53 protein-coding genes and 1 pseudogene (1 of these 54 cut by a window edge) are annotated in these 56119 nt (G+C 64.1%); 23 read left to right on the forward strand and 31 right to left on the reverse strand.

Annotated features, from left to right (window positions below):
- Together NCS02_RS07770 and NCS02_RS07775 are read right to left on the reverse strand one after the other, a co-directional pair.
- Positions 1 to 141 (reverse strand): annotated as a pseudogene (locus tag NCS02_RS07770) (1,2-phenylacetyl-CoA epoxidase subunit PaaA); the annotation flags it as partial.
- Between the two features lie 311 nt (positions 142 to 452).
- Positions 453 to 1046, reverse strand: coding sequence for a DUF4148 domain-containing protein (locus NCS02_RS07775; protein WP_250518216.1), 594 nt, complete (start codon positions 1044 to 1046; stop codon positions 453 to 455).
- A 110-nt stretch (positions 1047 to 1156) separates the two neighbouring features.
- Between NCS02_RS07775 and NCS02_RS07780 the strand changes: the two genes are divergently transcribed.
- Positions 1157 to 1483, forward strand: coding sequence for a DUF4148 domain-containing protein (locus NCS02_RS07780; RefSeq protein WP_008349535.1), 327 nt, complete (start codon positions 1157 to 1159; stop codon positions 1481 to 1483).
- A gap of 160 nt (positions 1484 to 1643) precedes the next feature.
- On the opposite strand, the gene NCS02_RS07785 is transcribed toward NCS02_RS07780, so the two are convergent.
- From NCS02_RS07785 to NCS02_RS07795, 3 genes are all read right to left on the reverse strand, one after another.
- On the reverse strand, positions 1644 to 2759 hold the full coding sequence (locus NCS02_RS07785) for a hypothetical protein (RefSeq protein ID WP_008349533.1): 1116 nt from the start codon (positions 2757 to 2759) through the stop codon (positions 1644 to 1646).
- Positions 2760 to 2932: 173 nt separating this feature from the next.
- On the reverse strand, positions 2933 to 3142 hold the full coding sequence (locus NCS02_RS07790) for a hypothetical protein (protein WP_008349530.1): 210 nt from the start codon (positions 3140 to 3142) through the stop codon (positions 2933 to 2935).
- Between the two features lie 178 nt (positions 3143 to 3320).
- A complete protein-coding gene (locus NCS02_RS07795; protein ID WP_008349529.1) occupies positions 3321 to 3707 on the reverse strand; it encodes a hypothetical protein in 387 nt (128 codons plus the stop codon).
- 160 nt (positions 3708 to 3867) lie between these two features.
- Here NCS02_RS07795 and NCS02_RS07800 point away from each other — a divergent pair, with 160 nt between their 5' ends.
- Positions 3868 to 4626 carry an SDR family NAD(P)-dependent oxidoreductase gene (locus tag NCS02_RS07800; protein ID WP_250519525.1) on the forward strand — a complete coding sequence of 253 codons (759 nt, stop codon included), beginning with the start codon at positions 3868 to 3870 and terminating at the stop codon, positions 4624 to 4626.
- A 107-nt stretch (positions 4627 to 4733) separates the two neighbouring features.
- On the opposite strand, the gene NCS02_RS07805 is transcribed toward NCS02_RS07800, so the two are convergent.
- From NCS02_RS07805 to NCS02_RS07820, 4 genes are all read right to left on the reverse strand, one after another.
- Positions 4734 to 5981, reverse strand: a complete 1248-nt coding sequence (locus NCS02_RS07805; RefSeq protein ID WP_008349526.1) for a porin — start codon at positions 5979 to 5981, stop codon at positions 4734 to 4736.
- A 558-nt stretch (positions 5982 to 6539) separates the two neighbouring features.
- A complete protein-coding gene (locus tag NCS02_RS07810) occupies positions 6540 to 6812 on the reverse strand; it encodes a hypothetical protein (protein ID WP_008349524.1) in 273 nt (90 codons plus the stop codon).
- Between the two features lie 101 nt (positions 6813 to 6913).
- Entirely contained in the window at positions 6914 to 8071 is a 1158-nt protein-coding gene (locus NCS02_RS07815) for a Rieske 2Fe-2S domain-containing protein (protein ID WP_034473459.1), read from the reverse strand.
- A gap of 118 nt (positions 8072 to 8189) precedes the next feature.
- The gene (locus NCS02_RS07820) at positions 8190 to 9110 is read right to left on the reverse strand and encodes a LysR family transcriptional regulator (RefSeq protein WP_034473457.1); all 921 of its coding nucleotides are present in this window, start codon (positions 9108 to 9110) and stop codon (positions 8190 to 8192) included.
- A 97-nt stretch (positions 9111 to 9207) separates the two neighbouring features.
- Between NCS02_RS07820 and NCS02_RS07825 the strand changes: the two genes are divergently transcribed.
- On the forward strand, positions 9208 to 10125 hold the full coding sequence (locus NCS02_RS07825) for a DMT family transporter (RefSeq protein WP_250519527.1): 918 nt from the start codon (positions 9208 to 9210) through the stop codon (positions 10123 to 10125).
- Positions 10126 to 10137: 12 nt separating this feature from the next.
- Here NCS02_RS07825 and NCS02_RS07830 read toward each other — a convergent pair whose 3' ends face one another.
- Entirely contained in the window at positions 10138 to 10785 is a 648-nt protein-coding gene (locus tag NCS02_RS07830) for a DUF938 domain-containing protein (RefSeq protein ID WP_008349514.1), read from the reverse strand.
- A 349-nt stretch (positions 10786 to 11134) separates the two neighbouring features.
- On the opposite strand from NCS02_RS07830, the gene NCS02_RS07835 reads away from it, so the two are divergent.
- The 3 genes from NCS02_RS07835 (at position 11135) to NCS02_RS07845 (ending at position 14290) form a co-directional block, all read left to right on the forward strand.
- The gene (locus NCS02_RS07835) at positions 11135 to 11701 is read left to right on the forward strand and encodes an ankyrin repeat domain-containing protein (protein ID WP_250519528.1); all 567 of its coding nucleotides are present in this window, start codon (positions 11135 to 11137) and stop codon (positions 11699 to 11701) included.
- A 143-nt stretch (positions 11702 to 11844) separates the two neighbouring features.
- Positions 11845 to 13017: a hypothetical protein gene (locus tag NCS02_RS07840; RefSeq protein WP_250522969.1), complete on the forward strand. Its 1173-nt coding sequence runs from the start codon at positions 11845 to 11847 to the stop codon at positions 13015 to 13017.
- Positions 13018 to 13048: 31 nt separating this feature from the next.
- The gene (locus NCS02_RS07845; RefSeq protein WP_034473453.1) at positions 13049 to 14290 is read left to right on the forward strand and encodes an MFS transporter; all 1242 of its coding nucleotides are present in this window, start codon (positions 13049 to 13051) and stop codon (positions 14288 to 14290) included.
- Positions 14291 to 14426: 136 nt separating this feature from the next.
- Here NCS02_RS07845 and NCS02_RS07850 read toward each other — a convergent pair whose 3' ends face one another.
- A complete protein-coding gene (locus tag NCS02_RS07850; RefSeq protein ID WP_250502159.1) occupies positions 14427 to 15812 on the reverse strand; it encodes an FAD-containing oxidoreductase in 1386 nt (461 codons plus the stop codon).
- Between the two features lie 238 nt (positions 15813 to 16050).
- Between NCS02_RS07850 and NCS02_RS07855 the strand changes: the two genes are divergently transcribed.
- Positions 16051 to 17364 carry a cation:proton antiporter gene (locus NCS02_RS07855; protein WP_008349504.1) on the forward strand — a complete coding sequence of 438 codons (1314 nt, stop codon included), beginning with the start codon at positions 16051 to 16053 and terminating at the stop codon, positions 17362 to 17364.
- A 31-nt stretch (positions 17365 to 17395) separates the two neighbouring features.
- Positions 17396 to 17974 carry a P-loop nucleotide/nucleoside kinase family protein gene (locus tag NCS02_RS07860; RefSeq protein ID WP_008349502.1) on the forward strand — a complete coding sequence of 193 codons (579 nt, stop codon included), beginning with the start codon at positions 17396 to 17398 and terminating at the stop codon, positions 17972 to 17974.
- On the opposite strand, the gene NCS02_RS07865 is transcribed toward NCS02_RS07860, so the two are convergent.
- From NCS02_RS07865 to NCS02_RS07875, 3 genes are all read right to left on the reverse strand, one after another.
- Positions 17971 to 19080, reverse strand: a complete 1110-nt coding sequence (locus tag NCS02_RS07865; protein ID WP_175983248.1) for a saccharopine dehydrogenase family protein — start codon at positions 19078 to 19080, stop codon at positions 17971 to 17973. The genes NCS02_RS07860 and NCS02_RS07865 overlap by 4 nt on opposite strands.
- Positions 19081 to 19230: 150 nt before the next feature.
- Entirely contained in the window at positions 19231 to 19686 is a 456-nt protein-coding gene (locus tag NCS02_RS07870) for an Lrp/AsnC family transcriptional regulator (protein WP_008349499.1), read from the reverse strand.
- Between the two features lie 111 nt (positions 19687 to 19797).
- On the reverse strand, positions 19798 to 20688 hold the full coding sequence (locus NCS02_RS07875; RefSeq protein ID WP_250522970.1) for a LysR family transcriptional regulator: 891 nt from the start codon (positions 20686 to 20688) through the stop codon (positions 19798 to 19800).
- Positions 20689 to 20849: 161 nt separating this feature from the next.
- On the opposite strand from NCS02_RS07875, the gene NCS02_RS07880 reads away from it, so the two are divergent.
- Both NCS02_RS07880 and NCS02_RS07885 read left to right on the forward strand, forming a co-directional pair.
- On the forward strand, positions 20850 to 21368 hold the full coding sequence (locus NCS02_RS07880) for a Spy/CpxP family protein refolding chaperone (RefSeq protein ID WP_250519529.1): 519 nt from the start codon (positions 20850 to 20852) through the stop codon (positions 21366 to 21368).
- Between the two features lie 118 nt (positions 21369 to 21486).
- Positions 21487 to 21915: a PGDYG domain-containing protein gene (locus NCS02_RS07885; protein ID WP_008349493.1), complete on the forward strand. Its 429-nt coding sequence runs from the start codon at positions 21487 to 21489 to the stop codon at positions 21913 to 21915.
- 6 nt (positions 21916 to 21921) lie between these two features.
- Here the strand turns inward: NCS02_RS07885 and NCS02_RS07890 are convergent, their stop codons facing one another.
- The 8 genes from NCS02_RS07890 to NCS02_RS07925 form a co-directional block, all read right to left on the reverse strand.
- Positions 21922 to 22287, reverse strand: a complete 366-nt coding sequence (locus tag NCS02_RS07890) for a DUF3022 domain-containing protein (RefSeq protein WP_008349491.1) — start codon at positions 22285 to 22287, stop codon at positions 21922 to 21924.
- A gap of 38 nt (positions 22288 to 22325) precedes the next feature.
- Positions 22326 to 23117, reverse strand: a complete 792-nt coding sequence (locus NCS02_RS07895; RefSeq protein ID WP_034473443.1) for a YhfC family intramembrane metalloprotease — start codon at positions 23115 to 23117, stop codon at positions 22326 to 22328.
- On the reverse strand, positions 23118 to 24209 hold the full coding sequence (locus NCS02_RS07900) for a LacI family DNA-binding transcriptional regulator (RefSeq protein ID WP_008349486.1): 1092 nt from the start codon (positions 24207 to 24209) through the stop codon (positions 23118 to 23120).
- 103 nt (positions 24210 to 24312) lie between these two features.
- Positions 24313 to 25281, reverse strand: a complete 969-nt coding sequence (locus NCS02_RS07905) for a 2-hydroxyacid dehydrogenase (protein WP_250460670.1) — start codon at positions 25279 to 25281, stop codon at positions 24313 to 24315.
- Positions 25282 to 26064: 783 nt separating this feature from the next.
- Positions 26065 to 27348 carry an MFS transporter gene (locus tag NCS02_RS07910; protein WP_008349482.1) on the reverse strand — a complete coding sequence of 428 codons (1284 nt, stop codon included), beginning with the start codon at positions 27346 to 27348 and terminating at the stop codon, positions 26065 to 26067.
- Between the two features lie 44 nt (positions 27349 to 27392).
- Entirely contained in the window at positions 27393 to 28394 is a 1002-nt protein-coding gene (locus NCS02_RS07915) for a sugar kinase (RefSeq protein WP_034473439.1), read from the reverse strand.
- Positions 28395 to 28450: 56 nt separating this feature from the next.
- Positions 28451 to 29260: a sugar phosphate isomerase/epimerase family protein gene (locus tag NCS02_RS07920; protein ID WP_051996656.1), complete on the reverse strand. Its 810-nt coding sequence runs from the start codon at positions 29258 to 29260 to the stop codon at positions 28451 to 28453.
- 141 nt (positions 29261 to 29401) lie between these two features.
- A complete protein-coding gene (locus tag NCS02_RS07925) occupies positions 29402 to 30292 on the reverse strand; it encodes a LysR family transcriptional regulator (protein WP_008349476.1) in 891 nt (296 codons plus the stop codon).
- Positions 30293 to 30406: 114 nt separating this feature from the next.
- Here NCS02_RS07925 and NCS02_RS07930 point away from each other — a divergent pair, with 114 nt between their 5' ends.
- The 4 genes from NCS02_RS07930 (at position 30407) to NCS02_RS07945 (ending at position 36184) form a co-directional block, all read left to right on the forward strand.
- Positions 30407 to 31477, forward strand: coding sequence for a YeiH family protein (locus tag NCS02_RS07930; RefSeq protein WP_250519530.1), 1071 nt, complete (start codon positions 30407 to 30409; stop codon positions 31475 to 31477).
- Between the two features lie 75 nt (positions 31478 to 31552).
- Complete coding sequence (locus NCS02_RS07935; protein ID WP_250519531.1) at positions 31553 to 34483, forward strand: molybdopterin oxidoreductase family protein; 2931 nt, start codon at positions 31553 to 31555, stop codon at positions 34481 to 34483.
- Between the two features lie 11 nt (positions 34484 to 34494).
- Entirely contained in the window at positions 34495 to 35226 is a 732-nt protein-coding gene (locus NCS02_RS07940) for a 4Fe-4S dicluster domain-containing protein (RefSeq protein ID WP_175982236.1), read from the forward strand.
- Between the two features lie 19 nt (positions 35227 to 35245).
- Positions 35246 to 36184, forward strand: a complete 939-nt coding sequence (locus NCS02_RS07945) for a dimethyl sulfoxide reductase anchor subunit family protein (RefSeq protein WP_175982237.1) — start codon at positions 35246 to 35248, stop codon at positions 36182 to 36184.
- A 21-nt stretch (positions 36185 to 36205) separates the two neighbouring features.
- Here the strand turns inward: NCS02_RS07945 and NCS02_RS07950 are convergent, their stop codons facing one another.
- A complete protein-coding gene (locus NCS02_RS07950) occupies positions 36206 to 37447 on the reverse strand; it encodes a cystathionine gamma-synthase family protein (RefSeq protein ID WP_250460214.1) in 1242 nt (413 codons plus the stop codon).
- A gap of 191 nt (positions 37448 to 37638) precedes the next feature.
- Here NCS02_RS07950 and NCS02_RS07955 point away from each other — a divergent pair, with 191 nt between their 5' ends.
- The 7 genes from NCS02_RS07955 (at position 37639) to NCS02_RS07985 (ending at position 45012) form a co-directional block, all read left to right on the forward strand.
- Entirely contained in the window at positions 37639 to 38373 is a 735-nt protein-coding gene (locus NCS02_RS07955) for a glutathione S-transferase (protein ID WP_250519532.1), read from the forward strand.
- Positions 38374 to 38399: 26 nt separating this feature from the next.
- Complete coding sequence (locus NCS02_RS07960; protein WP_250519533.1) at positions 38400 to 39203, forward strand: aldo/keto reductase; 804 nt, start codon at positions 38400 to 38402, stop codon at positions 39201 to 39203.
- Between the two features lie 154 nt (positions 39204 to 39357).
- On the forward strand, positions 39358 to 41094 hold the full coding sequence (locus NCS02_RS07965; protein WP_008349459.1) for a ClcB-like voltage-gated chloride channel protein: 1737 nt from the start codon (positions 39358 to 39360) through the stop codon (positions 41092 to 41094).
- A gap of 228 nt (positions 41095 to 41322) precedes the next feature.
- Positions 41323 to 41589, forward strand: a complete 267-nt coding sequence (locus NCS02_RS07970; RefSeq protein ID WP_008349457.1) for a hypothetical protein — start codon at positions 41323 to 41325, stop codon at positions 41587 to 41589.
- A gap of 39 nt (positions 41590 to 41628) precedes the next feature.
- A complete protein-coding gene (locus NCS02_RS07975) occupies positions 41629 to 41871 on the forward strand; it encodes a DUF2795 domain-containing protein (protein WP_034473428.1) in 243 nt (80 codons plus the stop codon).
- Positions 41872 to 42375: 504 nt separating this feature from the next.
- Entirely contained in the window at positions 42376 to 42768 is a 393-nt protein-coding gene (locus NCS02_RS07980) for a DUF2946 domain-containing protein (protein ID WP_033537158.1), read from the forward strand.
- A 156-nt stretch (positions 42769 to 42924) separates the two neighbouring features.
- Positions 42925 to 45012, forward strand: coding sequence for a TonB-dependent receptor family protein (locus NCS02_RS07985; RefSeq protein WP_250519534.1), 2088 nt, complete (start codon positions 42925 to 42927; stop codon positions 45010 to 45012).
- 15 nt (positions 45013 to 45027) lie between these two features.
- Here NCS02_RS07985 and NCS02_RS07990 read toward each other — a convergent pair whose 3' ends face one another.
- On the reverse strand, positions 45028 to 47418 hold the full coding sequence (locus tag NCS02_RS07990) for an AsmA family protein (protein WP_250522971.1): 2391 nt from the start codon (positions 47416 to 47418) through the stop codon (positions 45028 to 45030).
- Positions 47419 to 47542: 124 nt separating this feature from the next.
- Between NCS02_RS07990 and NCS02_RS07995 the strand changes: the two genes are divergently transcribed.
- Both NCS02_RS07995 and NCS02_RS08000 read left to right on the forward strand, forming a co-directional pair.
- Positions 47543 to 48232: an ABC transporter ATP-binding protein gene (locus tag NCS02_RS07995; RefSeq protein WP_250519545.1), complete on the forward strand. Its 690-nt coding sequence runs from the start codon at positions 47543 to 47545 to the stop codon at positions 48230 to 48232.
- A complete protein-coding gene (locus tag NCS02_RS08000) occupies positions 48229 to 49044 on the forward strand; it encodes an ABC transporter permease (RefSeq protein ID WP_008349446.1) in 816 nt (271 codons plus the stop codon). The genes NCS02_RS07995 and NCS02_RS08000 overlap by 4 nt, the downstream gene beginning before the upstream one ends.
- A gap of 1 nt (position 49045) precedes the next feature.
- Here NCS02_RS08000 and NCS02_RS08005 read toward each other — a convergent pair whose 3' ends face one another.
- The 7 genes from NCS02_RS08005 to NCS02_RS08035 all read right to left on the reverse strand — a co-directional run.
- Entirely contained in the window at positions 49046 to 49522 is a 477-nt protein-coding gene (locus NCS02_RS08005) for a VOC family protein (protein WP_008349443.1), read from the reverse strand.
- A 38-nt stretch (positions 49523 to 49560) separates the two neighbouring features.
- Positions 49561 to 50034 carry a VOC family protein gene (locus NCS02_RS08010; protein ID WP_008349441.1) on the reverse strand — a complete coding sequence of 158 codons (474 nt, stop codon included), beginning with the start codon at positions 50032 to 50034 and terminating at the stop codon, positions 49561 to 49563.
- Positions 50035 to 50166: 132 nt separating this feature from the next.
- A complete protein-coding gene (locus tag NCS02_RS08015) occupies positions 50167 to 52104 on the reverse strand; it encodes a hybrid sensor histidine kinase/response regulator (protein ID WP_008349438.1) in 1938 nt (645 codons plus the stop codon).
- Between the two features lie 74 nt (positions 52105 to 52178).
- A complete protein-coding gene (locus NCS02_RS08020) occupies positions 52179 to 52643 on the reverse strand; it encodes a response regulator (protein ID WP_008349436.1) in 465 nt (154 codons plus the stop codon).
- Positions 52636 to 55008, reverse strand: coding sequence for an ATP-binding protein (locus NCS02_RS08025; RefSeq protein WP_250522972.1), 2373 nt, complete (start codon positions 55006 to 55008; stop codon positions 52636 to 52638). The genes NCS02_RS08020 and NCS02_RS08025 overlap by 8 nt, the downstream gene beginning before the upstream one ends.
- Complete coding sequence (locus tag NCS02_RS08030) at positions 55005 to 55634, reverse strand: biliverdin-producing heme oxygenase (RefSeq protein ID WP_008349429.1); 630 nt, start codon at positions 55632 to 55634, stop codon at positions 55005 to 55007. The genes NCS02_RS08025 and NCS02_RS08030 overlap by 4 nt, the downstream gene beginning before the upstream one ends.
- A gap of 203 nt (positions 55635 to 55837) precedes the next feature.
- On the reverse strand, positions 55838 to 56119 hold the 3' portion of the coding sequence (locus tag NCS02_RS08035; protein ID WP_034473466.1) for a hypothetical protein. 21 nt of this gene lie beyond the right edge of the window; the window shows 282 of its 303 coding nt (coding positions 22–303); its start codon lies off the right edge, out of view; it ends in the stop codon at positions 55838 to 55840.

A 56119-nucleotide genomic window follows, 5' to 3' on the forward strand; every position in this document is an offset into this window, starting at 1 on the left:
CTCGGGCATCCAGTCCTGCGGCTCGATCTTGCCGTCGGCCTGCATCACCGCGTCGAAGCGGGTTTGGGCGGCGGAGGCTGCGGCTTCGTGGCTTTCGGCTGCGGACGTCGCGCTGGGGAGGTCGAGGGATTGCGTGTACATGCGGGGCTCCGCCGTCTTTTTGAGATGCGATGGAGCGAGTATATCCATTAACCGACCGTCCGGTTGATTAATTTTGCATGCAACTATGTCGATATAGATAGCGTCGCGTTAACCCGGAACCGAGTCTGACCCATGAAGTCATCCGCACGCAAAAAAGCCCAGCCGAAAGCCGGACTGGGCAAAACCACCGGTGATTGGGTGGCAGAGGTCGCTTCACGTTCACGCAAATCGTGCGAAAGCGAATTTCGAGTTTTGTATGCAATCGACCAGAACCGCTCGCGTCGCGGGGGCTCACCGCCGCTTCCTGACGCTCACTGCCCGAAGAACGCGCCTTGCGTATCGACCCGCATGCTCGCACGGCCCGATTGCGCCGCCGCACCTGTCGAAGATCCGTATCCTTCTGCCCGCGCCCGCGCCGCACGCATATCGCCGACGCGCATTTCGGCCGCCTGCAGTTTCGCCGGGTACGACGCGTCTTCCGCGACCGGCGAATAACCTGCCTTCTGAAGTTGAACGAGTTCACCACTAAGTTCTGCATGGCCCACTGCCGCGCTGAACTGGGCGAACGATGCGAGCGGTGCGGACATCACCAGGACTGCGACGACTGCGTTGACCCACGATTTCATGATCCGGCTCTCCCCGTTTTCGATAAATCGGCCGACTCGCGGTTCGAGCCATGCCGAATGGACGACGCAGAGTGTAAGTGCACAACTGCAAGCAATCATTCGTCGTGACGAAGAAGCTTCTTTACGGAATCGGTAAGGATCGAGCGGCGCGTGGTAGCGCCGAAGATGCAGTGGAGCGAAAAGACCGTCGACCAAGCCAGCCGTCACCGTCATCGCGCGGTCAGTTTCGCGCAATGCAATGAAGACTCGCGCAATTATTCCGATATCGACAAAGATCATTCAACGGAAACGAGAATGATCTTCGGCAAGCGCGTCTTTACACTCCGTTCACAAGCTGCTTAAGACGAAACGGGCAGCACGATCAGAAATCCGAATCGGAGGTAGTCATCATGAAGACGTTCATTTCCGCAGTCGCCGTCGCCGCTGCCCTCGCCGTTCCCGCTCTGTCGTTCGCGCAGCAATCGGATGCGCCGCTGAGCCGCGCTCAGGTACGCGCCGAACTGGTCCAACTCGAAAAGGCAGGCTACAACCCGAACATCAGCGACCCGTCTTATCCGTCGAACATCCAGGCAGCGCAAGCCCGCGTGAGCTCGGAGCAGCTTGCGCAAGTGACACCCCAATCGAGCGCCTACGGTTCGGTCGCCAATGGTTCGTCGCAATCAGGCCGCATCACCGGCGTTCAGCCGCGGGCGCTCGGTACATACTTCGGCCAGTAAGTTCAGATAGCGTCGACAGACGCATCGCATAAGCAGCAATGCATAGGGCGACATCGTATCGATGTCGCCCTATGCATTTTGCGTGCGGAATACATCATGCATGATGGCGTTTTGCACTTTGCATTATCGCTACCGACCTTGCCGGTTCAGACGCTCGATGTCAGTTCGCCGGAATAGTCACGACCGGCGACTTCGCCGTGTCCGTGACTTCCGCAAGCGCCATCAGATTCTGCACGACCGTGAACGCGTATTTCGAATCGAAGTCGCTGCGATCGATCCAGTAGTTGGCCTTGTCGTAGAGCACGCTCACGTACGCATCCTGCGGCGCCTTCTCGCCAACTTTCACGATGATCGTCGGCCGCGTTTCTCCGCCGATCAACCCGATGCCCGGCTTGGTCGCGCCGCTGCCCACCTGCTCGTCAGGAACGGCGATCTGCGCGCCGAGATCGGTGAGGATGCCGAGCACCGAGCGCGTGACCATCGGGATGCGGTTGTGGTCCGACGACTGCCCATAGACGATTTCGTAAGTCTTCATCTTTGGCGAGAGGTGCAGCAGTTTTCTGACGAGCGTGAGATCGTCGACGACAGCCTTGTTCGAACCGCTGCGCGTCGCGCCGAGCGTGATGAATACGCCGCCCTTGTCGGCGCTGTTGCCCTTCGCGGCCTTGTCGGGCTTGCCGCTCTTGTCGTCATCCGCGTTGCGCGTCTCGATGTTCAATTCGCCCGCTAGCTGCAGCCTGCGAAGCGCCTGCAGAAGCAGGAAGAACTCGGGCGATCCAGATGCGTTCGGCCCGCCCAACGCCGTGCCGTTCTGCAAGCCACTGATCGACTGCGCGGTGATGCGCAACAGCAGATCGATCGGAATGCCGCTTTCGGCGAGCGGCAAGACGAGTGTCGGCGAAAGCGGCCGGATATACGCGCTGGCGTAGGCGTCGCCCGTGGTCGGCGTGAACGTGAAAGTCGGATGATTCGAGTAGGAGACGCTGCCCGTTGCCTGCGCGTAGTTCGGCTGCGCGCCGGAGCCGGCGTTGAGCACGACGCCGCCCGTCGTATCGAACGTGTACGCGGCGATGATGCTGCTCACCGTGAGAAACGACGGCGCATCGGCGAAGCGCAAGCCGACAATCGCGGCAAGAATTTCACGCTTCTTCGCATCGCCGAGCGCCCGGGCGTAATCGACCTGATCGGCCTTCAGGCGACCCGGGCCGATGCCAGCGCATCCCGCTGCGAGAAAGGCGACGGAGAGAATTGCGATCGATACGGCTTTCCTTGTCATGGCTTTATATGAGGGTGATGAGGAGGATCGTCGGCACGCAGCCGCGGAACACCCGGGCGGCGTCCGCAAATTTCATACCTTTGGACACGAACGATCCCATCCGGCGCGTTGCGCGCCGTCTCATCAACGACGTGGCGACCCGACGCCTTCGTCAGGCCCCGAGCAACGTCAGATCACGAAGCGCCGTGGTGCGGCGTGTTCGACTGCGCGTGCTCAGCCGGTGCGGATGGCTGAGCGATGTGCCGGCTCGCTTCCTCGTGTTGCGCGACGAGCGCATCGAGCCGGTCCTGCGCGAAGCGCGGACCGTCGTCGCGTGCGAAAGCTGGTGCGGCGAGCGTCGCCGCCGCAAGGACGATGACCGTGGCGAAAGGCGTTCTTTTCATGATTCACCCCGCGATTGAGCGCGGCAAGCCCCGGGCGTCGCCGCTCGACTAGCATCGCACATCGAGGGAAATGCTGCGCGGCGCGGCGCTTTTGTCGTACAAACGCTGGACGGCATGGTCTCGGAATTATTTAGCAACCCGTATCAATAAGTCGCTTTCATTCGCGCGCATGTGATCATTAGAAAAGATGCGGCGGCGTGCGGTCGGTCATGTCGCGCGGCAAGGTCTCGTCGAGCTCGAACTCCACACTCGGATAATCCTGCAGACGGCCGCTCACCTCCGCTTCGCGTTCGCTCGTGAACAGCCCGTCGAGATAATCGAACGTCAGCTTGCCGACGAGCGCCTTCAACGCAAGTTCGGCGCTACGCTTCGGCTCCGTGGCGATATCGCCCGAATCCATGCAGGCGCAGAACTGGCCGTTCTTCGAATCCATTCCGCCGATGTCGATCACCTTGCCGTCGACGTTCTGCGCGAGCACGCGCTGCTCCACCGCAAAGAGCCTGAACGGGCGTTCGAGACTTGCGGGCGGCTCGGAAGGGATTTCCCTGCTTTCACGATCGGCCATGGTGCGTTCTCCGGTTTGCACATTGATCGAGACGGTGCAGCAAAGGCCGCGCCCGCCATCTGTGCATTGCAGCATCGACGCGCCTTTCTGCGCACGTCGCGCCGTCCTACGATGAACCATCGGCCACGCAATCGAAGGAGCTGTCACCGTGAATCGAAACATGAGCGGCAAAATCGCGGTCATCACCGGCGCGAGCCGCGGACTCGGACGCAACGCCGCATTGAAGCTCGCGCAGGCAGGCGCCGGCGTGATCGGCACCTACAACCGAAACGCGGACGCGGCGCGCTCGCTCGTCGATGAGGTCGCCAGATCCGGCGGCAAGGCGGCCATGCTGCCGCTCGACGTCGCGCATTGCGACACCTTTGCCGCTTTCGGCGACGCGCTGTGCAAGACGCTCGAAGATACGTTCGAGCGCGAGAACTTCGACTTTCTCGTGAACAACGCGGGCATCGGCATTCATGCGCTCTTCGCGGAGACGACGCCCGCGCAGTTCGACGAACTCGTCAATATCCAGCTGAAGGGACCGTTCTTTCTGACGCAGACGCTCCTGCCCTATCTGCATGAGGAAGGCGCGATTCTCAATGTGTCGAGCGGACTCACGCGTTTCGCGTTGCCGGGATTCGCGGCCTATGCCGTGATGAAAGGCGGGATCGAGGTGCTCACGCGCTATCTCGCGAAGGAACTCGGGCCGCACGGCATCACGGTGAACACCATTGCGCCGGGCGCGATCGAGACGGATTTCGGGGGCGGCGTCGTGCGCGACGATCACGACACCAACCGGTTCGTCGCGGACAACACGGCGCTCGGGCGCGCGGGTGTGCCGGACGATATCGGCGGCGCGATCGTGGCGATGCTCTCGGACGGCAATCGCTGGATGACGGCGCAGCGCGTCGAGGTATCGGGCGGGATGTTCATCTGACACGAGGAAATGCGCCGCGCGGCGGACAAAAAAAACCGGACGCCGAGGCGTCCGGTTTTTGCATGCCACATGCGTTATGCCTAATGCATCACGCCGCGAAGCATCGCTTAGAAGCGGTGGATGATACCCACGCCCGCTGCGAACATGCTGCGCGATGCCGACGGCGCGCTTTGGAAGCCATCGCCGATTGTCGCGTTGGCGGCCGTCTGACGGTTCGTCGACGTGTTCGACGGAACAGCCAGCGTGTTGCCGTTCGCGCGCTGGAATGCTTCCAGTGCGTACAGGCCCGTGCGCTTCGACAGCGAGTAGTACTGCGAGAGGTTGAACTGGTGGTACGACGCTGCGTCGTTGATGCCGTTCGCCTTGCTGGCCCACGTGTAGCTGTAGCCCGCTGCGAAATCCCATGCCGACGTCGCCTTCCAGTGCAGCACCGTGCCGGCCGTGTTGAACACGGCTTCGTCGGTGAAGCGCGAGTTCACGCCCGGAATGTACTGAACGTTCGTGTACGTGACGGAGATGTCCCACGCGCTGTTGAACTGGTAGCCGCCTGCAACCGCGAAGCGCTGCTGCGCTTGTGCGCGCTGGTAGCCAGCCGTCACCGCCGACACGCCCGGCTGACCCGAACCATCGGTCGCTGCCGTGCTGTTGATCGTCGTCGAGCTGCTGCTGTAGATGCCGCCGCCTTCCGCCGCGTTGTTGATGCGCGAGAACGCCACCGTGCCGCCGATCGGGCCTTGCTGATATTGCAGCGCAGCCGTCCAGGTCGAGCCTTGGTACACGCTGTCAGGCACGCCAGCGAAGGAGTACGAGCCGCTCACCGTCAGGCCGTAGAACTTCGGCGACGTGTAGACGATCGAGTTGTTCGCGCGGTAGATCGTGTCCAAACCGTCCAGATCGCCCGGGTGCGCGCCGAAGTAGCCGGTCAGCCAGTTCGTCGGGCTGTACGGCGAGAGCAGCGTGTAGTACGAGGTGTACTGGCGACCCGCAGTCAACGTACCGTATGCCGGGTTCGTCAGACCGACCCATGCCTGGCGGCCGAACAGCGCGTTGGTGAACTGCGCTTGTCCGCTGTTGATGTCGAAGCCCGATTCCAACTGGAAGATGGCCTTGTTGCCGCCGCCCAGATCTTCGGCGCCCTTCAAACCGAAGCGGCTACCGGCCCAAATGCCCGATCCGGTCTTGATGTTCGAGCGGCCCGGATTCGTCTTGGCCAGGTTGGTCTGGCTGCTTTGATAGACGATCGAATCGTCGACGATACCGTACAGCGTGACGCTGCTTTGCGCGAACGCCGGTGCCGCGGCGGCGAACGCCGTGGCTGCGACGATTGCTGCCTTGGTCATCGTGAAACCCTTCATTTTTTCTCCTCAAGCGGTGGGCAATTTACTTGCATGCGAGTCTTGGAACCGGTGCCGCCGTGGCGACTTCTTATGTTTCAACTCGTAACTTTTATCGCTGGCAAGTGTATGGCTTACAGTCCGAATCCGAAAGAAAGACGCGGTTTTGTGTCGTTTTTTTTCACTGTCTGGTTAACCAGTATTTTCTGGTTCGCAGATATTGGGCAAACGGTTACGAAACTGACAGAAAGCTGACAGCAATGTGGCGCGATGACGGTCCGAGCGGGGCCGAATCGACGGCGCGGCGGCTAGAGATAACGAGGGATTCGACCGCAGTCAGAAAGGACGCGGCTTGACGGGACAAGGCTTGTCCGCTTTCGGAGATACAAGCCAATTGCCATTCTTTGGGGACGGGAAACGCGATAGCCCGAACAGGCTCGCGGAAAATTCGCGTGCGTCGTGCAGGCGACGGTCGACGGCGCTGCATCGGAATAGATCTGACAGTTACCCGACGATGCGCAGACGCGAAATTGACATCGGGCGAACGCGCTGCAAGCTTGCGTCGCCCGACCGGGTCGGCTAGTGCTCGATCTTCGAGCGCAGTTCGCGCGCCGTTTCAAGCAGGCCTTCGTAGCCCGAACGCGCATGCGAGGGCAGATCGGGATCGCCGACGAGCGTGCCGAGCGTCTCGATGATGCTGTACAGAATGCCCTTCGCCGCGCCCGCCGCCATCTTGCCCGCGGCGTAGGACTCGTCGACGTGCGAGATGGCCGCATCGAAATGCTCGACGTCCGGATGCGCCTCGCCGATACCCGATGCGTCGTCGCGCGGCTTGGTCGGGTCGCTGTTCATGATGATGGTCCTCCGTGTGTGGTTTCCGCTCTCTGCTCTCTGTATAGCGCCGCGGCGCGAAGCGTGCAATCGGGTGCGAGCGAGGCACAGCGCCGCACGCCTCAGGATGCGGGCAGTTCCTGCACCGGCTGGATGACGTGCACGCGCCGGGCGTCCCGCGGGCCCCTGCCTGCGCCGTGAGGCACGCCGCGCTCCATCAAAAGCGCGCGCAGCTCGACGATGACCGGGAACACCTCGTGATTGTGGTCCGCGCCCTGCCGGTCGTGCGCCTCCTGCTCGCGCTCGACGATCCAGCGATCCTCCTTGAAGATGCGCTCGGTGAACCACACGAGCAAGGGCCACGCGGCATCGAGCAGGCCGGGGATTTTCGGGCGGCGAATCGACAACAGGCCGAACGTGCGGTTCGTGCGCTGCTCGGCGTCGAGCGGCACGTAGGCGATCCACAGGTCCATCACCATCGTGTCGTCCTTGGTGCGGATCTTGAGCGTCTGATACGGGTACTCGGTGCGGATCGTCATCACGTCCTTCTGGCCGTCGTCGGGCTTCGAGCCGCGCTTTTGCCCGAAGACGAGCGCTTCGCCGATCGGCTGCTTGCCCGCTTCGCGCGCGAACGTGTAATCGACTTCGATCCAGTCCTCGCCGCGCCGTCTGCCGAGCGAGCGCGCGCGCATGCTGCCCATCTGCCGCCGATGCAGGAACTGATGGTTCATGTCCATCAGATTTTCGTGCATGAACGAGTAGTGGCACTTCACCGCGCGGCCGAAGCGGCGCGTCTTGTATGCGCGATCGGTGGCGGAGCCGAGATCGGGAAACTTCGCGGCATCGGCGAGCGCCGGGTCGCCCGTGAACACGAAAACCAGCCCGCCCGCCTCGCGGCACGGATACGCGCGCACGCCGTTAGGCAGGCGTTCGCGTCCGAGATAAGGGATGTCGGTGCAGCGGCCGGTGCAGTCGTAGGTCCAGCCGTGATAGCAGCAACGGATCGATTCCCCGTCGACGACACCCGCCGACAACGGCACCTGCCGATGCGCGCAGCGGTCTTCCAGCGCGAAGACCTTGCCCGAGGCGGTGCGTACGAGCACGATCGGATCGCCCGCGAAACGCACGCCGTGCGCGCGCCCCGCTTTCACCTCGCGCGACCACGCGAGCGGATACCAGTGATCGGGATGAATGTCGACGCGGCGCAGATCCCGCGGCGGCTTGGCGGGTGTATCGGTTGATCCGGCTTCCTGCTCGCCTTGCGGCAACGCTGCGTGCATGTACGACGCCTCCGGTGAAGGGAGATCGGTTTGAACGCCGCGAGCCGCGCGGCGCAATGAACGACCATTCGCAGTCTACACGGCGTCGCTCATTTCGGCGCGCGCCGGATTCTCGCGCTCACGCTTGCTGCCCGAGATGCGCGTGCAGATGATCGATCAACGCGCGCACCTTCGGCGGCAGAAAGCGATTCGGCGGATAAAGCAGCCACACCGGTCCCTGATACGCGCGCGCCTGCATGTCCCAGTCCGCGAGCACGGCCTGCACGCTGCCCGACGCGAGCGCATCGCGGGCGGCGAATTCCGGCAGCGCCGCGATGCCGAGCCCGTCTTCGGCCGCGTCCAGCCGCGCGCCCGCGTGATTCGCGATATAGCGCCCGCGCACCGCGACTGTCACCGTTTCGCCGTTGTTGCTGAAGCGCCAGCGGTTGTCGTCGGCGGTTTCGCCCAGATGGATGCAATCGTGCAGCGCCAGCTCGCGCGGATGCGCCGGCGCGCCACGCTCCCGCAGATAGCCCGCCGACGCGCACAGCAGCCAGCGCACGCGTCCGAGCGGGCGCGCGGCGAGCCCTTGCGGCGGATGGCTCGTCGCGCGGATGACGAGATCGACGTCGCTGTCGAGCGGATCGATATCGTGATCGCTGAAGACGAGCTGAAGATCGACATCCGGATACGCCGCGAGAAACGCCGGCACGAGCGGATGAATCACGGACTTCGCGTAAGCCGTCGGCGCCGACAGCGCGACGCGGCCCTGCGGCTTGCCCGACACCTGCCCCGCCGCATCGACCGCGCCGGACGCCGCCGCGGCCATGTCGCGGCAATGCCGATACACCTGAAGCCCCGACTCGGTAACGCGGATCTTGCGCGTCGAGCGCTCGAGCAGCCGCGTGGCGAGCGCCTCTTCAAGACGCTTGATCTGGCGGCTGACCGTCGACGGCGTGCTGCCCAGTTGCCGCGCCGCGACCGAGAAGTTGCCCGCATCGACGACGCGCGCGAATACGGCCATGTCCGGCATCAGGTCGAAAAGATCGGCGGGATTCATTTGTGCATTCGTGACAAGAAAGCTATGCGACTGAAGCCGATTATCGCGCTGAACGCATCATTCGACAATGACGGCCACTTTCTCACGGAGCCGCTCCATGACCGTCCGACGCCTGCATCCTCTTTCCGATCTCCTGCTCTTCGCCGTCGCGATGTTGTGGGGCAGCAGCTACGGCATCGTCAAGAGCGCGCTCGCGTTCTATCCGGTGCTGGGGCTGCTCGCGCTGCGCTTCGGCATCACGTTCTGTCTGCTCGCCGTCACCCTGCGGCATCTGCGGCACGCGAGCGCGGCGGCCCTTCGCGGCGTGCTCGTTCTCGGCTTGCTGCTGCTTTCGATTTTTCTAGCTGAGACGTTCGGCGTGCTCCATACGCGCGCCGCGAACGCCGCGTTTCTGATCAGCTTGTGCGTCGTGCTGACGCCGCTCGTCGAATGGGTGCTGCTCAGGCGACGCCCCGGCGCGGCCGAGTGGCTGGCGGTCGGCGTGTCGTTCGCGGGCGCGTGGCTGCTCGCGAGCGACGGCGCGCTGTCCTTCGACTTCAATGCCGGCGATGGGCTGATCCTCGCCGCCGCCGTGCTGCGCGCGCTGTCCGTTTGCGTGACGAAGCGCGTGTTGCGCGCGGCTCCCCTGCCCGCGCTTACGGTGACGGCGGTGCAGGCGGGCGTGGTCGCATCGGGCAGCGCGGTCATCGCGTTGGTTTTCGCGCCATCGCAATGGCAGTCGCTGCCCGCTCTCGCCGGTCACGGCATGTTCTGGGGATCGGTGCTGTATCTCGTGTGCGCGTGCACCCTTTTCGCCTTCTTCGCGCAGAACTACGCAATCGGCCACAGCAGCCCGACGCGCGTCTCGCTCCTGATGGGCAGCGAGCCCGCGTTCGGCGCGCTCTTCGCGAGCGCGTGGCTCGGCGAACGTGTGTCGATGGCGGGCTGGATCGGCGGCGGGATGATCGTCGCGGCCTCGCTGATGGCGACGGTGTCCTGGCGCGGCATGTTCGCAGCGCGTCCGGGCGAAGCGTGAACGCGGACGTCGTTACGCGGGTTTTTTGAATACCACGCTGAAGTTATTGGCCGGCATCGCGACCGTCTCGACGAACGCGAGGCCGGCCTTCTCGCCAAGCGCCTCGACTGCTTCCATGTCACGCACGCCCCAGCGCGGATCGCGTGCGCGCAGTTGCTGATCGAAGGCTTCGTTGCTCGGGGCGGTATGCGCTCCATTGCGCCGATACGGCCCGTACAGGTACAGTACGCCCCCCGCATCGAGACGCGCGCCCGCGCCGCGAAAGAGCGCCTCGGCCGCTTCCCACGGCGCGATGTGGATCATGTTGATGCACACGATGGCCGCCACGTTCGCGATGCCCCAGTCGTCGTTGCACACATCGAGCGCGAGCGGCGCATTCAGGTTGGCGAGCCCCGAGTGAGCGCGCCATGCGGCGATGGATTCGCGTGCTTCGACATCGGCATCGCTAGGCTGCCAGACGAGGCCCGGCAGTGCAGCCGCGCAGTGCACGGCGTGCTGACCGGTGCCGCTTGCGATCTCCAGCACGACGCCGCTTTGCGGCAGGACGCGCTTGAGGACCGATAGAATCGCATCGCGATTACGTTCGGCGGCGGGCGCGCGGCGGCGCACGGCAATGTCGGGAGGCGGCGTATCGCCGGAGGCGGATGGTGTCGGATTCATTGCGCGAGCGCGTGCGGGCGCTTTAACGGTCGATTCGCGACGAGCCTAATGGGACGCACGAAGACGCGTCAAGCGACATAACGGCGAGCCGCCAATGCTGACCGGCATGGCGCGATTCGTGCTGTCCCGAAGCGCGCGGAAAGCGCGGATTGCAAGCAAACCTGTGTATGCTCCCGGTTGATCCCGCGTCCGCTTTCGCATTTTGCATGCATGCGCCGTGCATTCTGAATGCCAGATTGAATGCATTCCGAACGCGTGCAAACCGCCGGCGCAGCATGACATCGAGCGCGCCGATGCATCCCGACAAACTCTGGCCCGCGCACGCGGCGCGATCGAATTGGAGTGAACCATGCAGCACGATCCGAAAGAGCCCCCGACGAAGCAATCCAGCGATGGCCCCGATGACGACATGATCGCGTTCGCGAGCGAGGTCTTCGATGTCGCTCGCCGCGGCGACGCCGCGATGCTCGACGCGCTCCTGACCAAGGGCCTGCCGCCGAATCTGCGCAACGACAAGGGCGACAGCCTCGTGATGCTCGCGAGCTATCACGGTCACGCCGACGCCGTGCGCGTCCTGCTTCGGCACAACGCCGATGCCAACCTGCGCAACGACAATGGCCAGACGCCGATTGCGGGCGCCGCGTTCAAGGGCTTTCGCGAGGTGATCGAAACGCTGCTCGAACATGGCGCGGATGTGGAAGGCGCATCGCCCGACGGGCGCACCGCGCTCATGATCGCGGCGATGTTCAATCGCGTGGAGATCGTCGACTTGCTGATCGCGCGCGGCGCGAACCCGGATGCGCGCGATGCCGGCGGCTTCAGCGCACGCGATGCCGCCGAGAAGATGGGCGCGGCCGACACCGCGGCACGGCTCGCGAACGCATCGAACGGCCATGCGCGGCCATCCGAAGCGTGAAGCGTCGATTGGCACAATGCACTTCGCATGCATGATTCAATCCGCGAACGAACGACGCCTCGCGCGCGTCGAATCGATCTGACAAGCACCGATCCAACAACGAACCAGACAATCAGGTGACTCGGAACCATGGAGCTTTTGCGATGACAGGCGGTATCTCGCATCGGGGTGATGCGTCGCCGACAGACCTTCACGCGCTTGGGCGCGCATGCCGGGCGGGCCGCGTCTTCAATGCAGCCGCACGTCTGTCGCTGTGCGTGGCCGCGTTCATCGTCGCCATCGCGAGAACGTTGCGCGCGCTGCGCGTCACCGCGAGCCTTCCGGTCATCGCCGCCTTCGCGCTCTCCGCATGCGGGCTGATGCAGCAACAGGTGCCCGCGCCGATCGTCGAACACTCTTATATTCCGGCGCCGGAAGAAGCCGGCTCTGCCGAGCCCGAAGAACCTTTGCCCGCCGTGCAGGCGCCGGAGCCCGCGTCTGCCGTGAAACCCGCGCCGGCGCCGAAACCGAAGCGCCGCATCGTCAAGCCGAAGCCGCCGGAGCCGGCCGTCACGCCACCGCCTGAACCGCCCGAGCCGCCGCCTCCGCCGCAGATCATCTCGACGCGCATCATGCAGCACGATCAGCTGCACGGCCTGCTCGACGCCGAAGTGCAGCGTCCGGACGGCAAGGTCGTCGGCCGTGCGGTGGACATGTACGTCGATGCATCCGCGAAGCCGAAGCTTCTGATGGTCAATCTCGCGGGCTTCCTCGGCGTCGGCGACCGCAAGGTCAACTTCCCGTGGACGGCCTTCCGCTTCACGCCGAATTCGAAGACCGCGCCGATTACCTTCGTGCCGCCACCACCGCCCGCGAAGGGCAAGCCGGCCGAACCGGTGCCGAAGCCGCAGCCCGTTGCGGAGGCGCCCGCGAACTTCATGCAGCTCGTCGATTCGACGGTGACGCAAAGAAGCGGCGCGCGCATCGGACGCGTGGTCGACGTGCTCGTCGACGCTCAGGCGCAGCCTCAGGCGCTGGTGCTCGATCTATCGAGTTCGCTCGCGGGCGACAAGCGGCATGTCGCGGCCGACTGGGGCGACCTGCATGTGTTTTCGCGCAACAAGCAGTGGCTGCTGCAGATGGATTTCAACGACGCGCAACTGAAGGCCGCGCCCACCTACTCGCCCGAGCAGCCGATCAAGATCGTGTCGCCTGTGGTGCCCGCGCCGGCGACGGCTGCGAGCGCGGCATCGGCATCGACTGGCGCGGCGAGCGCGACGGCTTCAGGCGCGACGCCGGCGCAGGCGCCCGCTTCCGGCGCGCGCCTGACGAGATAGCGGATAACGACATCGATAACAGAATCACAACATGGTAATTGCACGCAGTCTGCGCGCGCTCGACTGGCTGAACTTCTTCGTCGCCAACGTGCAGACCGGCTTCGGCCCTTTCATTGCTTCGTATCTTGCGGCCAACAAGTGGACGCAGGGCGAGATCGGCCTGATGCTTTCCGTCGGCACGATCAGCGCGATGGCGAGCCAGTTGCCGGCAGGCGCGCTCGTCGATGCGATGCGCAACAAGAAGTTCGCTGCTCTCTCGGCGATCATCGCGATCATCGTGAGTGCGCTGTTGCTCGCCGCGAGCCCGACGTTCGTGCCGGTTTTTGCGGCCGAAGTGCTGCACGGTTTCGCGAGCTGCATGCTCGTCCCGGCGATGGCGGCGATCTCGCTCGCCCTCGTCTCGCGCGCAGATCTCGGCGACCGGCTCGGCCGCAATGCGCGCTGGGCGTCGATCGGCAGTGCGCTGACAGCGGCGTTGATGGGCGCGTTCGGCGAGTATCTGTCGCTGCGCTCGGTGTTCTTCCTGACGGCCGCGCTCGCGTTGCCGGCGATCGTCGCGCTGCGCATGATTCACTACGATGCGCCGCCCGTCGTGCCGCGCGCACCGCCGGGCAAACCCAAGCTCACGCCTGAGGGCGAGGAACGCGAATCGTTGCGCGAGTTGCTGAAGGACAGGCGTCTTTTGATTTTCGCGGCGTGCGTGGTGCTCTTTCACCTGTCGAACGCGGCGATGCTGAATCTCGCCGCCGGCGAAGTCACAGCGCACATGGGCGACAACGTTCAACTCGTGATTGCGGCGTGCATCATCGTGCCGCAGTTCATCGTCGCGGCGTTGTCGCCGTGGGTCGGACGGCAGGCGCAGAAGTGGGGGCGCCGGCCGGTGCTGATTCTCGGGTTCTGCGCGTTGCCTATACGCGCGATTCTGTTCGCGGGCGTGAGCAGCCCGTATCTGCTCGTGCCGGTGCAGATGCTCGATGGCATCAGCGCAGCCGTGTTCGGTGTGATGCTTCCGCTGATTGCGGCGGATGTCGCCGGCGGGCGCGGGCATTACAACCTGACGATCGGGTTTTTTGGGCTGGCTGCGGGCGTCGGGGCGACGCTTTCGACGGCGGCGGCCGGTTTTGCCGCGGATCGCTTCGGCACTGCGATGAGCTTTTTTGGGCTCGCCGGGGCCGGGGCGCTTGCGGTGTTGATGGTGTGGCTTGCTATGCCGGAGACGCGTATCGCGAATGCGGTGAAGGAGGATGAGGCTGAGCCGTCGGTGAAGGTTTGAGGGCTTCGTTTCTATTGTCTCTTGCTCATGCTTCGGTGAAATCCTGCGTTCGTGTCGGTTTATTAGCGTTGCCCCGCACAGGGGCAACGCCACTAGACCACTAAGAACACGGGATCCGGCGAAAACAAAGAAAAACTCACTCAAAAGGCGTCAACCCCTCAAGCAAAGTAGGAATCAACTCACTCACCGTCGGATGAATATGCATCGCCCGCTGCAACGTCGTATAGGGCGCATCCGCATTCATGATGTCGATGAAGGCATGAATGGCCTCATCCCCTTCGATGCCATAAATCGCCGCCCCTAAGAACCGCTTCGTCCGCGCATCCACGAGCGCCTTCATGAAGCCATCCGTCTCACCGCGCTCCCGAGCGCGCCCCACCCGCGACATCGGCATCGTCGCGATAAGCGCCTCGCGTCCGTCCCTGCGCACGTCTTCCTCGCTCATCCCCACACGCGCGAACGGCGGATCGACGAAAACCGCATAAGCCATGATGCGCGTATCGACGCTGCGCGATTCGCCGTCGAGCAGATTCGAAGCGATGATCTCGTAATCGTTCCACGACGTATGCGTGAACGCGCCGCGCCCGTTCACATCGCCGAGCGCATACACGCCATCGACTTTGGTGCGCAACTGGCCGTCGACATCGATCATGCCGTGCCGGTTCACCGCAATACCCGCATGTTCCAGACCGAGATCGTCGGTGTTCGGCGTGCGGCCCGTCGCGAACAGCAGATGCGATGCATCGATGACCTCATCATCGCCACTGACGATACGCACGCCACCCGCCATCGGCTCCACGCGCGACATCTCCGCGCCGAAGCGAAAGTCGATGCCCTCACGCACGAACACGTCCTGCATCGCGCGGGCGACATCCTCGTCCTCGCGTGTGAGGATCCGCTCGCCGCGCACGAGCAAGGTCACGCGGCTGCCGAAGCGCCGGAACATCTGCCCGAATTCGAGCGCGATATAACTCGCCCCGACAATCACCAGATGCTCCGGCACTTCGGTCAGTTCGAGAATCGTCGAGTTGGTCAGATACGGGACGCGTTCGAGCCCATCGACCTTCGGCACCACCGCGCGCGTTCCCGTGTTGATGATGATGAGATCGGCGTCGATCTCCTGCGTGGAACCGTCGGCCGCCTCGATGGACAGCGCTCGCGGCCCTGTAAAGCGCCCGTGTCCCTTGAAGACCGTGAGATTGTGCGTGCCGCGCAGCCATTTCTCGATGCCCGTGCGGGAGCCGCCGATCACCTCGTCCTTGCGCGCCTTCACACGCGCCATGTCGATGCGGATGTCGCCGCCGATCATCACGCCGTACTGCGCCGCCGTGCGCGCGACATGCGCGGCCCGCGCGCTCGCGACATAAGTCTTGGTCGGCGTGCAACCGACGTTCACGCAGGTGCCGCCAAAAAGATGCCGCTCGATGATGGCCGTGCGCTTGCCGCTTTCCGCGAGCCGCACGGCAAGCGGCGAACCGCCCTGCCCCGTACCGATCACGACTGCGTCGAAGTGCTGTGACATGCTCGTTCTCCCCTGGTTTTTTGCATTCGTAACGCAAAAGACCGTGCGAATGAAGCGGATGAAGAATGCCCATGCGGGAACCGAATGCATCTTACGCGCAAGTCGGCGAACAGGCAGGCGCGCTGCCCGAAGCGCGTGATTCGGATACGGGCACGGCGCGTGCTGCGTCCGAACAGAACGTCCCGCGCATCGCGGCGCGGTCCGCTCAACCATCAGCATATGAAGTCCGAAGGCATTCATGATCGAGACGATGTGGTTTCTCGTCGTCGGCGGCGTGCTCATTTTCATGGGCCTCGCCAGTTCGACGTTCAAGCACCTGCCGGTCAGCACCGCGATGTGCTACCTGGCGATCGGCTTCGCGATGGGTCCCGCGCTCGCCAATCTGCTGACACTCGACCTCGCGACCGATGCAACGGTCCTCCGGCGCATCACCGAAGTGGCGATGCTCGTGTCGCTATTCGCGATCGGCCTGCGGCTGCGCGTGCCGCCCACCGATCGCATCTGGCTTCTCCCGGTACGCCTGGGCTTCGTCGCCATGATCCTCACCGTCGCCGCGCTCACGCTCTTCGGCGTCTATGTGCTCGGTCTCAGCTGGGGACCGTCGCTGCTGCTCGCCGCGATGCTCGCGCCGACCGATCCCGTGCTCGCGCATGACGTTCAGGTCGAGACGCCCGGCGACGTCGACCTGCTGCGCTTTTCGCTGACGGGCGAAGGCGGACTCAACGATGGCATCGCGCTGCCCTTCGCGCTGCTCGGCATCGCGGTGTGCCGCTTCGAGGCGTCGCCAAGCGAAGCGTTGCACTGGAACTTCGCATTGCAGGCGATATGGGGCATCGCGGGCGCGCTCGTGAGCGGCTGGCTGCTCGGCGCGCTGTCGGTGCGGCTTGTCGCGTATCTGCGCACGCGCCACGGGCAGGCGCTCGGACCGGAAGGTTTCTTTGCGCTCGGCCTCATCGCGCTGTCGTACGGCGTCGCCGAATTGCTGCACACGTACGCGTTTCTCGCGGTCTTCGCAGCCGGTCTCTCCATGCGCCGCGTCGAGCAAAAAGAAAGCGGCGACAAGTCCCCGCGCCAGGCGGTCGGCAAGATCGATGCGGACGACGTCGGCGCCGCCGCAGCCGATCCCGAACGCGCGCACGCCTTCATGGCCGAGCGCGTGCACGGCTTCACGATCGAACTGGAGCGCATCGCCGAAGTGGCGATCATGCTGATGGTCGGCGCCGTGCTCGCGACGATGTGGCGCGAACTGCTCTCGTGGCGGACCTGCGCGCTCATCGTCGCGCTCTTTCTTGTGCTGCGGCCGGCGGCGGTCGAGGCGTCGCTCATCGGCTCGCAGGCGACGGGCGCGCAAAGACGTCTCATGAGCTGGTTCGGCATACGCGGCGTCGGCTCGTTCTATTATTTGCTCTTTGCACTCGAGCAAGCGCCGCATGACGTGGCCGCGCCGCTCGTGCCGCTCGTCATCGCGACGATCGCTGCGTCTGTCATCGTGCACGGCATCACCGCGACGCCGCTCATGAAGCGATATCAGCGCGCGCGAACCGATATTTAGCGATGCAACTATCATCCAGGACCGACCCGGCGTGAAGCATCTGATTTTCTTCTGCGGTCATGCCGGCACCGGCAAGACGACGCTCGCGAAGCAACTCTTCGCGCCGCTCATGCATGCGACTGGCGAGCCCTTCTGCCTGCTCGACAAGGACACGCTCTACGGTGCATACAGCGCCGCGGCGATCGGCGCGCTCACCGGCGATCCGCACGATCGCGACAGCCCGCTTTTCATAGAACATTTTCGCGATCCGGAGTATCGCTGTCTCATCGATACCGCCGCCGAAAATCTCGCGCTCGGCGTGAGCGTCGTGATCGTCGCGCCGCTGACGCGCGAGGTGCGCAATGGACGCCTTTTCGATCGCGCGTGGCTCGGCATCGATGACGATGTCGCCATAAGCGTCGTCTGGGTGCATGTCGATGAAGATGTGGCGCGCGAACGGATCGTTGCGCGCGGCGATCCGAACGATGCGTACAAGCTCGCGCATTGGGAGGAATATCGCAAGCGCCTCTTCGTCCCCGATGAAGCGCTCGCGCGGACGCTCGTGATGTTCGACAACACGACGCCATCCGGTGAAGCCGGCGGCGAACTGGTCGCGCGCCTCGTCGCTTAAGCCGCCGCGAGCTGGCGTGCCGTCGCGACCGCGTTGGCGCCTTCGTACAGCTTGCCGAAGCGGTTGTTGAGGAACGCGTCGAGCGGCACCTGCTCCTGACGCACGAAGCCGCTCTGCGGCAGCACGCCTTCGCGGAAGAGATCGAGTTCCGCGCAGATCGCGCCGGCGGTCGTGATCTGGATCGCGCTCATCGGCACGCCGCACACATCCTTCGCGAAGATCTTGCGCGTGAACACGTCCTGCACGAGTTGCCCGCGCCGCATGCCCGTCACCGTGACGAAGATCAATACGACGTCCTGTGCCGTCGAAGGCACCGCGCGCTTGAGCATCGTCTTGAGACCGTCGCGATCGGTGGACATACGCAGATCGTCGAGCAGGAACTTCATCAGATCGCGATGCCCCGGATAGCGCACCGATTTGTAGTCGAGCGTCTCGACCTTGCCGGCAAGCGTTTCGCAGAGCGTGCCGAGCCCGCCCGATGTATTGAACGCCTCGTACTCGATGCCATCGAGCGAAAAATGCTCGACACCTTCGAGCGGCTGCACCCATTGCGTGCGGCCTTCGCGGATCGCCTCGCACGGCTGGCAATACTCGTTGATGAGCCCGTCGATGCTCCATGTAAGGTTGTACTTCAGCGCATTGGTCGGAAACTCGGGCAGCGCGCCGACGCGCATCTTTACTTCGCGCACGTCGTCGAGACGCTTCGCCAGATCGTGCGCGACGATGCCGATGAAGCCCGGCGCAAGACCGCATTGCGGCATGAACGCGAGCTCGGAGTCGTCGGCGATCGCGCGGATCGCGTGCGTCGCGCGCACGTCTTCGGTGAGGTCGAAGTAATGCACGCCCGCCGCTTTCGCCGCCGATGCGACGTTGATCGCGAGGTAATACGGCAGCGCATTGATGAGCGCGTCGAAACCGATCAGCGCCTGACGAAGCGCGGGCGTATCGGCGGAATCGACGCGGCGCGTCGGGATGCCTTGCGCATCGATGAGCGCGAGCGCGTGTTCGTCGCGATCGAAGGCGACGACGTCGAAATCCCCCGTTTCACGCAGCAAATGCGCAATGCTTTGACCGATCAGTCCGGCGCCGACGAGGGCCACTTTCATATTCGTCTCCTGTATGTGCGAGTTAGGCCGATACACCTGTTCACACAGTTTAGGAGCGCGCGAATATTGATCCTAGACGCAAAATGATGCGCTTCGACGACGGTTTTCGTCGTTTCGACGATCGATCGATCCCATTTGTATCGTCGAGTCTCAACCGGCGCGATCGATCTTGCGCGCGAGGATGATCGACGTCGTCGTCCGTTCGACGCCTTCCAGCACGCCGATCTCGTCCAGCAGGTCGTTCAGGCGGTCCGGCGAATCGGCGCGCAGCCATGCGACGTAATCGAATTCGCCGCTCACCGCGCAGAGCAACTGAATCTCCGGCATGCGTGCGAAGCGCTTCTGCAGGTCGCGGCCGTATTTCGGCGTGAGCTTGATGCCGACGTACGCCTGAATGCTCGCGTCGAGCACATCCTGGCCGAGCCGCACGCCGTAGCCCGCGATCACGTTGTTCTTTTCGAGCCGCGCCATGCGGGCGATCACCGTCGTGCGCGCAACGCCCAGTTGCCGCGCGAGATTCGCGACGCTCTCGCGCGCGTTCATCTGCAGAAGCGCGACGAGATTGCGATCGATGTCGTCGAGCTGATCGAGGCGCGGCGGTCTCATGTGGGCGTCGTCCTTGGCGTTTGTGTTTTGGGTTATGCGTTTTGAATGCCATCTGGCATCCGGCATTTTGTGTTTTGCATTATCGCCGAGACGCTGCGATACGAACGCCGGTCAGACACCGAGCTTCGTCACCATGAAATCGACGAAACTCGCGAGCTTGGGCGTCGCGCGCGTATCGCGCGGATAGACGAGATGAACGGGCGAAGGCTTCGGCAGAAAGTCCTGGAGCACCGCGACGAGCGCGCCGCTCTTCAGTTCATCTTCGACGAGCGCATGCGGTTGAAGCACGAGGCCGAAGCCGGCGAGCGCCGCCTTCCTGAGCCCCTGCCCGTTATTCGTGCGAAAGCGCGCGGACTGCGTGCGGCGCGCATGCATCGCCTCGTCCTCGCCTTCGAGCCGCCAGCTCGCCTCGCGGCCGAGATGCAAGAAGCCGAGGCACTCGTGGCTCGCGAGATCGGCGGGGGTCGCGGGCGTGCCCGCGCGCGCAAGATAGGAAGGCGACGCGCATACCGTCATCGCATACGGCTTGAGCGGCCGCGCGACGAAGCTCGAATCGGCGAGCGTGCCGATACGCACGGCGGCGTCGAATCCTTCCTCGACGATATCGACCATGCGGTTGGTCAGATCGAGCTCGACGCTGATCTGCGCGAACGCCGCGAGAAACTCGGTCACGGCGGGCGTGACGAACTGCACGCCGTAAGTCAGCGGCACGGTGACGCGCAATACGCCGCGCGGCGTCGCGCTCATCGATTCGGCGAGGGTGTCGGCAGAATCGACTTCCGCGAGAATGCGGCGGCAGCGTTCGTAATATTCACGGCCGATCTCGGTCAGGCTCTGACGGCGCGTCGTGCGGACAATGAGACGCGCATCGAGCCGCGCCTCCAGCGCCTGCAAGTGCTTGCCCGCCATCGGCGCCGAGATCGAAAAGCGCTCGGCCGCGGCGCTCAGACTGCCCGCCTCGACGATCGCGACAAAGACCCGCATGCTCAACAAGGTATCCACTGCGTTTTTTCCAGAGACGTTTCGAATGTAAGCAGTTGTGGCAATGCGGGCGAATCCGCATGCAATCGTGATACTAATATCCGCCGAAGGCGTGATCTTCGCTGCTTTGCATGCAGCTTACGAAGCACGCCGCTTCCTATATCGATCGAAGGTACTTTTGAATGAAAAGAACACTCGTTGCATTGGCCGCTTTCTGCGCACTGAGCCCGGTTTTCGCGCAGAGTTCGGCGCCCACGGCCGCATCGGCGCCCGCCGCGCAGGACGCTGCGTCCGCACCGGCCGCCAGCAAGCGCGAGGCGCGCGTCGAGGAGCGTATCGCGGAACTGCATTCGAGCCTCAAGATCACGCCGCAGCAGGAAGCGCAGTGGTCGAAGTTCGCCGATGTAATGCGCGACAACGGCCGCACCATGGCCGATCTGTACCGCCAGCGCATCGCGGCGCGCGACACGATGTCCGCGCTCGACGACATGAAGCAATACGAGCAGATCACGCAAGCCAACGCGGACGGCACGAAGCGGCTCGTCGAAGCTTTCGAGCCGCTTTACGCGAGCCTTTCGCCCGAGCAGAAGAAACTCGCCGATACGAGCTTCCGCTCGGAGCACGGCAAGGCGCGACACGGCGGCGCGCATCATCGTTCGCGCGCGGCGGGCGCGGATGCGGCATCGACGACGAAGCCCTGAACGAGCGCCGGATCGGAAAGCCCGCATCGCATGATGCGGGCTTTTTTGCGTCCGCCGAGTGCAAAATGACGCGAATGCCGTTACGATCCGCTCCCTCACCATCTTCGCCGATCGCACCATGCTCCATCTTTCGCAACTCGATCTCGCCACCGATCCCGCCGCACGCCGCGTCGTGAAGGACGAAGCCGTCACCGTCGAATTCGCGGCTGCCGCGGGCGAACTCATGAGCCTCGAAGGGCCGAACCGCTATGCAAGCGGCGATGCGATCGTCACCGCTTCCAGCGGCGAGCGCTGGGTCGTGTCGCGCGAACGCTTCGATCCGAAGTACGTGCCGGAAGGCGGCATCGCGCACGGCGAGGCGGGCATCTATCGCAACCGTCCGAGCGTCGTGCTCGCGAAGCAGATGCACGAACCCTTCTCGATCGCGCGATCCGCGGCAGGCGACATCCTCACCGGCGATGCCGGCGACTGGGTCATGCAATACGCGCCGGGCGATTTCGGCGTCGTGAAGGCAGCGCGCTTCGCGAAGGTCTATCGCGAAGCCTGAGCGCGCTCACGCGAAGTCCTCGCCCATCTCGATGTCCACTTCGCGCGGCACGGTCTGGCCGTCCGCGTACATCTCTTCGAGCGATCCGAGCGTCGCTTCCACATAGGCACGCAGCACCGCGTAACTGCGCGCGTGCATGCGTGGCGGCAATGCGCGATAACGCGCGAGCGCGGCCGGATCGAAACGCACGTCGATCGTGATGCGCCGCGCGCTCGAACCGAAGCGCATCGCCACGTAATGAATCACGAGCGATGTGCGGCCTTCATCGTCCTTGCGTTCGGCGAACTGCGTCTGCTCGGGAAAGAGATCGCAGATCACATGCGCGAGCATGTCGATATCCGCGCTCGGGCAGTCGTATTGATAGTCGTCCATTCGATGTCGATATTTGATTCAGGCAGGCGCGGATGCGCTCAACCGCCGCGGGCGGCGGCTCGCCGGTAGTAGCGCACGAGCGCCACCGCGACGATCGCGCCGAGCACGAGATACACCGCATCGGCGGCGATGAGCGGCACGAGCCGCGCCTGAAAAAGCGCGGCTGGCAAGCCGACGAGCGCATGCGCGGCAACGAGGACTGCGAGCGCGTGGCGCGAACGCTCGCGCAGCATTTGCCACATCAGCGCGGAAAAGCCGAGTTGCAGCACGAACGCACTCGCACGCTCAACGAGGAAGATGCCCGCCGACACCGGCGACAGACTCATCAGCACGAGATGAATGCGCGCGATCGCTTCGAGCGGCGCGGTCGCGAAATGCGCGTCGAGCGTGCCGCGATTCGCGAGCACCGCATAGACGATCCATTGCACCTGCACGAGCACGCCGACGATCCACGCCTCCGCCCCGCCGTGCCCGATGCCGTAGCCGAGCGCCGGACCGTGCCGGTCGAGCGCGTCAGGCTCGCGCGAGATGAGCCATTTCATCGCGAGAAAGCGTCCGACTTCCTCGCACAGCCCCGCCGCGAGCGCGCCATAAACGACGAACACGGCCGGATTGACGAGCCACGCCGACGTGACGGGATTGCTCAGCATGAAGCCGTGCAGCGCGCGTTCGATGACCATCGCGAAGAGCGCGAACACGGCGATGCCGAGAATCGCGTAGCGCGGCACGATCGCGAAGCGCGGCCGCAGCTTCCTGTACAGCACGATGGGCATGGCCGCGATGATGAGCGTCGCGAGCGCGAGGCTCAGCAACGTCGTAACACTGATCATTCAGATTCCTTGCGAAGCTTGTTGCTCGTCGTTGTGATTCGCGCGTGTCGTCGATGCGCGCACGACGAGTTCGCCCGGCAGCAGACATTCGCGCGCGGGCATCGCGGCGCCGCCGAGACGCTCATGCAGAAATTCGACCGCGCGCCGGCCGATATCGTACGTCGGCTGGCGGACCGCCGTCATGCCGGCGAGCTGCGCCCATTCGGAATCGTCGATTGACATCAGCGCGACGCTCGCCTGCCAGTCCGCGCCGTGGCGTTCCTTCAGATGCACCGCGACGCGCAGCGCGACCGGCCCGTTCGCCGCGAAGAGCGCGACGCGCTTGCCCGCGGCTTTCGCCGCCGTGACGCGCGTGTCGAGTTCCGTGAGCGCGGGCGCCGCATCGGCGAGATCGATCACGAGCGTCGAGCCGCTTGCATGGAGCGCCGCGACGGTTTCGCGAAACGCGGCTTCGCGCAGACGCCGCGAGCTGACATGCGTGACCGGCTGCACGACGAACAGCAGCTCGTCGAAACCTTCGTCGACGAGATGACGCGTCGCGATCTGCACGGCGGCGGGATTGTCGAGCCCGACCATGTCGGTGATGAAACCTTCGACCGAGCGATCGACGAGCACGACCGGAATGCCGCCGCGCGCAAAGCCTTGCAGCAGTTCTTCCTTCACGCCGAGCGCGTTGACGATGACGCCTTCGACGCGATACGTCGTCAGCAATTGCAGATAGCGCCGCTCCATGTCGATCTCGTTGGCCGCGTGACAGATGAGCGGCATATAGCCGAGCGCGTGGCACGCTGCTTCGACGCCTTGCAGCACTTCGACCGAATACGGGTTCGTGAGGTCGGCGAGCAGCATGCCGATCAGACGATTGCGGCCGCGCTTCAGGCCGCGCGCCATCTGATTCGGCCGATAGTCGAGCTTGGCGATGGCCGCCTCGATGCGCTCGCGCAGATCGGGCGACAGCACGCCGAGCTCGCCGTTCAGATAGCGCGAGATGCTGGTCTTGCCGGTGCCTGCTTCGCGGGCGACATCGGTGATGGTCGCGCGGCGCGCGCCGAATGCAGGCGGGCGGTTCGTCAATGTGGGGTCGTCGGACATAGTGGTCGTGGGCGCGCGCTTCGCCGTGAAGCGAGTCGCGATGCCGTCATTATCGTTCTCCTCGCATCGCGCATGTTAGCGCATGACCGGGCGACCCCCGGTTTCAGCGCGCGAGCACGTCGGGATTGACGATGTTCTGCGTGAGCGTGCCGTTCAGTGCGCCGATGAGATTTTCCGCGGCGTTTCGCGCCATCGCGTGACGCGTTTCGTGCGTGGCCGAGCCGATATGCGGCAGTGCGACGACGTTTTTCATCGCGAGCAGCGGCGAGTCGGCGGGAAGCGGTTCCTGCTCGAACACGTCGAGGCCTGCACCGCGGATCGTGCCGTTTTTTAGCGCATCGACGAGCGCGTTTTCATCGACGGTCGGTCCGCGCGAGGCGTTGATCAGAATCGCGCTCCGTTTCATTTTCTGCAATTCGTTCGCCCCGATGAGACCGCGCGTTTCCGGCGTGAGCGGCACTTGCAGGCAGACGAAATCGGATTGCGCGAGCAGTTCGTCGAGCTCGACACGCTTTGCGCCGTATTCCTTTTCGGCCTGCTCGTTCGCGCTGCGATTCGTGTAGAGCACGTTCATGCGAAAGCCGAGCGCCGCGCGCCGTGCGACGGCCCCGCCGATGCGTCCCAGGCCGACGATGCCCAGTGTCTTGCCTTGCACGTCGACGCCGAAACACGCTTCACCGATGCTTGCCTTCCAGTTGCCTTGCTTGACCCATTCGGCGAGTTCGACGACGCGGCGCGCGCTTGCGAGGATCAGCGCGAAGACCGTGTCGGCGGTGGATTCGGTGAGCACGTCCGGCGTGTGCGTAAGCACGATGCCGCGGCGGGTGAGGTCTTGCACGTCGAACTGGTCGAAGCCTACGGAGATCGTCGACAGTGCTTTCAGGCGGTGGGCGCCTTCGATCATGTCGGGGGAGATCTTTATGCTCGCACCGATGGCGCCGTCGGCAGTTGTTAGCGCTTGCACGAATGCGGCGTGGTTTTTCGGATCGATGTTCACCACTTCCGCGTGGGCGCGGAGATAGGCTTCTACGTCGCTTGGCAACGCCTTGTAAGCTACGATTTTTTTGGTCATGGTTTGCTTTGTCTGGGTTGGTTGGCTCGGGCGTCTGTGGAATCCCGTTTTCGTGTCGGTCTATTGGCACTGCCCCTGTGCGGGGCGGCAGTCACTTTCTTTGCACAGGACCAGAGTTAGCGCTTTAGCGCTTACTCTGGTCCTGTGCAAAGAAAGCAACCAAAGAAAGTAGCTTCCGATACGCCCGCGGTCACACGCAATTTGGGTAGTCCTCTCGTCCATCGTGGGCTGCCTAAAGAGTGCCCTCAGACACCTAATCGGGCTTGGCTCGCGCACGGTCTGTCACATCGCACCACACACCAAACTGGTTCAGCACCATATAGCTCCAGCCCGCTTCGCGGCCGACCGGTCAATCGGGGATGCATGTGCTTCTCTACTAATGTCTCCGTCTCACTGCACTGGCAGCCCGTCGGTTTCCCTTGCAGACCCGGCGGCAGCGCGTAGCGCTGTGCCGAAGCAGTTTCGTGCTGAACCAGTGTCCTTGGAAAACTAGCTCGTCAGACCGCGCGCGAGCCAAGCCCGATTAGGTGTTTGAGGGCACTCTTTAGGCGAGTGCCACCTAGGACGAGAGTACTACCCAACGTGCGTGTGACCGCGGGCCGTGACGAGCTGCTTTCTTTGGTTGCTTTCTTTGCACAGGACCAGAGTAAGCGCTAAAGCGCTAACTCTGGTCGACGGCAAAGAAAGTGACTGCCGCCCCGCACAGGGGCAGTGCCAATAGACCGACACGACAACGGGATCCGGCGAAACCGAAAGCAAAAGCGAAAAGCGAAAGCAAAAACCTCAAGGCCTCACAACAACCCCAGCCCGAACCGCCGCCTGCGGCTTAACCGCCAGCGTAAGCCAAACAGCCATCAACAACGCGGCGCTCATGAAAACGTAAGAGGCAGAGGGCGATCCAGTAGCCCCATTCAAATACCCCACAAAATACGACCCGACGAACGACCCCAACGCCCCCATGCTATTGATGAGCGCCATCGCCCCCCCGGCGACATTCTTCGGCAGCAACTCCGGCACGATCGCAAAGAACGGCCCATAGGGCGCATACATCGCAGCCCCTGCGATCACGAGCAACGCATAAGAAGCCCAGAAGTTCGTCGACCCGAGAAGGTAGGAACCGGCAAACGCCACCGCGCCGATCAGCAGAAACGGCCACACAAAAGCCTTGCGTGCCTGAAGCTTGTCTGAGGCCCACGAAGCCAGCAGCATCGCGATGGTCGCCGCAAGATACGGCACCGCCGACAGCCAGCCCGTCTCGACCATCCCGAGCGTCGATCCGCTCTTGAGAATCGAAGGCAGCCACAGCACGAACCCATACACGCCGATGCTCCAGCAGAAATACTGCGCACACAGCTTGATCACCGCCGGCGACTTGAACGCCTCGCGATAGTTCTTCACCGGCTTGATCGCGGCCTGCTCGGCGCGCAAGGTCGCATCGAGATCGTTCTTTTCCTGATCCGTGAGCCAGCTCACCTGTGCGGGCTTGTCCTTCACGATGAACCACCAGATCACCGCCCACACCACCGCCGGCAAACCTTCCGCGATGAACATGTGGCGCCAGCCGAACGAGTTCACGAGATAACCGGATACGACCGACATCCACAGCACCGTCACCGGATTGCCGAGAATCAGAAACGTATTCGCACGCGAGCGCTCCGACTTCGTGAACCAGTTCGCGATGAAGACGAGCATCGCCGGCATCACCGCAGCCTCGACGACGCCGAGCACGAAGCGGATCGCCATCAATGAAGGGATATTGCTCACCATGCCCGTGAGCGTCGCGCAGCCGCCCCACAGCACGAGACTCCAGAACACGAGCTTCTTCACGCTGCGCCGTTCGGCATAGATCGCGCCCGGAATCTGGAAGAAGAAATAGCCGAGAAAAAACAGCGCGCCGATCAGCGAGGACAGTCCCTTGCTGATGCCCAAATCCTGATTGATGCCCGCCGCCGCCGCGAAACCGTAGTTGGCGCGGTCGAGATACGCGAGGCTGTACGTGATGAAGACGATCGGCATGATCGCCCACCAGCGGCGCACGGCCAGCGTGGGATTGGAAGAACTTTGCATGGTTGTCTCCGAACGCAATTCGGTTGAGTCTCGGTTGGTGGCTTTCAAGCCAGATCGAACGCGGCTTTGGCCGTCTTGTCGTTGGAATCCTGTGCTTCGAGCAGATCGAGCGCGGCGCGCGTCGGCAGTCCTTCGCTGTCGCCGATCACCTGAATCGCCAGCGCGCCGATGCGATTGCCGCGCGCGATCGCGTGACGCACATCGCGTCCCTCGAGCAGCGCGCTCACGACGCCGACCGCGAAGCCATCGCCCGCGCCGACCGTATCGACGACCTTCTCGACCGGCACGCCCGGCACGATGCCCTGCTCGCCGTCCGCCGTGCGGAAATACGCGCCGTGCGCGCCCAGCTTCACGACGACGCCCTTCGCTCCCCGATCGAGATAAAACGCGGCGATGTCCTCGGGCTTCGCATAGCCCGTCAGCGTCAATCCTTCGGACACCCCCGGCAGCACCCAGTCGGCGAGCGCGGCGAGCGCATTGAGCGATTCGGCCATCGCCTCGCGCGACGGCCACAGCGTCGGACGCAGATTCGGATCGAACGAGATCGTCTTGCCCGCTGCCCGCATTTCGCGGGCCATGTGGAACGCAAGCTCACGCGAGGTCGCCGAGATCGCGGGCGCCACGCCCGTCAGATGCAGATGACGCGCGCCGAGCACGTAATCGGCGGCGTAGTCGTCGAGCGACAAATGGCTCGCGGCCGAACCCTTGCGGAAATACTCGACGGCCGGATCGCTGCCGTCGTCGCACTTGCCTTTGAGCTGAAAGCCCGTCGGATAACGCTCGTCGATCGTCACCCGGCGCGCGTCGATGCCTTCGGATGCGAGTACGTCGAGCACATAGCGCCCGAACGAATCGTTGCCGACGCGGCTCATCCAGCCCACCTTGAAACCAAGGCGCGACAAACCGATCGCGACGTTCAGATCCGCGCCCGCGACGCGCTTCGTGAATTGACCGGCCTTCGCGAGATCGCCGGTAACGGCGGCGACGAACATCGTCATCGCTTCGCCGTAAGTGACGACGTCGAGGGCTTCAGGCTTGGCTTGCATGTCGGGTTCCTTTGCAGATGAATGCTGAATGCAAAATGCGTAATTCAAAGTGGTATTCAAAACGCCGCGATTCGTGCGACCTGGCGCGCCGCGTCGGCGTCGAGCGAACCGTCCGCGCCCGGAATGAACGGATATTCGATGCCGCGCGGCACATCGCCCGGCAACTGCGCGAGCAGCGTCGCGAAACGCGCGTCGCCGTTCGCGGGCGCGGCGGCAAAACGGCGCGCGCCCTCGCCCATCACCGCCTTGCAGTGCACATACGCGACGTGCGGCGCGAGGCGCTGCGCCGCGTCGAGCGGATCCTGCTCCGCCCAGTGCCAGTTTCCGGTGTCGAAAGTCATCGCGAGGCCGCTTCGCGCGGGCAGCGCGGCGAAGAGCGCATCGAACGCGCCGATCGTGCCGCCTGCCTTCAGTTGTCCGTTTTCGACGACCACGCGCGCTTTCGACGCGGCGATCGCCGACATCAGGCGATCGAGCGTGGCCGGATCGGTCGCGACACCACGCTCCGTGCCGCCCAGTTGCAGCTTGACGATGCGCGCGTCCATCGCCGCTGCCTCGTCGATGGCGAGCCGCAGCGAATCGAGATCGAGCGCGCCGTCGTCGCGGAACAGCGTCGCGGGCGTCGAATGGACCGCCCACAAGCCGTGCGCGCGAATCCGTGCGCCGAGCTGCGCGAGTGCATCGGGCTGCGAATCGGCGTCATCGGCGAACAACTCGCGACGCACTTCGAAGCCATCCGCACCCGCGCGCGCCGCGACCGCCGCCCACGCGGCGTGGCCATCGCGACGGATCGCATCGGCGCCGAACGCGCTCGCCACGATCACGACTTCTGCGCGCTTTTCATCGATGCGGGATTTTTGATTCACTCGCTTCTCACTATGAGTTTTGGCCTCGAAATTCCTCGGTGGAACCGGTTCCATAAACGATTTTCGAAAAGGACGCCGCAGCGCCCCTGTTTAGAACGAATGGTGCGTCAGACCGCCATCGACGCGCCATAGTGGAATTCCCTAGCCGATGAGACCCGGTTCCTCGCACAACTCCAGGAAACGCGCCGCGACGCGTGACGGCGTTGCCGCGTGCGGCAGCAGAATCGAAAAACGCCGCGTGAGCGGTCGCGGCGCGATACGCACGCGACGCAACGCGCTGTCCTCGTGGCGGATCGACATCGCCGATACGAAGCCGATGCCCATGCCCGCGCGCACCGCCTCCTTCACGCCCTCCACGCCCGCGATTTCCAGCGCGACCCGCATGGGCGCATCGCAATCGGCGAACGCGCGCTCGATGATCTGCCGCACGCCCGAGCCGGGCTCGCGCAGCACGAGCGGATGCTCGCTCAACTGATCGAGCGTGGCGGCATCGCGCCCGTCGGCAAGCGGATGACCATTCGGCAAGATCGCGACGATTTCGTCCTCGCGCCACGGTGTGACGGTGGTGCCGAGCGGCAGATCGTGTCCCGGCGCGCCTTCGACCAGCGCAATATCGAGCGAGCCGAGCGCAGCGACGATATCGGCGGTATTGCCGTCGATGGTCGTCACGACGACTTCCGGAAAGCGCTTGTGAAACGCAGCGATCAGATACGGCAGCAAATAACTCGCGGGCGTCGTGCTCGCGCCGATGCGCAGCGTGCCGCGCTCCAGCCCGCGCAATGCGTCGCGCAGCGCGTGCGCCGCGCGAAATGTCTCGCGCAGGCGTTCCGCATGGCCGAGCAACTGCTCGCCGGCTGCGGTCAGGCGCACGCCGCGGCCATCACGCTGATAAAGCGGCTCGCCGAATTCCTCCTGCAGCAGGCGCAACTGCCCCGACACGGCGGGCTGCGACAAATGCAAGGCCACCGCCGCCCGGCTGATGTTGCCGTGCTCTGCGACCGTTGCGAACGTTATCAGCTGTTCCGGGGTCATCTGTTTCAAATATAAGGTGGTCCGATACTTGCCATTCTAAATCACGATTTTTCATATTCATATATCGAGAATAGGATTAGCCCATCGAGTCATCATCATCAAACGGGTTCATCCATGTCCACGGTTCAGTCCGCCCAAACGCTCGCGCCGGCCGCATCATCCAGACGCGGGCAACTCAACGGCATTCTCTTCGTCGCCTTGTTCGCCGCCGCCGTCACGCGCCTCGCTTCGCTGCCCGCTATCGCCGGGCTCGGCATCAGCCCGCTGATCGTCGGCATCGTCGCGGGCGCGATCTACGGCAATGCGCTGCGTCACGGCATGCCGGAAAGCTGGGCGGCCGGCGTCAACTTCTCCGCGCGCAAGCTGCTGCGCATCGCGGTCGCGTTCTTCGGGCTGCGCATCAGCCTTCAGGAAATCGCGCAAGTCGGCGTGTCGGGTTTCACGGTGTCGGTGCTGGTCGTGGTCAGCACGCTCGTCATCGGTACGTGGGCCGGCATGAAGCTGATGAAGCTCGATCGCGATACCGCACTCCTCACGGCAGCCGGCAGCGCGATTTGCGGCGCGGCCGCGGTGCTCGCGTTCGAATCGACGTTGCAATCGAAGCCGCACAAGAGCGCGATGGCGGTGGGCAGCGTCGTGCTGTTCGGCACGCTCTCGATGTTCCTCTACCCGCTCGCGTTCAACGCCGGCTGGCTGCATCTCGATACGCTCGGCGCGGGCCTCTTTTTCGGCGGCACGATTCACGAAGTGGCGCAGGTCGTCGGTGCGGCGAGCAACGTCAGCCCGGAAGCGACGCATATCGCGACCATCGTCAAGATGACGCGCGTGATGCTGCTCGTGCCCGTGCTGCTCGTCATCGGTTTCTGGATCAGCCGCTCGCGCAACACGGCGGACGGCGCGGCGCAAGGCAACGGCAAGATCGCGGTGCCCTGGTTCGCGCTCGGCTTTCTCGCGCTCGTCGTCCTGAATTCGCTGCACGTTCTGCCCGATGCCGCCACGAGCACGATCAACACGCTCGACACCTTCGCGCTCACGATGGCCATGACCGCGCTCGGCATGGAGACGCGCATCGCGCAGATCCGTCAGGCCGGCCCGCGTGCGCTTGCAACCGGCGCGATCCTGTATGCGTGGCTGGTCGGCGGCGGCCTCGCGATCACGCTCGGCGTCGAACGCCTCTTCGGCTGATCGATCGCCGATGCAGTGAAGTACCGAATCGCGCGAACGTCCCCGTCGCGCGATAACGCTTTAGAAGGAGCACTCATGGAACACGGCGCTCGTACCCAGAACGAGAAGCTCGATGTCAAGACCACGACGTGCTACATGTGCGCGTGCCGTTGCGGCATCCGCGTGCATCTGCGCGACGGCGAAGTCAGATACATCGACGGCAATCCGAACCATCCGCTCAATCAAGGCGTGATCTGCGCGAAAGGCGCGTCGGGCATCATGAAGCAGTATTCGCCCGCACGCCTCACGCAGCCGCTGATGCGAAAACCCGGCGCACTGCGCGGCGAAGCGCAGTTCGAGCCGGTCTCGTGGGAGGTCGCGCTCGATACGCTCGAAAAGCGTCTCGCACACCTGCGCGCCACCGATCCGAAAAAATTCGCGCTCTTCACCGGACGCGACCAGATGCAGGCGCTGACCGGCCTCTTCGCGAAGAACTTCGGCACGCCCAACTACGCGGCCCACGGCGGCTTCTGCTCGGCGAACATGGCCGCGGGCATGATCTATACGATCGGCGGCTCGTTCTGGGAATTCGGCGGCCCGGATCTCGACCGCGCGAAGCTCTTCTTCATGATTGGCACGGCGGAGGATCATCACTCGAATCCGCTCAAGATCGCGATATCGAAATTCAAGCGCGCGGGCGGACGCTTCATCGCGATCAATCCGGTCCGAACGGGCTACGCGGCCATCGCCGACGAATGGGTGCCGATCCGCCCCGGCACAGACGGCGCGCTTTTCATGGCGCTGATCCACGAACTGATCGCCGCCGACGCCTACGATCACGAATTCGTCACGCGCTATACGAACGCGGCCGAACTGCTCGATATGAACGAAGCGAGCGACACGTTCGGCCTTTTCGTGAAGGACGAAAGCGCGGCCGAATCGAATCCGCTCTTTCCGCAGAATCATCTTTGGTGGGACACGAAGACGAATCGCGCGGTCGCGCATCACGCCGACGATGCCGCGCCCGCGCTCGATGGCCGCTACACGCTCGACGACGGCACGAGCGTCGCGCCCTCCTTCGCGTTGCTGCGCGAGCAGGTCGCGACGTGCACGCCGGAATGGGCCGCCGAGATCACCGGTATTCCCGCCGCGACGATCGAACGCCTCGCCGCCGAAATGATCCAGACGAGCCGCGATCACAAGATCACGCTGCCGATTCAATGGACCGATTGTTGGGGCAGGAAGCACGACACCGTGACGGGCAACCCGATCGCCTTTCACGCGATGCGCGGTCTCGCCGCGCACTCGAACGGCTTCCAGTCGATCCGCGCGCTCGCCGTGCTGATGTCGCTGCTCGGCACGATCGACCGTCCGGGCGGCTTCCGTCACAAGTCGCCGTTTCCGCGCGCGGTGCCGCCATCGGCGAAACCGCCGAATCACCCCGATCAGGTGAAGCCGGACACGCCGCTCGCGAGCGGGCCGCTCGGCTGGCCCGCCGCGCCGGAGGACCTCTTCATCCACGACGACGGCACGCCGGTTCGCATCGACAAGGCGTTCTCGTGGGAATATCCGCTCGCGGTGCACGGCGTGATGCACAGCGTCATCACGAACGCATGGCGCGGCGATCCGTACCCCATCGACACGCTGATGATCTTCATGGCCAACATGGCATGGAACTCGTCGATGAACACGATGGAAGTGCGCAACATGCTCGCCGACAAGCACGTCAACGGCGAATACAAGATTCCGTTCATCGTCGTGTGCGATGCGTTCCAGTCGGAGATGACCGCATTCGCCGATCTCATCCTGCCCGACACGACCTACCTCGAACGACACGACGCAATGTCGATGCTGGACCGCCCGATCTCCGAGTTCGACGGTCCCGTCGATTCCGTGCGCGTGCCGGTCGTGCCGCGCACCGGCGAATGCCGTCCGTTCCAGGAAGTGCTCGTCGAGCTCGGCAGCCGCCTGAAGCTGCCCGCGTTCACGACGCCCGAAGGCACGCGCAAGTATCGCGACTATCCGGATTTCATCGTCAATCATCAGACGGCGCCGGGGTCGGGCGTGGGCTTTCTGATCGGCTGGCGCGGCAAGGACGGCAAGGACGCGCTCGTCGGCGAGCCGAATCCGAATCAATGGGAAGAGTACGCAAAGCACGATTGCGTCTACCACTACACGCTGGCCCAAGAGCTGCAATACATGCGCGGCCAGAACGGGCCGTACCTGCAATTCGCCGTCGATAAAGGTTTTCGCAAGTTCAACGAGCCGATCCTGATCCAGCTCTATTCCGACGTGATGCAGAAGTTCCGCCTCGCCGCGCAGGGTCGCACGAAAGGCCGGCAGCCGCCGGAACACTTGCGCGCGCGCATCGAGGAATATTTCGATCCGCTGCCCTTTTGGTACGCGCCGCTGGAACTCGATACGACCGATCTCGCGCAGTATCCGCTCGCGGCCGTCACGCAGCGCCCGATGGCGATGTATCACTCGTGGGACTCGCAGAACGCGTGGCTGCGGCAGATTCACGGCGAGAACCTGTTGTACATGAATCCGCGCATGGCGAAGGCGAACGGCATCGAGGACGGCGGCTGGATTTACGTCGAATCGCAATGGGGCAAAGTGCGCTGCATGGCCCGCTATAGCGAAGCCGTCGAGCCCGGAACGGTGTGGACGTGGAACGCGATCGGCAAGGCATCGGGCGCGTGGAGCCTCGGTCCCGACGCGAACGAATCGCAGCGGGGCTTTCTGCTCAATCACCTCATCACGGATGAGCTTCCTGCGTCCGCGCGCGAAGGCCTGCGCTTTTCGAACTCCGATCCGATCACCGGACAAGCCGCGTGGTACGACGTGCGCGTGCGCGTCTATCCCGCCGAAAGCGATGCCGACCACACGCTGCCGCAATTCGCGCCGATGCGTCCATCGCCCGGCATGACGGGATCGGTTCAACGCGTCGTGCAGACGTACTTCGCCGGACGCGGCGAGTTCGCGGCGCGCTTGCGCAACGCCATCAAGCGCGACGTAAAAAACTGAAGGAGACCGGCATGACTCAAATGGCCCTCGTGATCGATCTGAACGTCTGCGTCGGCTGCCACGCCTGCGTGACGAGCTGCAAGGAATGGAACACGTCCGGCGAAGCTGGCAGTCTCGCGGATCAGCGCCCGTACGACGCCGATCCGTCCGGCACCTTCTTCAACCGCGTGCAGACGTATGAAGCCGGCGAATTTCCGCTCGCCGATACGATCCACTTTCCGAAGTCGTGCCTGCACTGCGAGGATCCGCCGTGCGTGCCCGTCTGTCCGACCGGCGCGAGCTACAAGCGCAAGGAAGACGGACTCGTGCTCGTGGACTTCGACAAGTGCATCGGCTGCAAGTACTGCGCGTGGGCGTGTCCGTACGGCGCGCGCGAGCTCGACGAAGCGCGCAAGGAGATGACGAAGTGCACGCTGTGCGCCGATCGCATCTACAACGAGGCGCTGCCCGAGCGCGATCGCAAGCCGGCGTGCGTGCTCGCGTGTCCGACGTCGGCGCGGCTCTTCGGCGATATCCACGATCCGGAGTCGGTCGTGTCGAAGGCGATCGAGGAGCGCGGCGGCTATCAGTTGATGCCCGAATGGGACACGAAGCCCGCGAATCATTATTTGCCGCGTCGTCCCGTCAATGCGTGCAGCAGCGGCGGCGGCTCGTGCGGCTGTCAGTCTCAAGACGCCGAAGCGCCGGACGCACCCGGAGCGCACGGCGAACTCAATCTCGCGTCGATGGCCGTGCGCGTCTGACGTTCATCGGAGCTCGAACATGAAACCCGCGTTTTCCGTCGTGTTTCTCACGACATTGAGCGGCGCCGCGCAAGGCTTGCTGATTGCGCTCGTCGGTGTCGAAGCGTGCGCGAAGCTCGGTCTGATCGACGCGCCTTCGCAACTGTTCTTCATCCTCGGCGCGGCGTTGTCGGTCGTGCTCGGCGGGCTGGGCCTCGTCGCATCGTTTTTCCATCTCGGGCATCCCGAGCGGGCGTGGCGCGCCATCGCGATGTGGCGTACGTCGTGGCTGTCGCGCGAATGCCTGTGCCTGCCCGCGTTCCTCGGATGCGCCGCGTTGTACGGCTTCGCGCACTGGCTCGGCGCGCCGTGGTCGCTTGCCGTCGGCGTGATCGGCGTGATCGCGTCGGCGGCGCTTTTCGTCTGCACCGCGATGATCTACGCATGCCTGCGCTTCCTGCAGGAATGGGCGACGCCGCTCACGATGGTCAACTTCGTGCTGCTCGGCTGCGCATCGGGATTCACGCTGGCGACCGCGTGCGCCGCGTGGCTCGCGCCGTCGCTGGCGGCGGGTCTCGCCGCTTGTGCGTGCACGTTGACGCTCGCGGGCTGCGCGACGCGCGTCGCCGCGCTCAAGCGCAATGCGAAGCTGCGGCCAAAATCGACCGTGCAGAGCGCGACCGGCATCAAGGGGCCGAACGTCGTGCAGAAGTCGCGGGGCTTCACGGCGGGCGCGTTCAATCTGCGCGAGTTCTTTCACGGACGCTCGGCGCAGGCGATCGCGCGCATCAAGTGGACGTTTCTCGTCGGCGCGTTCGCCGTGCCCTTCGTGCTGATGCTGCTCGGGATCGGTGCGCAATCGGTCGCGCTCTTCTGCCTCGCGTGCGTCACGCAGTATCTCGGGCTCGTCGCCGAGCGATGGTTCTTCTTCGCCGAAGCGCGCCATCCGCAGAACATTTACTACGCGCGCGCCTCGTAGTGCGCGAGGCGCGCACCAAGGTCATGCCGCGAGCTTGAGCGCCTGCTCGAAATCGGCGATCAGATCGTCGATATCTTCGATGCCCGCCGAAAGCCGCAGCATGCCGTCGGAAATGCCCATCGACTTGCGCACTTCGGGGCCGGCTTCGAAGAAGATCGTCGGCGCAACGGGAATGATGAGCGTGCGCGTGTCGCCGAGGCCCGTCGCCTTGACCGGCAACTGCAGCGCGTTGACGACATCGATCATGCGGTCTGCGCGGCGCAACTCGAACGACAGCAGCCACGACGCACCCTTGAACAGCGCCTGAGCGATCTCGTATTGCGGATGACTCTTCAATCCCGGATAAAACACGCGCCCGATGGCCTCGTGCTTCTCCAGATACTGGGCGAGCGCGAGCGCGTTCTCGCTGCACTTCGCGACGCGCAGGGCGAGCGTTTCCGCGCCCATCGCGATGGAATGCGCCTGCTCAGACGACAGCGACGCGCCCATGTCGCGCAGCCCTTTCTTGCGGACTTGCAGCAAGCCCTGCTCTTTGGATGGCGACTTGCGGTAATCATCGGCGATGTTCGGATAGGCGCTCCAGTCGAAGAGACCCGTGTCCGTCACCGCACCGCCGAGCGCCGCGCCATGACCCGCGATGGTCTTCGTCAGCGAATTGACGACGAGGCTCGCGCCGACCGCCTTGGGCCGGAACAGCGCCGGCGACGTGATCGTGTTGTCGACGACATACGCGAGGCCGCGCTCGCGGCACAACGCGCCGATGCCTTCGAGATCGGGAATCTGCGTGCCGGGGTTCGCGATGGTCTCGACGAACACCATGCGCGTATTCGGCTTGATCGCGTTCGCGACGTTCTCGGCGGAAGTTGCATCGACCATCGTCACTTCGATGCCGAGCGTGCGCAGCGTGCCGAACAGGCTGTTGGTGTTGCCGAAGACGTAGCGGCTCGATACGAGATGATCGCCCGCGCGCAGCAAGGTCAGGAAAATGGCGGTGATTCCCGCCATGCCGGTGCTGAAGCAGATCGAGCCGATGCCGTCTTCGAGGCTCGTGATCTTGCGTTCGAGCGCGGCGGTGGTCGGCGTGCCCTGACGCGCGTAGTTGAAACCGCCTTTCTTCGTGCCCTGGAAGACGCCGATCAGATCTTCCACGCGCTCGAATCCGTACTGAACCGATGTGTGGATCGGCTGGCGCACGCCGCCGTGCTCGCCGCCCGCGTTTCTGTCGCCGTGAACGATGCCTGTGGTGAAGCCTTGCTTGTTCATCTCTTCTCCGCTACTCGAAAACGCAAAACATCGATTTTGCACGATTCGCGACGAGTCATGGCATCGCCGCGCGACGGGAACGCGTGTTGCTCGTCCGCCTCTTCGTTCGCGCGTTTCCCGCCGAACGTCAAAAACGCGCACACTCACGCTTCGCCGCCGATGCGGCATGCCCCGACGAGGAGCCCTTTCTCATGGCTTACGAACTCTACTATTGGGACGGATTGCAGGGCCGAGGCGAATTCGTCCGGCTCGCGCTCGAAGATGCGGGCGCCGAATATATCGACGTCGCGCGCGAATCGAAGAAAAGCGGCTACGGCATGGACGCGATGATGAAAGTCCTGAACAGCAAGACTGAGCCGCATATTCCGTTTGCGCCGCCGTTTCTCAGGGACGGCGAGCTGATCGTCCCGCACGTCGCGAACATTCTTCTTTATCTCGGGCCGAAGCTGAACCTCGCGCCGAAGGACGAGGGCCTGCGCTACGTCGCGCACGGCCTGCAACTGACGATCGCGGATTTCGTCGCCGAAGTGCACGACACGCATCATCCGCTCGCGACCGATCTCTATTACGAAGATCAAAAGGACGCGGCGAAAATCCGCACGCAGAATTTTCTGGACAAGCGCGTGCCGAAGTTCATGAAGTACTTCGAGCGCGTGCTTGCGCAGAACCCGCACGGCGATACGCAGATGATCGGCGATACGACGACTTACGTGGATCTGTCCATCTTCCAGATCGTCGATGGCCTGCATTACGCCTTTCCGCGCGCGATGAAGGAGTTCGGCGCGCAGTATCCGCGCGTGGCCGCGATTCATGATGCGGTGCTGCAACGGCCGAACATCGCGGCTTACGTCGATTCGGAACGGCGCATCCCGTTCAACGAATCGGGCATTTTCAGGCACTATCCCGAACTCGATCAGGACGCTTGAAACCTCGACACTCACCAGGAGCCAGCATGGTAGAAACGATTCCTTCATTCGGTCTCGGCACGTTTCGCGTCGATGCCGCGAAGACCACGAACGCGGTGAAGAGCGCATTGCAGCTCGGTTATCGCCATATCGACACCGCGCAGTACTACAACAACGAAGCGGCCGTCGGTGAGGGCGTGCGCGAATCGGGCGTGGCGCGCGACGATATCTGGGTAACGACGAAAGTCTGGTGGGAACGGCTCTCGCACGACGCGCTCGTCGCGAGCCTGAAGGACAGTCACGCGAAGCTCGCCATCGGCACGATCGATCTCGCGCTCGTGCACTGGCCGTCGCCCGACGGCGCGGTGCCGATCGCCGAAACGCTCGCGGCGATGCAGGAAGCGCAGAAGCTCGGGCTGATTCGCCATTACGGCGTGTCGAATTTCACCGCGCCGTTGCTCGAAGAAGCGCTGAAGGCGCCGGGCGGCGACGCGATCGTCACGAACCAGATTGAAGTGAGCCCGTTTCTCGCGAACCGCGCGCTCGTCGATGCGACGCAAAAGCTCGGCGTGAAAGTGACCGCGTACATGCCGCTCGGCGAAGGGCGCGCGCATACGGACGCGACGCTCAAGGCGATCGCCGGGAAGCATGGCGCGACGCCCGCGCAGGTGACGTTCGCGTGGCTGCTTTCGCGCGATATCGTGGTGCTGTCGGCATCGACGAATCCGGAGCATCAGAAAGCCAACTGGGACGCGCAGAAACTGAAGCTCGACGCCGACGACATCGCGAAAATCGATGCGCTCGACGAAGGCAAGCGCAATGCGAATCCGCCGTTCGCGCCGAAGTGGTGACGCGCGATTGCTCCGACGAAGCCCGGCCAGGCGTGTGCCGGGCTTTTTTTCGACTCTGACGAACGCGTTTCGACGTCCGCAGCGCCGCCCTGCAATGCTATCCTTGCGAGTCCCTTATTCCATTTGCTTCTAAGCATTCCACGATTTCGCAAAAGTGCTCTCCTTTCTGCTCAAGCTCCGTACACGCGCCCAACGGCTTTTCCGTCTGTCGGACTCGCATACGATGCTCGTCTGGGCGGTGGTCGTCGGCGTGGCCGGTGCTTTCGCCACCTCCGTCTTTCGCGAAGGCATTGAGATCCTTCAGCGGCTCCTCGGCAATCATTCGGAAGGTCTCGTCGCGCTCGCGCAAAGCCTGCCCTGGCCCGTGCGCGTGCTGTTGCCCGCCGTGGGGGGGCTCATCGCGGGCGTCTGCCTGCTGATCGCCCGCAAGCGCGCGAGCAAGAATGCGAGCACGGACTACATGGAAGCCGTCACCATCGGCGATGGCGTCGTGCCCGTCTGGCAAAGCGTATGGCGCAGTTTGTCGTCGCTCATCACGATTTCGAGCGGCGGCTCGATCGGTCGCGAAGGGTCGATGGTGCAACTCGCCGCCCTGGTGTCGTCGCTGATCGGGCGCTGGGTGCACTTCGATCCGCCGCGCCTGCGTCTGCTCGTCGCGTGCGGCGCGGCGGCCGGAATCACGTCGGCGTACAACGCGCCTATCGCCGGCGCGTTCTTCGTCACCGAACTCGTGCTCGGCTCGATGGCGATGGAAAGCTTCGGCCCGATCGTCGTCTCGTCGGTCGTCGCCAACATCACGATGCGCGAGTTCGCCGGCTACAGGCCGCCGTACGAGATGCCGGTGTTCCCGACCGTCACCGGCATCGAAGTGCTGCTCTTCGTCGTGCTCGGACTGCTCTGCGGCACGCTCGCGCCGCACTTCCTGCGGCTGCTCGCCGAATCGAAAAAACGCTTCTCGACCTTGCCCCTGCCCTTGCCCGTGCGCCTCGCGCTGGGCGGGCTGATCGTCGGCGTGATATCGATCTGGTGGCCCGAAGTCTGGGGCAACGGTTACGAAGTCGTGAACTCGCTGCTGCACGAACCGTGGACCTGGACCGCGCTGCTCACCGTGCTCGTCTTCAAGATCATCGCGACGGCGGCCACCGCCGGTTCGGGCGCGGTCGGCGGCATCTTCACGCCGACGCTCTTCGTCGGCGCGGTGCTCGGCTGTCTTTACGGCATCGGCGTGCATTCGATCTGGCCGGACTCCACGTCCGCGCCCTTCGCCTACGCGATGGTCGGCATGGGCGCGTTTCTCGCCGCGGCCACGCACGCGCCGCTCATGGCCATCCTGATGATCTTCGAGATGACGCTGTCGTATCAGGTCATGCTGCCGCTAATGGTTTCGTGCGTGATCGCGTACTTCATCGCGCGCACGTCCGAGCAGACGTCGATGTACGAAGTCACGCTGCGGCGCACGCGTGAAGAGAAAGAGCGCCTGCGTCTCGCCGCGACGCAGATGCGCGAGCTCGTCAAGCCCGCCGATACCGTCGTGCCGCTGTCCGCGAACATCAAGGACATGACGCGCGTGTTCCTCGAATATCCGGTGAAGTATCTGTACGTCGTCGATGACGCCGGGCGCTTTCAGGGCGTGGTGGCGCTGAAGAACATCACGTCGGATCTGCTCGACGACAAGACCTGCGCATCCAAAACCGCCGCGGATTATCTTCAGCCGGAATTCGACGTGCTCACGCCCGACATGTCGCTCGGCGAAGCACTGCAGCACTTCCTCGCGTTCCAGGGCGAACGCCTGCCGGTCATCGAAAAAAAGACGCAGCCGTTGCTGCTCGGCGTCGTGTACAAAACCTCACTTCTGGACGCATACTTCCGTCTGAACCCGACGTCGCGCTGAAACTGCGCAGCCGTGCAATTTCGCGGCGCGTCACGCTTCGCGTGCGCGCGTTTCGCGCGGGTCGGATGGACTTCACAATTCACTCGAAGTATGTCTGCGCGACGCCCACTCGTCGCGCCCGTGTGCGCGGCGCTGTCATGGTCCGAGCGCACGGCGGGTGGCGGAAATATCCATCGGCATAGGCTTTGCTTGGTCTTTTCTGCTGCCTACGTGAGGAGGGGTTGCCCGATGAAGACCTCAACGTTGTTGTCGATGGCTCTGGTTTCCGTCTCGTGCTATGCCGCGCCGCTGCACACCAGTTCGACCGACGAATCCACCGCCGCCATTGCCGCGACGCGCGCCGCGCTGCGCGTGAACGCCGCGCCCGTATCGCCGCCCGCGCCCGAAGTCGCGGCGCAGGATCTCGATCACGCGCGCTGGCGTCATGTGCCGCTGCCGAAATCGCGCACGCCGAGTCACGGCATGGCGAGCCAGACGATTCAGGTCCAGACCTGACGCGCCTCCTCATTCACTGACTCGACACCGGACCTCGGAATGACCGACACGCACGCAAAACACGCCTTGAACGACGAGCCGATCGACAACGAGATCGCCCAGGTATTACGTCTCGTGAAGTACCCCGCCAACAAGGACGCGATCGTCGATGCGGCGCGCGAGGCGGGCGTATCCAACGACGTCATCACCGTGTTCGACGGCCTGCCCGAGCAGGACTACACGGACGCGAATTCGGTCGAACAACTGCTGGGCAGCAACGGCGGTCCCGGAATTTCGATCTGAACCTGGCGCGCGGCACGATCGCGATGCACGCGCTCGCCCGTCTTCGATCAGGTCGTACAAATCTTTATTCATCAAAGACTTAACGCGTCTACGCGAGGCTTTTCAACACTGCTGTCCACAGAAATTGTGGATAAGTCGGGCATCGCATCGATGTCGCGCGCGCGAGCGAAAAAGTGGCGCGATGCGCGTCGCGCGGGGATTTCAGCGCGAAATCAAGAAACTAGATGAGTCGCCAAGCGGTTTTCCACAGCCCTTTCCCCGTGCGCTGAGGATAAGTTATGCAAAGCCCGATACGCATTGATGCAACCTGAAGCGCGCATGACTTTTCCTTCGGCATCAGTCATTTAGCAGACTTTTAGGCGCGTTTTCAACAGGGTGCTCCCCAATTGATGGGGACAACATGTCCGCGCGCTGATGGGGAAAATTTATGTCCGCTTTGCTTTGTAATACAAAGTAAGCGGGTGGCATAATCCCGCCACTCGGGATTTGCAAATCTTCGTCCTCATGCGCAGTCGCTTCCATCAACGAACGGGTTCACTGCTGGCATTGCTCGCAATGCTGCTGATCACGTTCGCGCCGATGGTCTCGCAACTGATCGCCGCCAGCGCGCATGCCGACGAACTCACCGCCGAGCTCTGTTCGGCGCATGCGTCGACAGTCGAGCGTTCGGGCGGTCATCATTCGACGCATTCGACAGACACGCTCGCGCATCTCGACGACCAGGCTTGCGGCTACTGTCACTTCTTCGCGCACGCGCCCGCCATCTCCGATGCACGGGCCCCCGCAGCGCTCGACGTTCCTGCGCGCCGCAGCGTCGCGGTCGCGCGGATTCACATCGAGCGTCCCGCGCCTCCTTTCACCACTGCGCAGCCTCGCGCCCCTCCGGTTCTCGTCTGATTCGTCCTAACGGATCGATTGCCTTTCGCGGCATCGAACGGCGCCGCGCGTCCATCGCGCCGCGCTCATTCATCACGAATTCGAAGAAGAACCATGCTCACTTTCAGCAAGGGGCGGCGTCGTGCCGTCCGCACACGCAGAAGCGAGGACGCTGCCATGAAGCGACTCGCCCGACAACGCGCCCTCATGACGGGCCTCACCGCGCTCGCCGCGACCCGCGCATTCGCGCAGGCCGAACCCGCGACGCTTCCCGCCGTCATCGTTCAAGGACAGGCGCAACATTCGCTGACATCGCAAAACGTCGCCGATCAGAAGCGCACGCTCGACGCGACGGTCGGCTCGGTCGGCTTCGTCGATAGCGCCGATTACCAGAACACCTACGCCTTCACGTTGCGCGACGTCCTCAAGAACGTGCCCGGCGTGTTCGTGCAGAACCGCTACGGCCAGGAGTTGCGCCTCTCGATTCGCGGCTCGGGCCTCGCGCGCGGCTATCACACGCGCGGGCTGGAGATACTGCAGGACGGCATCCCGACCAATCTCGCCGATGGCAGCGGCGACTACTATCAGATCGACCCGCTCGCGCTGCAATCCGTCGATGTCTACAAGGGCGGCAACGGCCTCGCGTACGGCTCGTCGATGATGGGCGGCGCGATCGATTTCGTCACGCCTTCCGCCTACACCGCCGATGCGCCGAACATCGTGCGGCTCGAAGGCGGCAGCTTCGGCACGATCCGGGGCAGCGCGCAGTTTTCGCGCGTGATGGGTCCGCTGGATTTCATCGGCACGTTCTCGGTGAATCATGCGGACGGTTATCGCGATCACGAGCGCGGCCAGTACGAGCAGTTCAACGCGAATGTCGGCTATCGCTTCTCGCCGGATGTGGAGACGCGCTTCTATCTCGGCGCGTATGTCGTCGATCAGCAGCTTCCCGGCACGCTCTCGCTTTCCGACGCGCTCAACAATCCGAGGAAGGCATCCGCGAGCGCGCTGGCGGGCGATCAGGCGCGCGATACGCGCACCGAGCGCATCGCCAACAAGACGACCGTCAAGCTCGATGTCGGGCAGCTCGATATCGTCACATGGGCAATCCACAAGAGTCTGTATCACCCGATCTTCCAGGTCATCGATCAGGACGGCTGGACCTACGGCATCGCGCCGCGCTATACCGCGACGTTCAACGTAAGCGGGATGCGCAACGATGTCATCGCGGGCGCGCGTTTCTTCGGCGGCAACACGCAGGCGCGGCAGTACGTGAACGTGTCGGGCAACGAAGGCGCGCAAACGCTCGATTCGACGCAAAGCGCCTACAACTACGAGGCGTACGTCGAAGACCGTCTGTTCTTCCTGCCGACCGTCGCGCTGATGGCCGGCTTCAAGGCGTTGCGCGACGTGCGCAAGTATGTCGATCACGGCGGGCTCGCGGCCGATCCGAACTACAAGTCGGCTAGCGAGACCTTCAGCGGCGTGAATCCGAAGCTCGGATTGATGTGGCAGCCGAATCGCGACATCCAGGCGTATGTGGACATTACGCGCAGCCAGGACGTGCCGGATTTCGGCGATCTCACGCAGACCTTTTCGAGCACGACGCAATTCACGCCGCTCACGTCGCAGCATGCGTGGACGCTCGAGCTCGGCACGCGCGGCACGCGCGATCGCGTGAGCTGGGACGTCACCGCGTATCGCTCGCTCGTGCGCGACCAGTTGCTTCAGTACACGACGAATCCCGACATACCGGCATCGACGTTCAATGCGAACAAGACGGTGCTGCAGGGCATCGAAGCCGGCGTATCGGTCGATGTGTGGCGCGACGTCACGCACGCGGGCGCGGGCGACAGGATCACGCTGTCGGGCTTGTGGAACCTGAGCGATTTCCGCTTCAAGGACGATCCGCAGTACGGCAACAACCGCATCGCGGGCGTGCCGGTGAACGTGTTGCGCGCCGTGCTCGGCTATGCGCGGCCGAACGGCTTTCACATTTCCGCATCCGTCGACTGGGTGCCGGCGGGCGCGTGGGCCGACGACGCCAACACGTTGCGCGTGCCGGGCTATACGCTCATCGGCGTGCAGGCGGGGATGGATTTTCGCAACGGCCTCTCGGTGTTTCTCGACGCGCGCAATCTGACCAACAAGCGCTACGTGAGCGACATCAGCACGATCGCGGATGCGCGCACCGCGTCGTCGACCGCGATCTTCTATCCGGGCGAAGGCCGCAGCATCTTCGCGGGCGTGCGCTACGCGTTCTGAGCGCGCGGCGGCGACTTAGCTGCCGCGATACTGCGCGGCGCTGGCGGGCGCCGGCGCCGCCGGCTTCTTCGCGTCCGTGTCCCTGGACTTGGCCACGCCGGTCGCCGCCGCATCCGACGACATGTACGCCGGCGCCGCCTTCGCCTTCTGCTTCTGCCCTGCGGGCGGCGCGGTCGGCGCTTTGCCGATATCGGCGAGCATCTGCTGGCAAGGCAGCGGCTTGTTGTTGCTCGGCGCGATGAGCGGAATCAGCGCCGCGAACGGATTGATGAGACCGAGACCCACGGCGGCCGCGCCGCGCAGCGCGAGCACCGGACTCACGCCGACGTGCGGATCCTTGAACGTGCCCTTCACGTACAGCGGCGAGCGCAGGGAGAAAATGCGCAGGCCCTTCGTGTGCGGATGGATGCCGAGATCCATGTCCTCGGTCTTCAGATTGATCGTGCCGTCGACATTGATGACGGCATCGTCGGTATCGAGCGCGAACACGCGCGAATCGAGCACGCCGTCGGTCACGACGAAATCCGCGGCCGCGCAGTTGATGTTCACGTCGCGCTTGCCGAAGAGCTTCTCGTAGACCACGTTCGCCACGTTCAGCCCCGCCGCTTCCATATACAGACGGCTCACGGTGCCTTCCGTGATGAGCGCCTTCACCTCGCCGTTCGATGTCGCCGCGAGCGCCGCGGGCGAATTGCCGGTCGCGGAAAGCGCGGCGTCGCCGTTGACCTCGCCGAGCGCGGATTGCATCGTCTTCACGGTCGGGAACAGCTGCTTGAGCTTCAGATGCCGCGCCTGCGCGGACACGCGGCCCTTGAGCGGCGCGGCGCTGCCGTCGAGATGAATGTTCGATGCGAGCGAGCCGCCCGCCACGCCGAACTTGAGCGGCTCGAACGACAGCACGCCGTCGTTCATGATGACGTGCGTGTACAGATCGGTGATCGGCAGATCAGGATCCTTGATGATGCGCTGGCCGGTGAACTTGACGTCGGCATCGATGGCCTTCCAGCGATCGGTCTTGAACTCTTCGGTCGGCAGCGCCTTCGACGAAGGCTGCTTCTCCGTCTCGCCGCGCTTCGCCTTGCTCGCGTTCGAATCGGCACCGATGATCGGCGCGAGATCCTTGAACTGCAGCAGATGCGACACGAGCTCGCCCTTCAGGAGCGGACGCGGCTTCTTGCCCGCATAGACGAGCGAACCGTTGATATCGCTGCCGCCGACGCGCCCGGTGAAGTTCTCGTAGTGGAACACGTTGCCGTCCTCGCGGAACTGGCCGGTCAGACGCCCTTCGGTCGCGAACGGCGGCGTTTCGGGCAAGGTCACGCCCGTGAACGGATACAGATGCGCCATGCTCACCGCCTGAACCCACAGGCGCAGATCGAGCGCGGCCAGATGCGCCGGATCGGTCACGGTGCCGACGAACGCGATATGCGTGTCGCCGAGGCGCACGTCGGCCTGAACCGGGAACGGGCGCTTCGCGTCCTGCACGGCGAGCACGCCGCCGAGCTTGCCTTCGCCCGAAACCTTGCCGTTGTTGTACGTGCCCTTCACGGTCCAGCCGAATGCGTACGGCGGAATCGGCGGTTTCGGGCCTTCCTTGGTCGTGATGCTGGTATTGGCCGACGTGCTCGCCGGATTCGGCGCCGATGCGTTCGCCGCAGCCGCCGCCGATGCAGCCGACGCCGCCGACGCCGCCGACGCTTCCGAGGCCGCGGCCGCATCCGCTTGTTTGTTGAGCTTCGCCGCGCCGCTCTTGCCGACCATTTCCGCCGACGACTTCGCCGACGCCGCTTCCTGCTGCTTCATCACCTCGCCGATCGGCACGGCCTGGCCGAGCGTATCGATGACGACCTGCATCTCGGCCTTCGTGACTTCATCGTGGATATCGACGGTGCCCTTCGCGAGTGAAATATCGCCGAGCTTGAGATTCCAGGTCGACGGCTCGGTCGATTGCTTGAACTTGAACGTCCAGTTATTGCGATTGTCCTTGAGCCGCTCGACATCGATCGACGGATTCACGAGATTGATCGTCGGAATCACGATGTCGTGCGCGAGCAGCGGCAGCACTTCGACCTGGAAGTCGATTTCATCGAGCGTGGCGAAGTGCTGCTGGCGCGCCCAGTCCGGATTCGCAATCGTGATTTTTTCAGCGGAGAAGCGCGGCCACGGCACCCAGCGTTTCCAGCCCGTCTCGTTTGGCGGACGCTGCCAGCCGACTTTCAGATCGCCGGTGATTTCGAAGCGGCGGCCGATTGCTTCCGATACCTTGTCGTCCACCCAGGGCCGCAGCCGGTTCCAGTCGAACGTCAGAAAAATGACCACCAGTATTGCGATCAGAACCGCCAGAACGGCAAAAATCCATGCGACGATCCTTCCGATTTTTTTTCCGGTCGTTCGGGCCTGCGCCATGACGGCTCCATCCTTTTTTGCTGATTATGATTGCGGCAGCACATCGTGTGCCCGCGGCTTATGCGTCCGCTGAATGCCGAATGTCCGTAAGATGCTCATCCAAAGAACGACACACACACCCACGATGCAGGACGCGACATCGACCGAACTCGTCGCCACGCATGGCGTGATGCGCCGGGACGCCGCGCGCGGCACGGTGCTGCTGCATGCCACGGATTTCGCACTCGACAAAAGCCAGCGCGCCGCGATCACCGGACCGTCGGGCTCGGGCAAGAGCGTGTTTCTGCGCACGCTCGCGCTGCTCGATGCGTGCGATGCCGGTTTCGTTACGTGGCGCAGCGAGCGCATCGCGCGTGCGCAGATTCCGGCTTACAGGCGGCGCGTCGCGTATATCGCGCAACGGCCCGCGATGCTCGACGGCACCGTCGAAGACAATTTGCGCTATCCGTTTTCGCTGAAGGCTTATCGCGACACGCATTTCGATCGCGATATCGCGATGCGGCTCGCGCAGGCGGCCGGACGCAGCGCGGACTTCCTCGACAAGTTCGCAAGCGATCTGTCCGGCGGCGAGGCGCAGATCGCCGCGCTCGTGCGCGTGCTGCAACTCGCGCCCGACGTGCTGCTGCTCGACGAACCGACCGCATCGCTCGATCCGGCGTCGGCACGCTCGATCGAAGCGCTCGTGGCCGCGTGGTTCGACGCCGATGACGCGCGCGCGTGCATCTGGGTATCGCACGATCCGGATCAGGCGCGGCGCGTCGCCACGCGTCATCTGACGATGAACGCAGGCGTACTCGGCGAGGACAAGCGATGAGCGGCTATCAGAACCTCAGTCTCTTCGATATCGGCCTGGCGGCGGCGCTGATTGTCGTCAATGGCGCGCTGTCGGTTGCGCTCGACCTCGGTCTCGAACGTAAGCTCTTCGTCGCCGCGATCCGCACCGTCGTGCAATTGCTGCTGATTGGATACGTGCTCGGCTGGGTGTTCGCGTTCAATCGCTGGTATGTCGTGCTGCCGCTGATGGCGCTGATGACGGTCATCGCCGGATTCGCCGCCTCCGATCGCGGACGGCGCACTTATCGCGGACAGCGCGCGGACAGCATCCTGTCGATTTGGGGCAGTTCGTGGCTGATCGGCGCGTTCGGGCTGTTCGTCGTGATCCGGATTCATCCGTGGTATGAGCCGCAATACGCGATTCCGATCCTCGGGATGATCCTCGGCAATTGCCTGACGGGCGTGTCGCTCGGCATCGAGCGCATGACGGAAGAACTGACTTCGGGACGCGCGGCGGTCGAGATGTCGCTCGCACTCGGCGCCTCGCGCTGGGAAGCGGCGCAGAGACCCGCGCGCCAGGCCGTGCGCGCGGGCATGATTCCGACGTTGAATCAGATGGCCGTGGTCGGTCTCGTCAGCCTTCCCGGCATGATGACCGGCCAGGTGCTCGCCGGGCAGTCGCCATTGCAGGCGGTGCGGTATCAGATCGTCATCATGTTTCTGATTGCGGCGGGCTCGGGGCTCGGCGTGGTCGGGGCCGTCGTGCTGACGTATCGGCGGCTGTTTTCGCGGGACCATCGGTTCATGGCGTCGAAGCTCGTCGAACGAAAAGCCCGCAAACGCGCCGCGTAGCTCACTCGCCGTTGTACGCCCGCTCGAGCGCCGGGAGATCGAGCTTGATCATCCCTTGCATCGCTTTCATGGTGCGGTCGGCTTTCACCGGGTCCGGGTCCTGCAACATGCCGAGCAGACGCGTCGGCGCAACTTGCCACGTCACGCCGAAGCGGTCCGTGAGCCAGCCGCAGGCCAGCGAACGGCCGCCGTCCATCAGCTTGTCCCAGTAGTGGTCGACTTCTTCCTGCGACTCGCACTTGATGAACATAGAAACGGCCGGCGTGAACGCGAACTCCGGATTGCCGTTCAGCGCCAGGAAGTCCTCGCCTTCGAGTTCGAACATCACGGCGATGACGCTGCCGACCGGCTTCGGGCCCGACTCGGTGCTGCGCATGATGTCCTTGATGCGCGCGTTCCTGAACGTGCTGACATAAAAGTTCGCGGCCTCTTCGGCGTTGCCGCCTTGGAACCACAGACAGGGCGAAATCTTGTGCATGTGCGTTGCTCCGTTCTCACTAGCGTGCGTGGTTTCGTTCATTGACCGCAAGGCTGCTGCGCCATCGCCTGCTTCATTTCTTCCGGCGTCATGTCACGCGTATGCGTCGCGACCGACCATTGATGACCGAACGGGTCTTCGAGACGCCCGTAGCGGTCGCCCCAAAACATGTCGGCGACGGGCATCGTGACTTTCGCGCCGGCGCTTTCGGCCTGCTTCACGGTGGCGTCGGCGTCTTCGACATACAGGTGTATCGTGACCGGCGATCCGTTCAGCGCCTTCGGACCGACCGAGCCGAATTGCGGGAACTCATCGACGAGCATCAGCATGGAATCGCCGATTTTGACCATCGCGTGCATGAGCTTGCCGTCGGGCCCGGGCATGCGGCCCAGCTCGATGGCGTTGAACGCGCGCTTGTAGAACTCGATCGCTTCTGCGGCGCCCGCGCACACGAGATGCGGGGTCAGCGAACGCATGCCTTCGGGAATCGGCTTGACGGCGGATTGGGACATGTCGGCTCCGTGTAGTGAGTGAGCGCGCCGGGTTTGGCGCGGTCTCATAGCCTACGACGAACGGGCCGCGCGCGAATCGACACAAGCCCGCAGACGCCTGTCAAATTTCTTCGACCGGCGCGCGCCGATAGCTTATTTCGAATGCTGTTCCGCGAGCGATTGAATCAGCGCTTCGAGCCGCGAGAAATTGACCGGCTTGGTCAGATGATCGCGAAAACCGGCTTCGCGGCAACGGCGGATGTCCTCGTCCATGCCGTAGCCCGTGATCGCCACCGACGGCTTGTCGGGCTGCAGGTTCTGCCACGCGCGCGCGATATCGAGTCCGCTGCCGTCCGGCAGGCCGATATCGCTGACGAGCAGATCGAACGGCCCGCTCTTCGCGCGTTCGAGCGCCTGAGCGACCGTTACGGCAACCGACACTTCGTGGCCGAGCATTTCGAGCACTTCGGCCATCGCCGACGACGTCTGCTCGTTGTCCTCCACGAGCAGCACCTTGAGCGCGCGTCCCTGTTCCCGGCTCGCGGCTTCGATGAGCGGCTCGTCCTCGCGCGCGGGTTGCAGTTTCGCGAGCGGCAGCGTCAGCGTGAAGCGCGCGCCCGCGTCGCGGCCTTCGCTGTAGGCCGAAAGCGTGCCGCCGTGCTTCTGCGCGAGCGTGCTCGCGATCGCGAGACCGAGCCCGAGGCCGCCGAACGAGCGCGTGATGGAATCGTCGGCCTGTTCGAACGCCGAGAAAATGCGCGGCAACGCCTCCGCGCTGATGCCGATGCCGCTGTCCGTCACGGAAACGGCGATCGTCGACGGATCCGGATTCCAGGTCCGCACGTCGATGCGCCCGCCCGCCGGCGTGAACTTCACCGCGTTCTTCATCAGATTCCAGATGATCTGCTGAAGGCGCGCCGCGTCGCCGAGCACGACGAACCGGCCCGCGTCGAAATGCGTTTCGAGCGTGAGGCTCTTCGCGCGCAGATCGGCTTCGGACATGTCGAGCGCGCTCGTCAGCAAGGTATCGAGCGCGACGCTCGCGAAATTCAGCGACAGCTTGCCGCGCGCGATGCTCGTGAGATCGAGCAGATCGTCGATGAGGCGCGCTTCCAGCTCGACATTGCGGCGGATGAGATCGAGCGTCGGATGCGCCTCGCGCGGCAGCGAGTGCTTCATTTCAAGCAGGCGCACGGCGGCGAGAATCGGCGTGAGCGGCGTGCGCAGTTCATGCGAGAGCACCGCCAGAAAATGGTCCTTCGCGCGATTCGCCGATTCCGCCTGATCCTTTGCGAGCCGCAGCGCGTCGGCGGCCATGTGGGCGTCGGTCGCGTCGCGCACGATCTTCGAAAAGCCGATCAGTTCGTCGTGCTCGCTGCGGATCGCCGTCGTCACGCCCGAGGCGAAAAACGAATGGCCATCCTTGCGCCAGAGCCAGCGGTCGTCGCTCGCGCTGCCTTCGCGCCGCGCGGTTTCCAGCTCGGCGTCGAACACGCCGCCCTCGCGATCTTCCTGCGCATAGAAGATGTTCGCGGACTGGCCGAGCACGTCCTGCGCGGGAAAGCCCAGAATGCGCTCCGACGCCGCGTTCCATGTGCGGATGCGGCCTTCGGGATCGAGCGTGATGACCGCGTAATCCTTCAGCGCATCGATGAGCAGGCGGAAATGCGTCTCCGTTTCGCGCAACGCCCGCTCGACGGCGATGCGTTGCGCGCGCTCGGCGCTCTCGCGCATCGCGCGGCGCACGACGGCGGGCAGCCGCTGCAGGCGCTGTTTCAGCACGTAATCGGTTGCGCCGCGCTTGAGCATATCGACGGCATGCTCTTCGCCGAGCAAGCCCGACACGAAGATGAACGGCGTGTCCGGGGAACGCTCGCTCGCGATCGTGAGCGCCTCGATGCCCGAGAAGGTCGGCATCACGAAGTCGGCGAGGATCACGTCGAAGCGCTTTTTCTCCAGCTCGGCGATGAACGCCGCGGAGTCGTACACGATCGACGCCTCGACCGCATAGTCCGCGCGTTCGAGCTGGGCGATCGTCAGCTCCGCATCGAGTGCGTTGTCTTCGACGAGAAGCAGATGCAGAGGCTGCATGATCTAGGCGTCCTCTTGAAAGGACGCTTGCGGGCGCACCGGCCGGGACGGATTCGTGCTCATGGGCGCAGCGGTCATTGCGCGGGCGGCGGGCGGCGAAAGCGCGTCGAGCCCGGCGGCGGCTCGTTGAGCACGGCCCAGAACACGCCGAGATCGCTGATCGCCTCGACGAATTCGGCGAATTCCACCGGCTTCACCACATATGCGTTGACGCCGAGTTCATAGCTGCGGATGAGATCCTGCTCCTCGCGCGACGACGTGAGCATGACCACCGGCACGCTCTTCAGCGATGCGTTCGAGCGGATCATGTCGAGCACTTCGAGGCCGTCGATCTTCGGCAGCTTCAGGTCGAGCAGGATCACCGCCGGATTGCCGGGCGCGCGCTCCTTCCACTCGCCTTCGGAGGTGAGATAGTCGATGGCTTCCTGACCGTCGCGCGCCACGATCACCTCGTTGGCGAGCTGACTCTTGTCGAGCGCGACGAGCGTGAGCTCGAGATCGTTCGGATTGTCTTCGACGAGCAATATCGGTTTAAGCATGGTTTTTTCTTGACTTTGTATTTGGCGCGCCTTGCGTCCCGTTCGCGTTGCGGAATGTCACGGGCAGCGAGAAATAGAATACCGCGCCCTCTCCCAGCCGCCCTTCGGCCCACGTGCGCCCGTCATGACGCTCGATGATGCGCCGCACGTTGGCGAGCCCGATGCCCGTGCCCTCGAACTCTTCCGCGCGATGCAGGCGCTGGAACACCCCGAACAGCTTCGCGCCGTACTTCATGTCGAAGCCGACGCCGTTGTCGCGCACGCCGATCACGTATTCGTCGCCGCTTCGGGTCGCGAATATCTCGATTTTCGCCGATTCCCGCGTCCGCGTATATTTCACCGCGTTCGATATCAGGTTGCGCACCGCAAGCTGAAGGAAAGCGGCGTCGCCGGTCACGCGCGGCAGATCGCCGATCACCCATTCGATGCTTCTTCCCGAGCCTTCCACCTCGACTTCCTGCACGACCGACTTCACGAGCAGGCCGAGATCGACCGGTGCGGGCCGGAGCGCGGCGCGGCCCATCTGCGAGAACGTCAGCAGGTCGTCGACGAGCGTGCCCGCGAAACGCGCAGATTCCAGCATGTTGTTGAGAAACCGCCGGCTCTTGTCCGACATGCGCTCGCCTTCCTGCTCGCGCAGAAGATCGCCGTATCCGGCGATATGGCGCAATGGCGCGCGCAGATCATGCGATACCGAATACGAGAACGCCTCCAGCTCCTTGTTCGCGCGCGTGAGTTCGGTCGCGAGTTCCGCGCGCTCTTCCGCGCGGCGCAGCACGATGTTCAGCAGCGCGCCGCGCAGTTCGGCGGCGATTTCGAGCTCGCTCTGACGCCACAGCGCCGAATGGCCGCGCACCGTTTCGAGCCACGGCGAAAAGCTCGTGCGCGGCGCGCTCGAGCCATCCGCGCTTTCGATCTTGATCGGCTCGCCCGCCCATTCGATCGTCTGCATCAGTTCGGGACGGAACCACAGCAAATAGTTGCGGAAGATCTGCGAGACCGGCACCGCGAGCACGCCGCACGCCTTGTCTGCGTGCGCCTTGGCGGGCGGCCATTCGCGCGCGAGCGAATCCGTCGCCCACACGCCGGACGTGTTTTCCGCGAGCCAGTGCGTGAGCGCGCGCACGGTGTCCTCGTCGGGCGTCGCGCCGAGCAGCGTGACCTGATCGTCGAAGACGATCGCCGCGCCCGCCGAACGCGCGAAACTCAGTACGTCGCCCGGCACGGCGCGCAAGCCGGCGACGAAGTTCTCGTGCTCGCCCATCGCCGAAATCAGGCGGCTCATCGTGCGGCGCAGCGCGCTCAGATATTCGCCCTCGGCGCGCTCTTCCTTCGCTTCGATCTGCAAGGACAGCATGTGCCCGAGATGCTCGACCGCGACGCGCGTATTGAACGGCACGATGCGCGCGCTGTGATCGTGACACGAGATGAGTCCCCACAACTGTCCCCGCACGACGATCGACACGGACATCGACGCATGCGTGCCCATGTTGCGCATGTACTCCAGATGCACGGGCGAGAAGCTGCGCAGCGTCGCAAACGTGAGATCGGTGGGGCGGCCGGTGACGGGATTCACGCTCGGCACGAGGCGCGCGGGCGTGTAGTCGACATCGGCGACGAGGCGGATACGGTTCTTCAGATACAGCGCGCGCGCCTGACGCGGAATGTCCGACGCCGGGAAGAACTGATGCAGGAACGACGGATAACTCGCGTCGCGGTCCTCCGCGAGCACGTGGCTGCGGCCTTCCTCGTCGAAGCTATAGAGCATCACGCGGCCGAAGCCCGTGATCGCCCGCACTTCGCGCACGGCGAGCTCCGCGAGCGCCTGCACGCTGCCGCCCTCCTGCAGCCCGCGCGCGAACGTGCGGACGAGCGGATACATCGACGCAAACGCATCGCCCGTCGCGGCGGCGGTCTCCATCTCGACGATGAGCGTGCCGTCATGACGATGTATCGTCACATCGAGGCGCAACGCCTTATCGGACGACGACGGCGCGAGATCGATCGGGCCGATGTAAAGCGGCGCGTCGTCGAGCGCGGACGTGGCGGCCGCCTGCCCGATGCGCTGCGCGCCCGCCGCGCCGAGCACGACATCGAGCGGAGCGCCGAGCAGTTCGTCGACACCCGCGTTCGTCAGCGAGACGAGGTTCTCGCTGACCTGCAGGATGTGCAGATCGTCGGACAGCACGAGCAGAAATCCATGCGGCTGGATGCCGCCGGGAATGTGGATCGGCTCGGCATCGCAGTCCTGGCTGGCGACGCCCGAGCTGAGCGTGCGCCGGCGCGCTTCGGCATCGGGCGGTCCTTGCGATGCTTCGCGCACGGCCCTCGCGCCGATGGGCGGCTCGCTCGCGGACTCGCTCATGAACCCGCTCCCGGCGCGGGCTGCGAATACTCGATGCCGATTGCTTCAGGACACAGCCACGCTTGCAGACTTTCGAACGTCGCGATGGCGGCTTTCACCGCATCGTCGTGAAGGCGTTCGGGCACGCTTGCCGCCGCGGTCTCGCGAAACGCGTTCCACATGCTGCCCGTGCGCGGGCCGTAGCCGTCGAAATACGCGTTGCCGATGCCCGGCGCGAGATCGAGACGCGCGGCCACATGCGGCGCGATGAAGCGGCCGCCGAGCGTGCTGCCTTCCATCACGTACATCGAGCCGATGGCATCGCCGATGTTGTCCATACGCGGCAGGTCATCGCGCGCGCCGGCTTGCGGCAGCGATCCGGCGGACGGCGTTTCACCCGTCAGCGCGGCGAGATCGGCGGCGAGGAGCGACGCCTTGCGGCGCGCATCGAAAAAGTCCGCGAGCGACGACGGCAGGCACGCGGCCGCCGCGTCTTCCCACGGCGCGACGTAACCATAGAATCGTTCGAGCAGCGCGATGTATTCGTCGCGCTGAAGGTCGTCCCGCATCAGGTCGAGCGCATTCTCCAGCCGCGCGTGGCACGCAGCGGTTTCGTTCTTCAGACGGGACAGAAGGTCGAGTGGCATGTTCCGTTGTGTTGGCTTCAGTCCGCAAAGCGGTCATGGGATGCAAGCATCGGAAGGGCTTACCGGTTTGCGCGCTTGTTGAAATACGCGCATCGGTAGAAAAAACGCGGCGAACGTTGCGTTCAAGCCCGCTCCCGATCAACGAATCATTCTACGCAAGCGGCCCGCGCGCTGCCATCCGCGAAGGCTTTTCACCGTTCGGTTCAGCGCTCCTTCGACTGCCCTTCACCGCTGTTCGCATTCGCATGTTCGTCGCGCTGCGTGTCGCGCTGATAGTCGCCGCCGCCGCGCCGGTCCGTGTCGACGAGACCGTGTTCGAGGTCCTCGTGCGCCTGCTTGCCAACATCGCGCGCGCCATGTTCGCGTTGCGATTCGACGTTCTGATCCGCCTCGTGAGGCAGCGGCGCGTTCGACGCATCGTCGCGCGCCTGCTTTTCGCGATCCTTGCTCGCCATTTCGCGTCCGCGTTCGGGCACGCTCTCCGG

Origin of the sequence: Caballeronia sp. NCF2 (assembly GCF_023631205.1) — a bacterium.
Lineage (GTDB): Bacteria > Pseudomonadota > Gammaproteobacteria > Burkholderiales > Burkholderiaceae > Caballeronia > Caballeronia zhejiangensis.

Coding starts and splice junctions, on each gene's coding strand:
- NCS02_RS07775 (WP_250518216.1), bottom strand. CDS start 1,046: ATGATCTTTGTCGATATCGGAATAATTGCGCGAGTCTTCATTGCATTG.
- NCS02_RS07780 (WP_008349535.1), top strand. CDS start 1,157: ATGAAGACGTTCATTTCCGCAGTCGCCGTCGCCGCTGCCCTCGCCGTT.
- NCS02_RS07785 (WP_008349533.1), bottom strand. CDS start 2,759: ATGACAAGGAAAGCCGTATCGATCGCAATTCTCTCCGTCGCCTTTCTC.
- NCS02_RS07790 (WP_008349530.1), bottom strand. CDS start 3,142: ATGAAAAGAACGCCTTTCGCCACGGTCATCGTCCTTGCGGCGGCGACG.
- NCS02_RS07795 (WP_008349529.1), bottom strand. CDS start 3,707: ATGGCCGATCGTGAAAGCAGGGAAATCCCTTCCGAGCCGCCCGCAAGT.
- NCS02_RS07800 (WP_250519525.1), top strand. CDS start 3,868: ATGAGCGGCAAAATCGCGGTCATCACCGGCGCGAGCCGCGGACTCGGA.
- NCS02_RS07805 (WP_008349526.1), bottom strand. CDS start 5,981: ATGAAGGGTTTCACGATGACCAAGGCAGCAATCGTCGCAGCCACGGCG.
- NCS02_RS07810 (WP_008349524.1), bottom strand. CDS start 6,812: ATGAACAGCGACCCGACCAAGCCGCGCGACGACGCATCGGGTATCGGC.
- NCS02_RS07815 (WP_034473459.1), bottom strand. CDS start 8,071: ATGCACGCAGCGTTGCCGCAAGGCGAGCAGGAAGCCGGATCAACCGAT.
- NCS02_RS07820 (WP_034473457.1), bottom strand. CDS start 9,110: ATGAATCCCGCCGATCTTTTCGACCTGATGCCGGACATGGCCGTATTC.
- NCS02_RS07825 (WP_250519527.1), top strand. CDS start 9,208: ATGACCGTCCGACGCCTGCATCCTCTTTCCGATCTCCTGCTCTTCGCC.
- NCS02_RS07830 (WP_008349514.1), bottom strand. CDS start 10,785: ATGAATCCGACACCATCCGCCTCCGGCGATACGCCGCCTCCCGACATT.
- NCS02_RS07835 (WP_250519528.1), top strand. CDS start 11,135: ATGCAGCACGATCCGAAAGAGCCCCCGACGAAGCAATCCAGCGATGGC.
- NCS02_RS07840 (WP_250522969.1), top strand. CDS start 11,845: ATGACAGGCGGTATCTCGCATCGGGGTGATGCGTCGCCGACAGACCTT.
- NCS02_RS07845 (WP_034473453.1), top strand. CDS start 13,049: ATGGTAATTGCACGCAGTCTGCGCGCGCTCGACTGGCTGAACTTCTTC.
- NCS02_RS07850 (WP_250502159.1), bottom strand. CDS start 15,812: ATGTCACAGCACTTCGACGCAGTCGTGATCGGTACGGGGCAGGGCGGT.
- NCS02_RS07855 (WP_008349504.1), top strand. CDS start 16,051: ATGATCGAGACGATGTGGTTTCTCGTCGTCGGCGGCGTGCTCATTTTC.
- NCS02_RS07865 (WP_175983248.1), bottom strand. CDS start 19,080: ATGAAAGTGGCCCTCGTCGGCGCCGGACTGATCGGTCAAAGCATTGCG.
- NCS02_RS07870 (WP_008349499.1), bottom strand. CDS start 19,686: ATGAGACCGCCGCGCCTCGATCAGCTCGACGACATCGATCGCAATCTC.
- NCS02_RS07880 (WP_250519529.1), top strand. CDS start 20,850: ATGAAAAGAACACTCGTTGCATTGGCCGCTTTCTGCGCACTGAGCCCG.
- NCS02_RS07885 (WP_008349493.1), top strand. CDS start 21,487: ATGCTCCATCTTTCGCAACTCGATCTCGCCACCGATCCCGCCGCACGC.
- NCS02_RS07890 (WP_008349491.1), bottom strand. CDS start 22,287: ATGGACGACTATCAATACGACTGCCCGAGCGCGGATATCGACATGCTC.
- NCS02_RS07895 (WP_034473443.1), bottom strand. CDS start 23,117: ATGATCAGTGTTACGACGTTGCTGAGCCTCGCGCTCGCGACGCTCATC.
- NCS02_RS07900 (WP_008349486.1), bottom strand. CDS start 24,209: ATGTCCGACGACCCCACATTGACGAACCGCCCGCCTGCATTCGGCGCG.
- NCS02_RS07905 (WP_250460670.1), bottom strand. CDS start 25,281: ATGACCAAAAAAATCGTAGCTTACAAGGCGTTGCCAAGCGACGTAGAA.
- NCS02_RS07910 (WP_008349482.1), bottom strand. CDS start 27,348: ATGCAAAGTTCTTCCAATCCCACGCTGGCCGTGCGCCGCTGGTGGGCG.
- NCS02_RS07915 (WP_034473439.1), bottom strand. CDS start 28,394: ATGCAAGCCAAGCCTGAAGCCCTCGACGTCGTCACTTACGGCGAAGCG.
- NCS02_RS07925 (WP_008349476.1), bottom strand. CDS start 30,292: ATGACCCCGGAACAGCTGATAACGTTCGCAACGGTCGCAGAGCACGGC.
- NCS02_RS07930 (WP_250519530.1), top strand. CDS start 30,407: ATGTCCACGGTTCAGTCCGCCCAAACGCTCGCGCCGGCCGCATCATCC.
- NCS02_RS07935 (WP_250519531.1), top strand. CDS start 31,553: ATGGAACACGGCGCTCGTACCCAGAACGAGAAGCTCGATGTCAAGACC.
- NCS02_RS07940 (WP_175982236.1), top strand. CDS start 34,495: ATGACTCAAATGGCCCTCGTGATCGATCTGAACGTCTGCGTCGGCTGC.
- NCS02_RS07945 (WP_175982237.1), top strand. CDS start 35,246: ATGAAACCCGCGTTTTCCGTCGTGTTTCTCACGACATTGAGCGGCGCC.
- NCS02_RS07950 (WP_250460214.1), bottom strand. CDS start 37,447: ATGAACAAGCAAGGCTTCACCACAGGCATCGTTCACGGCGACAGAAAC.
- NCS02_RS07955 (WP_250519532.1), top strand. CDS start 37,639: ATGGCTTACGAACTCTACTATTGGGACGGATTGCAGGGCCGAGGCGAA.
- NCS02_RS07960 (WP_250519533.1), top strand. CDS start 38,400: ATGGTAGAAACGATTCCTTCATTCGGTCTCGGCACGTTTCGCGTCGAT.
- NCS02_RS07970 (WP_008349457.1), top strand. CDS start 41,323: ATGAAGACCTCAACGTTGTTGTCGATGGCTCTGGTTTCCGTCTCGTGC.
- NCS02_RS07975 (WP_034473428.1), top strand. CDS start 41,629: ATGACCGACACGCACGCAAAACACGCCTTGAACGACGAGCCGATCGAC.
- NCS02_RS07980 (WP_033537158.1), top strand. CDS start 42,376: ATGCGCAGTCGCTTCCATCAACGAACGGGTTCACTGCTGGCATTGCTC.
- NCS02_RS07985 (WP_250519534.1), top strand. CDS start 42,925: ATGAAGCGACTCGCCCGACAACGCGCCCTCATGACGGGCCTCACCGCG.
- NCS02_RS07990 (WP_250522971.1), bottom strand. CDS start 47,418: ATGGCGCAGGCCCGAACGACCGGAAAAAAAATCGGAAGGATCGTCGCA.
- NCS02_RS07995 (WP_250519545.1), top strand. CDS start 47,543: ATGCAGGACGCGACATCGACCGAACTCGTCGCCACGCATGGCGTGATG.
- NCS02_RS08000 (WP_008349446.1), top strand. CDS start 48,229: ATGAGCGGCTATCAGAACCTCAGTCTCTTCGATATCGGCCTGGCGGCG.
- NCS02_RS08005 (WP_008349443.1), bottom strand. CDS start 49,522: ATGCACAAGATTTCGCCCTGTCTGTGGTTCCAAGGCGGCAACGCCGAA.
- NCS02_RS08010 (WP_008349441.1), bottom strand. CDS start 50,034: ATGTCCCAATCCGCCGTCAAGCCGATTCCCGAAGGCATGCGTTCGCTG.
- NCS02_RS08015 (WP_008349438.1), bottom strand. CDS start 52,104: ATGCAGCCTCTGCATCTGCTTCTCGTCGAAGACAACGCACTCGATGCG.
- NCS02_RS08020 (WP_008349436.1), bottom strand. CDS start 52,643: ATGCTTAAACCGATATTGCTCGTCGAAGACAATCCGAACGATCTCGAG.
- NCS02_RS08025 (WP_250522972.1), bottom strand. CDS start 55,008: ATGAGCGAGTCCGCGAGCGAGCCGCCCATCGGCGCGAGGGCCGTGCGC.
- NCS02_RS08030 (WP_008349429.1), bottom strand. CDS start 55,634: ATGCCACTCGACCTTCTGTCCCGTCTGAAGAACGAAACCGCTGCGTGC.